The organism is Pseudomonas fluorescens, assembly GCF_902497625.1.
Taxonomy (GTDB): domain Bacteria; phylum Pseudomonadota; class Gammaproteobacteria; order Pseudomonadales; family Pseudomonadaceae; genus Aquipseudomonas; species Aquipseudomonas fluorescens_BQ.
Genome location: NZ_CABVGX010000038.1, coordinates 1 through 54,486, shown reverse-complemented (window position 1 = coordinate 54,486; position 54,486 = coordinate 1). Strand labels below are relative to the sequence as shown.

General features: G+C 60.1%; 49 protein-coding genes and 1 pseudogene. 27 read left to right on the top strand and 23 right to left on the bottom strand.

Annotation, left to right across the window (positions count from 1 at the left end; all coding sequences use genetic code 11):
* Nucleotides 1-81 precede the first annotated feature (81 nt).
* From F8N12_RS28330 to F8N12_RS20770, 4 genes and pseudogenes are all read right to left on the bottom strand, one after another.
* Nucleotides 82-813, bottom strand: a complete 732-nt coding sequence (locus F8N12_RS28330; protein ID WP_412072158.1) for a methyl-accepting chemotaxis protein — start codon at nt 811-813, stop codon at nt 82-84.
* Between the two features lie 132 nt (nt 814-945).
* Nucleotides 946-1,974 (bottom strand): annotated as a pseudogene (locus tag F8N12_RS28325) (cache domain-containing protein); the annotation flags it as partial.
* A 144-nt stretch (nt 1,975-2,118) separates the two neighbouring features.
* Nucleotides 2,119-2,421, bottom strand: a complete 303-nt coding sequence (locus F8N12_RS20775; protein ID WP_150582065.1) for a cell division protein ZapA — start codon at nt 2,419-2,421, stop codon at nt 2,119-2,121.
* On the bottom strand, nt 2,418-2,648 hold the full coding sequence (locus F8N12_RS20770; protein WP_150582064.1) for a hypothetical protein: 231 nt from the start codon (nt 2,646-2,648) through the stop codon (nt 2,418-2,420). The genes F8N12_RS20775 and F8N12_RS20770 overlap by 4 nt, the downstream gene beginning before the upstream one ends.
* Before the next feature lie 285 nt (nt 2,649-2,933).
* On the opposite strand from F8N12_RS20770, the gene F8N12_RS20765 reads away from it, so the two are divergent.
* From F8N12_RS20765 to trxC, 5 genes are all read left to right on the top strand, one after another.
* Nucleotides 2,934-4,559: a methyl-accepting chemotaxis protein gene (locus F8N12_RS20765; RefSeq protein WP_150582063.1), complete on the top strand. Its 1,626-nt coding sequence runs from the start codon at nt 2,934-2,936 to the stop codon at nt 4,557-4,559.
* A gap of 268 nt (nt 4,560-4,827) precedes the next feature.
* Entirely contained in the window at nt 4,828-6,570 is a 1,743-nt protein-coding gene (locus tag F8N12_RS20760) for a potassium/proton antiporter (RefSeq protein ID WP_150582062.1), read from the top strand.
* Nucleotides 6,571-6,603: 33 nt separating this feature from the next.
* A complete protein-coding gene (gene mscK / locus F8N12_RS20755) occupies nt 6,604-9,954 on the top strand; it encodes a mechanosensitive channel MscK (protein ID WP_150582061.1) in 3,351 nt (1,116 codons plus the stop codon).
* 48 nt (nt 9,955-10,002) lie between these two features.
* Nucleotides 10,003-11,466: a protein adenylyltransferase SelO gene (selO, locus tag F8N12_RS20750; protein WP_150582060.1), complete on the top strand. Its 1,464-nt coding sequence runs from the start codon at nt 10,003-10,005 to the stop codon at nt 11,464-11,466.
* Between the two features lie 59 nt (nt 11,467-11,525).
* A complete protein-coding gene (gene trxC / locus F8N12_RS20745; protein ID WP_150582059.1) occupies nt 11,526-11,960 on the top strand; it encodes a thioredoxin TrxC in 435 nt (144 codons plus the stop codon).
* A gap of 131 nt (nt 11,961-12,091) precedes the next feature.
* Here the strand turns inward: trxC and F8N12_RS20740 are convergent, their stop codons facing one another.
* Entirely contained in the window at nt 12,092-12,862 is a 771-nt protein-coding gene (locus tag F8N12_RS20740; protein WP_150582058.1) for a ParA family protein, read from the bottom strand.
* A 350-nt stretch (nt 12,863-13,212) separates the two neighbouring features.
* On the opposite strand from F8N12_RS20740, the gene F8N12_RS20735 reads away from it, so the two are divergent.
* The 21 genes from F8N12_RS20735 (at nt 13,213) to F8N12_RS20635 (ending at nt 32,103) form a co-directional block, all read left to right on the top strand.
* On the top strand, nt 13,213-13,941 hold the full coding sequence (locus tag F8N12_RS20735; protein WP_150582057.1) for a beta-ketoacyl synthase chain length factor: 729 nt from the start codon (nt 13,213-13,215) through the stop codon (nt 13,939-13,941).
* On the top strand, nt 13,917-14,729 hold the full coding sequence (locus F8N12_RS20730; RefSeq protein WP_150582056.1) for a lysophospholipid acyltransferase family protein: 813 nt from the start codon (nt 13,917-13,919) through the stop codon (nt 14,727-14,729). The genes F8N12_RS20735 and F8N12_RS20730 overlap by 25 nt, the downstream gene beginning before the upstream one ends.
* Complete coding sequence (locus F8N12_RS20725; protein ID WP_150582055.1) at nt 14,707-14,982, top strand: phosphopantetheine-binding protein; 276 nt, start codon at nt 14,707-14,709, stop codon at nt 14,980-14,982. The genes F8N12_RS20730 and F8N12_RS20725 overlap by 23 nt, the downstream gene beginning before the upstream one ends.
* Before the next feature lie 9 nt (nt 14,983-14,991).
* Nucleotides 14,992-15,246 carry an acyl carrier protein gene (locus F8N12_RS20720; RefSeq protein WP_150582054.1) on the top strand — a complete coding sequence of 85 codons (255 nt, stop codon included), beginning with the start codon at nt 14,992-14,994 and terminating at the stop codon, nt 15,244-15,246.
* Nucleotides 15,243-15,788 carry a hypothetical protein gene (locus F8N12_RS20715; protein ID WP_150582053.1) on the top strand — a complete coding sequence of 182 codons (546 nt, stop codon included), beginning with the start codon at nt 15,243-15,245 and terminating at the stop codon, nt 15,786-15,788. Before F8N12_RS20720 ends, F8N12_RS20715 begins: the two co-directional genes overlap by 4 nt.
* Nucleotides 15,785-17,464 (top strand): acyl-CoA synthetase family protein, encoded by a 1,680-nt coding sequence (locus tag F8N12_RS20710; RefSeq protein ID WP_150582052.1) that lies wholly within the window; start codon nt 15,785-15,787, stop codon nt 17,462-17,464. The genes F8N12_RS20715 and F8N12_RS20710 overlap by 4 nt, the downstream gene beginning before the upstream one ends.
* A gap of 161 nt (nt 17,465-17,625) precedes the next feature.
* Nucleotides 17,626-18,360 carry a glycosyltransferase family 2 protein gene (locus F8N12_RS20705; protein ID WP_150582051.1) on the top strand — a complete coding sequence of 245 codons (735 nt, stop codon included), beginning with the start codon at nt 17,626-17,628 and terminating at the stop codon, nt 18,358-18,360.
* Nucleotides 18,357-19,304 (top strand): glycosyl transferase, encoded by a 948-nt coding sequence (locus tag F8N12_RS20700; RefSeq protein ID WP_150582050.1) that lies wholly within the window; start codon nt 18,357-18,359, stop codon nt 19,302-19,304. The genes F8N12_RS20705 and F8N12_RS20700 overlap by 4 nt, the downstream gene beginning before the upstream one ends.
* Complete coding sequence (locus F8N12_RS20695) at nt 19,285-20,829, top strand: HAL/PAL/TAL family ammonia-lyase (RefSeq protein ID WP_150582049.1); 1,545 nt, start codon at nt 19,285-19,287, stop codon at nt 20,827-20,829. The genes F8N12_RS20700 and F8N12_RS20695 overlap by 20 nt, the downstream gene beginning before the upstream one ends.
* Nucleotides 20,822-21,247, top strand: a complete 426-nt coding sequence (locus F8N12_RS20690) for an acyl-CoA thioesterase (RefSeq protein ID WP_150582048.1) — start codon at nt 20,822-20,824, stop codon at nt 21,245-21,247. The genes F8N12_RS20695 and F8N12_RS20690 overlap by 8 nt, the downstream gene beginning before the upstream one ends.
* Before the next feature lie 158 nt (nt 21,248-21,405).
* Nucleotides 21,406-21,984, top strand: a complete 579-nt coding sequence (locus F8N12_RS20685; protein WP_150582070.1) for an outer membrane lipoprotein carrier protein LolA — start codon at nt 21,406-21,408, stop codon at nt 21,982-21,984.
* Entirely contained in the window at nt 21,968-24,307 is a 2,340-nt protein-coding gene (locus F8N12_RS20680; RefSeq protein ID WP_150582047.1) for an MMPL family transporter, read from the top strand. Before F8N12_RS20685 ends, F8N12_RS20680 begins: the two co-directional genes overlap by 17 nt.
* Entirely contained in the window at nt 24,304-25,464 is a 1,161-nt protein-coding gene (locus tag F8N12_RS20675) for a sodium:proton antiporter (RefSeq protein ID WP_150582046.1), read from the top strand. Before F8N12_RS20680 ends, F8N12_RS20675 begins: the two co-directional genes overlap by 4 nt.
* Entirely contained in the window at nt 25,451-26,698 is a 1,248-nt protein-coding gene (locus F8N12_RS20670) for an NAD(P)/FAD-dependent oxidoreductase (RefSeq protein ID WP_150582045.1), read from the top strand. The genes F8N12_RS20675 and F8N12_RS20670 overlap by 14 nt, the downstream gene beginning before the upstream one ends.
* A complete protein-coding gene (locus tag F8N12_RS20665) occupies nt 26,695-27,420 on the top strand; it encodes a class I SAM-dependent methyltransferase (RefSeq protein WP_150582044.1) in 726 nt (241 codons plus the stop codon). The genes F8N12_RS20670 and F8N12_RS20665 overlap by 4 nt, the downstream gene beginning before the upstream one ends.
* 122 nt (nt 27,421-27,542) lie before the next feature.
* Nucleotides 27,543-28,025 carry a DUF3261 domain-containing protein gene (locus tag F8N12_RS20660; RefSeq protein ID WP_150582069.1) on the top strand — a complete coding sequence of 161 codons (483 nt, stop codon included), beginning with the start codon at nt 27,543-27,545 and terminating at the stop codon, nt 28,023-28,025.
* Nucleotides 28,022-29,218, top strand: coding sequence for a beta-ketoacyl-[acyl-carrier-protein] synthase family protein (locus F8N12_RS20655; protein ID WP_150582043.1), 1,197 nt, complete (start codon nt 28,022-28,024; stop codon nt 29,216-29,218). The genes F8N12_RS20660 and F8N12_RS20655 overlap by 4 nt, the downstream gene beginning before the upstream one ends.
* Complete coding sequence (locus F8N12_RS20650; RefSeq protein ID WP_150582042.1) at nt 29,215-29,676, top strand: hotdog family protein; 462 nt, start codon at nt 29,215-29,217, stop codon at nt 29,674-29,676. The genes F8N12_RS20655 and F8N12_RS20650 overlap by 4 nt, the downstream gene beginning before the upstream one ends.
* Nucleotides 29,673-30,401: a 3-oxoacyl-ACP reductase FabG gene (fabG, locus tag F8N12_RS20645; RefSeq protein WP_150582041.1), complete on the top strand. Its 729-nt coding sequence runs from the start codon at nt 29,673-29,675 to the stop codon at nt 30,399-30,401. Before F8N12_RS20650 ends, fabG begins: the two co-directional genes overlap by 4 nt.
* Complete coding sequence (locus F8N12_RS20640) at nt 30,401-31,627, top strand: beta-ketoacyl-ACP synthase (RefSeq protein WP_150582040.1); 1,227 nt, start codon at nt 30,401-30,403, stop codon at nt 31,625-31,627. Before fabG ends, F8N12_RS20640 begins: the two co-directional genes overlap by 1 nt.
* A gap of 29 nt (nt 31,628-31,656) precedes the next feature.
* Nucleotides 31,657-32,103, top strand: coding sequence for an excinuclease (locus F8N12_RS20635; protein WP_150582039.1), 447 nt, complete (start codon nt 31,657-31,659; stop codon nt 32,101-32,103).
* Nucleotides 32,104-32,398: 295 nt separating this feature from the next.
* On the opposite strand, the gene F8N12_RS20630 is transcribed toward F8N12_RS20635, so the two are convergent.
* Complete coding sequence (locus F8N12_RS20630; RefSeq protein ID WP_150582038.1) at nt 32,399-33,301, bottom strand: LysR family transcriptional regulator; 903 nt, start codon at nt 33,299-33,301, stop codon at nt 32,399-32,401.
* A 167-nt stretch (nt 33,302-33,468) separates the two neighbouring features.
* On the opposite strand from F8N12_RS20630, the gene F8N12_RS20625 reads away from it, so the two are divergent.
* Nucleotides 33,469-34,701 (top strand): MFS transporter, encoded by a 1,233-nt coding sequence (locus F8N12_RS20625; protein ID WP_412072157.1) that lies wholly within the window; start codon nt 33,469-33,471, stop codon nt 34,699-34,701.
* Here F8N12_RS20625 and gspM read toward each other — a convergent pair.
* From gspM to F8N12_RS20535, 17 genes are all read right to left on the bottom strand, one after another.
* Nucleotides 34,694-35,122, bottom strand: a complete 429-nt coding sequence (gene gspM / locus F8N12_RS20620; RefSeq protein WP_150582036.1) for a type II secretion system protein GspM — start codon at nt 35,120-35,122, stop codon at nt 34,694-34,696. The two genes, F8N12_RS20625 and gspM, sit on opposite strands and share 8 nt — an antisense overlap.
* Nucleotides 35,119-36,225 carry a type II secretion system protein GspL gene (gene gspL / locus F8N12_RS20615; RefSeq protein WP_150582035.1) on the bottom strand — a complete coding sequence of 369 codons (1,107 nt, stop codon included), beginning with the start codon at nt 36,223-36,225 and terminating at the stop codon, nt 35,119-35,121. Before gspL ends, gspM begins: the two co-directional genes overlap by 4 nt.
* Nucleotides 36,222-37,073 (bottom strand): general secretion pathway protein GspK, encoded by an 852-nt coding sequence (locus tag F8N12_RS20610; protein WP_150582034.1) that lies wholly within the window; start codon nt 37,071-37,073, stop codon nt 36,222-36,224. Before F8N12_RS20610 ends, gspL begins: the two co-directional genes overlap by 4 nt.
* On the bottom strand, nt 37,070-37,609 hold the full coding sequence (gene gspJ, locus F8N12_RS20605; protein WP_150582068.1) for a type II secretion system minor pseudopilin GspJ: 540 nt from the start codon (nt 37,607-37,609) through the stop codon (nt 37,070-37,072). The genes F8N12_RS20610 and gspJ overlap by 4 nt, the downstream gene beginning before the upstream one ends.
* Nucleotides 37,602-37,985, bottom strand: coding sequence for a type II secretion system minor pseudopilin GspI (gene gspI, locus F8N12_RS20600; RefSeq protein WP_150582033.1), 384 nt, complete (start codon nt 37,983-37,985; stop codon nt 37,602-37,604). Before gspI ends, gspJ begins: the two co-directional genes overlap by 8 nt.
* On the bottom strand, nt 37,978-38,445 hold the full coding sequence (gene gspH / locus F8N12_RS20595; RefSeq protein ID WP_150582032.1) for a type II secretion system minor pseudopilin GspH: 468 nt from the start codon (nt 38,443-38,445) through the stop codon (nt 37,978-37,980). Before gspH ends, gspI begins: the two co-directional genes overlap by 8 nt.
* Nucleotides 38,445-38,900 carry a type II secretion system major pseudopilin GspG gene (gene gspG, locus F8N12_RS20590; RefSeq protein ID WP_150582031.1) on the bottom strand — a complete coding sequence of 152 codons (456 nt, stop codon included), beginning with the start codon at nt 38,898-38,900 and terminating at the stop codon, nt 38,445-38,447. Before gspG ends, gspH begins: the two co-directional genes overlap by 1 nt.
* 3 nt (nt 38,901-38,903) lie before the next feature.
* A complete protein-coding gene (gene gspF, locus F8N12_RS20585) occupies nt 38,904-40,112 on the bottom strand; it encodes a type II secretion system inner membrane protein GspF (RefSeq protein ID WP_150582030.1) in 1,209 nt (402 codons plus the stop codon).
* Between the two features lie 3 nt (nt 40,113-40,115).
* Nucleotides 40,116-41,597, bottom strand: a complete 1,482-nt coding sequence (gene gspE / locus F8N12_RS20580; RefSeq protein WP_150582029.1) for a type II secretion system ATPase GspE — start codon at nt 41,595-41,597, stop codon at nt 40,116-40,118.
* On the bottom strand, nt 41,594-43,522 hold the full coding sequence (gene gspD / locus F8N12_RS20575) for a type II secretion system secretin GspD (RefSeq protein ID WP_150582028.1): 1,929 nt from the start codon (nt 43,520-43,522) through the stop codon (nt 41,594-41,596). The genes gspE and gspD overlap by 4 nt, the downstream gene beginning before the upstream one ends.
* Nucleotides 43,523-43,530: 8 nt before the next feature.
* On the bottom strand, nt 43,531-44,085 hold the full coding sequence (locus F8N12_RS20570; protein WP_318189655.1) for a type II secretion system protein N: 555 nt from the start codon (nt 44,083-44,085) through the stop codon (nt 43,531-43,533).
* Nucleotides 44,078-44,620, bottom strand: a complete 543-nt coding sequence (locus F8N12_RS20565) for a cytochrome b (RefSeq protein WP_150582027.1) — start codon at nt 44,618-44,620, stop codon at nt 44,078-44,080. Before F8N12_RS20565 ends, F8N12_RS20570 begins: the two co-directional genes overlap by 8 nt.
* Nucleotides 44,621-44,694: 74 nt before the next feature.
* Nucleotides 44,695-46,155 (bottom strand): N-acetylglucosamine-binding protein GbpA, encoded by a 1,461-nt coding sequence (gene gbpA / locus F8N12_RS20560; RefSeq protein WP_150582026.1) that lies wholly within the window; start codon nt 46,153-46,155, stop codon nt 44,695-44,697.
* 281 nt (nt 46,156-46,436) lie between these two features.
* A complete protein-coding gene (hemE, locus tag F8N12_RS20555) occupies nt 46,437-47,504 on the bottom strand; it encodes a uroporphyrinogen decarboxylase (protein WP_150582025.1) in 1,068 nt (355 codons plus the stop codon).
* A gap of 252 nt (nt 47,505-47,756) precedes the next feature.
* Nucleotides 47,757-49,175 (bottom strand): FAD-dependent oxidoreductase, encoded by a 1,419-nt coding sequence (locus F8N12_RS20550; protein ID WP_150582024.1) that lies wholly within the window; start codon nt 49,173-49,175, stop codon nt 47,757-47,759.
* A 127-nt stretch (nt 49,176-49,302) separates the two neighbouring features.
* The gene (gene gltB, locus F8N12_RS20545; RefSeq protein WP_150582023.1) at nt 49,303-53,748 is read right to left on the bottom strand and encodes a glutamate synthase large subunit; all 4,446 of its coding nucleotides are present in this window, start codon (nt 53,746-53,748) and stop codon (nt 49,303-49,305) included.
* A 347-nt stretch (nt 53,749-54,095) separates the two neighbouring features.
* Nucleotides 54,096-54,486: SPOR domain-containing protein (locus F8N12_RS20535; protein WP_191623195.1), on the bottom strand; the 391-nt coding region annotated here is incomplete at its 5' end.

Below are 54,486 nucleotides of genomic sequence, written 5' to 3'. Positions count from 1 at the left end.
TCGTTTTACTCGACAGCTCCTACAGGGATTGCGCGCTCTTCCTGTAGGAGTTGTCGAGTGAAACGAGGCTGCGATTTTTTTTTAGCTCAACTTGAATCCACCCATCTGCCGCGCCAGATCATCGGCCAAGCGCTGCAACATCTGACAATCCTCACGACAAGCCCTGACCTCTCCCGCCGTCGCCCGCGCCAGATCGGAAATCCCCTGGACGTTGCGGTTGATCTCTTCCGTGACCGCCGACTGTTCTTCCGTCGCAGTCGCCACCTGATGATTCATGTCGCTGATTCGCTCGACCTGCCCGGTGATCGCGGTCAGCGAGGCGCCGGTACGCTGGCTCGACTCCACGCCGGTACCCGTCGCCGCTTGCCCGGTGTGCATCGACGACACCGCATTCTCCGCGCCTTGCTTGAGGCTGCCGATCATCTGTTGAATCTCGTCGGTGGACGACTGCGTACGGCGTGCAAGCGTGCGCACTTCATCGGCGACCACGGCGAACCCGCGCCCCATGTCCCCGGCGCGTGCCGCTTCGATAGCGGCGTTCAATGCCAGAAGGTTGGTCTGCTCGGAAATCCCGCGGATCACCGCCAGGACTTGATCGATAGACGCCACCTGATTCGCCAACTCGCCCACCGCACTGGCGGCAAGGCCGATCTCGTCGGACATGCTTTCGATATGCCGGATCGAGCCGCTGACCACTTCGCGCGCCTGCATCGCTTCATCGCGGGCGGTTTGCGAAGCGAACGCCGCATTGCCGGCGTTCTGCGCGATTTCCTGCACGGTCAAGCCCATCTCATGAACAGCGGTGGCGACCATATCGGTCATTTCCTGCTGACGCCCGGAACGCTCGGCGGTGTTATCGACCACCTTCGCCACCTGGCTGACTGCTGTGCGCAAACGCTCGCTGGTGGTGAGCACTTCCCCGATCATTTCGCGCTGGCTGTCGAGGAATCGGTTGAAGCCGCGTGCGAGGTCTCCCAACTCATCGGCGCGACTGGAATCTAACCTGTGAGTCAAATCTCCACCACCGCTACCGATGTCTACCAGCGCCGCTGTTACCTGACGGATCGGCCGCACCAGGCCACGGGCCAGTACCACCACCAAGAGAAGACAAACCAGCGCCACTGCCAGGCCGATAAAGCTGCTCATCCACATCGCTTTACGGGCTTCGGCGTAGATCTGCGACTGCGGCACTTCGGCCACCAGGGTCCAGCCGAGGTCACGCAATGGAAGGCTCAACGCCAGAAAGTCTTCGCCATCGCGGATGAAGCTGCTGTTGGTGGCAACTTTTTGACCCATGACGGACTGCGCTGCCGACGCGCCAATTTGCTCTGCGAGCGTGCGTTTACCGCTGAATTGCGATTCCGGATGAACCTGGATCAGACCGTCGGAACGCACGAGATAGACCTTGCCACGCTCACCGAAACTGTAATTGTGGATCAGTTCCGACAGTTCTTTCATGCTCAGGCCCAGCCCGGCAACGCCTACGACCTTGCCCGCCTGTTCAACCTTGAAGTCGATGAAAAGCGCCAATTCTCCGGTGGCGGCATCGTTGTCTATATTAATCGTGCGCGGCTGATTGCTGTCGAGGAAGGTGTAAAACCAGGCGTCTTTGGGGTTGGTACGGCTGAGCGTCCGGTCCTGGCCTTTCTCTGTAAAGTAGTGGTTGGACGCCGCCCCGATGATCAGCGCGGTAAAAGCATTGTGCTCGGCGCGAATGCCTTCCAGGTATTTGACGAACGTCGCGGTCTGGGCACTGCTTTCGCCCTCGGCCAGCCAGTCGCGCACCATGCTATTGCTGGCGATGTCCTTGGCGGCGGTGAGCGGTTGAACGAGGATGCGCTCGATGTCGTTGCGCATCGCTTCGATGCTCGACGGAAGCGCCTGCTCGACCAGATAGCTCTGGGCAAGACGGTTGACCACGAGGGTATAAATGCCAACCACGATCAGAATGCTGACCAGTAGGGCAGTGCCCATACTGAGGATCAACTGCCATTGAATACTGCGTCGCCAGAACTGCATGGATCACCCCCAGAGAGTAAGAGGTGGAAACCCTGCAACAGCCGTGCCGATTGTATACAAAACAATCGGCAATCTTACTTTATGTTGTGCGCAAACCGATCAGGCCTGATTGATCGTCTTGGCGATCACTTCAACCGTGGCGCTGACTTGCTCTTGATAACGGTTGAGTTCCAGCTGGTGCTGCTTTTTCAATTCTATCTGCTGCGAACACAGGTTCATTGCGGCCAGTACCAGCAAACGGTCGCCGATCAGCGTCGGGTATTTGCGCTTGGTGTCGGCCAAAGCGGCTTTCAACATCATGGCGGCGTCCAGCAGGGTTTGCTCTTCCCCGGCCGGCGCCTTGATCGAATAGTCCTCCCCCAGAATAGAGACGACTTTTACCCCTGCGGCGCCGGCACTCATGTGTTGACCGGAGTGGCGCTGACGCGCTCAACCAGTGCCTGAATGCGTGCGGCAGTGGCGCCGTGTTTCTCTTCCTGCTCCATCAGGCTCAGTTGCAGGGTTTCGTTTTCATCCTTGGCCTGAGCCAATTCGGCGTTCAGGCTCTGATTGGTACCGAGCAAGGTCTGGTTCTGTTGCACCAGATCGCTGACCAGCTGTTCCAATTGGCTTAGGGATGCTTCCAACATATTGATTTTCCAGGGATTTCAAAGGGCGCGTACGATAAAGAAAAGTCACCGCAGATGCCAGGCTAATCAGGCGCAAAGCGTTGATTTTGCTGGCGGGTGACGGATTCCGCGAACTTTAAAGACTGTGATTGACCCATCTGGTTCCTGCACTTCGTCGCTCGATCATCAGCAGCGCACCTGTGCGACAAAAGCGCACAGAGCCTCAAGACTTCAGTCGCATGACCGATAAGTCACCCATACGTAAGTCTTCAGCGTCGCACGGATGCGCCCTCTTCGGTAAATACCATGTCCCTTCGTAATATGAACATCGCTCCACGGGCGTTCCTCGGCTTCGCCTTGATTGGGGGTCTGATGCTGGTCCTGGGCGTGTTTGCGCTCAACCAGATGAGCAAAATCCGCGGCGCAGGCGAAGACATCGCTTTGATGAGCGTGCCGAGCATCAAAAGTCTCGATGAATTCACCCAGTTGACGTTGCGTTTACGCGTACTGTCGTACCGCTTGCTGGTCAACCGCGAACCCGACGTGCAACAGAAAACCTTCGAACTGTTTGATATGCGTAACCAGCAGATCAGCGATGCTCAACGGGTGTACGAGCCGCTGATCAATGGCCCGCAGGAACGCGCGGCGTACGATCAATACGTGCAGTTGCTGGCGCAGTATCGCCAGCTCGAAGAGCAGATGAAGACGCTCTCGCGCAATGACCAGGTGGATGAATTGCGCAGCATGCTCAACAGCGAATTGCTGTCGAACTCCGAAGCGGTGAACACCGCGCTGGCCAAGCTGCTCGAAATCAATACACAGCAGATCAACGCCACCGACACCCGTGCGGGCGAGCAGTATTCGACCTCGCTGAATCTGGTGATCACCTTGTTGGTGATCGCTAGCGGCCTGACGCTACTGTTTGCCTGGCTGCTGACTAACAGTATCACCAAGCCGATCGCCAAGGCGTTGAGCGCTGCGGAAGAAATCGCCGAAGGCAATCTGACTCGCCCGATCACCGTGGATGGCGAAGATGAAGCCGGCCGCTTGTTGCTCGCCATGTCGAAGATGCAGGAAAAACTGCGCGATACGCTGCAACGGATCTCCGGCTCGGCCACGCAGCTGGCCTCCGCTGCTGAAGAACTCAACAGTGTCACCGATGAAAGCGCCCGTGGCCTGACTCAGCAGAACAACGAAATCGAGCAGGCTGCTACTGCCGTCAACGAAATGACCAGTGCGGTGGAAGAAGTCGCGCGTAATGCTGTTAGCACTTCCGAAGCTTCGAAGAATGCCACCACCTCCGCCGGTGATGGCCGCGACCTGGTTCAGGAAACCGTCACCGCCATCGAGCGCATGAGCGCCGATGTGCAGAGCACCGCCAGCCTGATCGGCGACCTGGCCAACGAGTCCCGTGATATCGGCAAGGTGCTGGACGTGATTCGTGGCTTGGCAGACCAAACCAATCTGCTCGCGTTGAACGCCGCGATCGAAGCCGCGCGTGCCGGTGAGGCGGGTCGCGGTTTTGCGGTCGTTGCCGATGAGGTGCGGGCATTGGCACACCGCACTCAGCAGTCGACCAGCGAGATCGAACGGATGATCGGCAGCATTCAGAGCGGCACCGAACACGCGGTGGATTCGATGCGCAACAGCACCGAGCGTGCCGAATCGACGCTGAATATCGCGCGCGGCGCAGGGATGTCGCTGGACACGATTAACAGTGCCATCGTCGAGATCAACGAGCGCAATCTGGTGATTGCCAGCGCAGCAGAAGAGCAAGCGCAGGTCGCGCGCGAAGTGGATCGCAATCTGGTTAACATTCGTGACCTGTCAGTGCAGTCAGCGACGGGCGCGAATCAGACCAGTGCTGCAAGTAACGAACTGTCGCGCCTGGCGCTGGACCTGAACAACATGGTTGGGCGATTCAGTCTCTGACAGCGCCTGTGTAGCAGCTGGCGCAGCCTGCGTCCGGCCCGGTATCAGTAACAGCACTCGGACGATTTATCTGAAAAATCCGCGACGCTGGTTGCAAGACTGCTGCGCAGTCGGACGCAGGCTGCGCCAGCTGCTACACGAATAGTCGTGTCACCGATTTGCTGCATAACCTTTTTGACAGCATCACATTTCAACAGGTTAGAATCGCTGGCACGCAGACTGCATGGTCAGTTCGTGCCCGCCCTTTCGGTTTTCTGGAGTAATGCCTTTGAATGCGACGACCATCAACAGCCTGTTCTTGATCGGCGCGTTGCTGGTGGGTGCGAGCATTCTGGTGAGCTCATTGTCCTCGCGCCTCGGCATCCCGATCCTGGTGATTATCCTGGCGGTGGGGATGGCCGCCGGCGTCGATGGCGGCGGGATCATTTTCGATAATTACCCCACGGCTTATCTGGTGGGCAATCTCGCCCTGGCGATCATCCTGCTCGACGGCGGCATGCGTACTCGGGTCTCGAGTTTCCGCGTGGCGTTATGGCCGGCACTGTCACTGGCCACGGTGGGGGTGTTGATCACCACCGGTCTGACCGGCATGGCAGCCGCCTGGCTGTTCGATTTGAACATGATGCAGGGCCTGTTGATTGGCGCCATCGTCGGCTCCACTGATGCGGCGGCGGTGTTCTCGCTGTTGGGCGGCAAGGGCCTGAACGAGCGGGTGTCCGCCAGCCTCGAAATCGAGTCCGGCAGTAATGACCCGATGGCGGTGTTCCTCACCGTTACCCTGATCGACATGCTCGCCAGCGGTGAAACCGGCTTGCACTGGAATTTGCTGGTACATCTGGTGCGCGAGTTCGGCATCGGTGGCGTGATCGGGTTGGGTGGTGGCTGGGTGATGCTGCAACTGGTCAACCGGATCAACCTCGCCACCGGCCTCTATCCAATCCTGTTGATCGCCGGCGGCCTTGTAGTCTTTGCGCTGACCAACGCCCTGCACGGCAGCGGTTTCCTTGCGGTCTACCTGTGCGGTCTGGTTATCGGCAATCGCCCGGTGCGCAGCCGCCACGGCATGCTGCACATGCTCGATGGCATGGCCTGGCTGGCGCAGATCGGCATGTTTCTGGTGCTGGGCTTGCTGGTCACGCCGCATGACTTGCTGCCGATCGCCCTGCCGGCCCTCGGCCTGGCGTTGTGGATGATTCTGTTCGCCCGCCCGCTGTCGGTGATGGTCGGCCTGCTGCCCTTCAAAGCGTTTCACGGTCGCGAAAAGGTGTTCATTGCGTGGGTCGGCCTGCGCGGCGCGGTCCCGATCATTCTGGCGGTGTTCCCGCTGATGGCCGGGCTGCCCAACGCTCAGCTGTATTTCAACCTGGCGTTCTTTATCGTGCTGGTCTCGTTGCTGGTCCAGGGCACCAGCCTGCCTTGGGTGGCGAAACTCCTGAAAGTGACCGTCCCCCCAGAGCCCGCACCGATTTCCCGAGCCGCACTAGAAGTACACGTCACCAGCGAGTGGGAGCTGTTTGTATATCGGCTCGGCGCCGAGAAATGGTGCATCGGTTCGCCACTGCGCGAACTGAAAATGCCGGAAGGCACCCGCATCGCAGCCCTGTTTCGGGGTCAACAACTGCTCCATCCGTCGGGTAGTACGGTGCTCGAAGTCGATGATTTACTATGTGTTATCGGCCATGAGCATAACCTTCCGGCCCTTGGAAAACTGTTCAGCCAGGCTCCGCAAAGGGGCCTGGATTTACGCTTTTTCGGCGACTTCGTACTCGAAGGAGACGCCCAGCTGGCTGCGGTTGCTGCCCTGTACGGGTTGAAGGTCGAAGGCATCGATGCGGACATGTCACTGGCACGCTTCATCGCCCAGAAAGTGGGCGGTGCGCCAGTAGTTGGTGACCAGGTGGAATGGAACAACACCATCTGGACCGTCGCGGTCATGGACGGGAACAAGATCGGCAAAGTGGGCGTCAGATTCCCCGAAGGAAGTCGCCCAGGCCCGGGCTTGTTCCTCTAAACTCCCCACTTCGCCTCGTTTCGATCGGTCACTATGTCAACCCTGCGCAACTTTTTCATCATGGCCCTGCTGGGCCTGAGCCTCTCTGTCGGCCCCCTGCAAGCGGCCGAACCGCCCACCAGCGAATCCGTGCAAGCGAGCCTCGACAAGATAGGCGATCGCAAGCTGCCGGAAGCCGATCAGAAAGCCCTGCAGAGCATTCTGCAAGGCACGCTGACCCAGCTCGCCAATAAGCGTGATTATGAGCAGAAACTGGTCGCGCTTAAACAGCAACTTGCCACTGCGCCGAAACAGAATATCGAAAACCAGCGCGAACTGACTCGCCTCAAGGCCACCAGCGAGTTGCCCGTGGCGCAGCGTTACGCCAAGGAGTCTATTCAGCAACTGGAGCAGATGCTGACCGAACGCTCGACTCAGCAAAGCGATGTGCAAAAGGCGCTGGCCGACGCGAACAGCCTGGTCATCACTGCGCAGACCCGCCCCGAGCGTGCTCAAGCGGAAATCTCCGCCAGCCAGACGCGGATTCAGCAGATCAATAACTTGCTCAAGGCCGGCAAAGAGAACGGCAAGACCCTGAGCGGCGAACAACGTGACCAACTCAACGCCGAGCTCGCGGCCCTCAATGCGTTGATACCCCTGCGTCGCCAGGAGCTGGCCGGCAACAGTCAGCTGCAGGATCTCGGCAACAGCCAGCATGACTTGCTTACGGAGAAATCCGATCGCCTGGACAAGGAAATCCAGGAACTGCAGACCCTGATCAACCAGAAGCGTCTGGCGCAATCTCAGGAAACAGTGACCCAACAGTCCATCGAAGCGCAAAAGTCCGGAGGCAGCGCATTGCTCGCGACGGAAAGCGCGGCGAACCTCAAGCTGTCCGATTATTTGCTGAAAAGCACTGACCGCCTCAACGAAGTCACCCAGCAAAACCTGCAGACCAAGCAACAACTGGACAACGTGACCCAGAGCGATTCAGCGCTGGATGAGCAAATCAACGTGCTCAAAGGCAGCCTGCTGCTCTCCAAGATTCTCTATAAGCAGAAGCAGGCCCTGCCGAAACTCACGGTTGATCGTGACCTGGCGGACCAGATCGCCGACATTCGCCTGTACCAATTCGAAGTGAGCCAGCAACGTGAACTGCTGAGCAACCCGGCGACCTACGTCGACAATCTGCTGGCCTCGCAGCCACCTGAGCAAGTCACGCCACAGTTGCGTAAAAGCCTGCTGGAGCTGGCGACAACCCGGGCCGACCTGCTGGAGCGGCTGAACCGTGAACTGAGCGCCGTGCTCAACGAATCGATTACGCTGCAACTCAACCAGAAGCAATTGCTGAGCACTGCGCAAAGCCTGCGCTCGACGCTGGATGAGCAAATGTTCTGGATTCCAAGCAACAAACCGCTTGATCCGGAATGGATGCGCGGCGTACCGGAACGACTGGAGCGCCAGGTCACCACACTGCCGTGGGCATCCAGCTTCAGCGAACTGACTGACGGTCTGACTCAACAGCCGCTACTGTTCCTGCCGCTGGCACTGCTGATCGGTGCATTGCTGTGGCGTCGCAAAAGCCTGTACGCGCGCCTGAGCAAAATCCATCAGGACATCGGTCACTTCAAGCGCGACAGCCAGTGGCACACGCCGCAGGCGATTCTGATCAATATTCTGCTGGCGATGCCGGTCTCGCTCGGCCTTGCTCTGTGCGGTCTTGCCCTGCAAATCGATGCTCGCGGGCAGAACGCCAACATGGGCGCGGCGCTGCTGCAGATGGCCCAGGCGTGGCTGGTGTTTTACACCGCCTATCGCATCCTGGCGCCGGGCGGCGTTGCCGAATTGCATTTCCGCTGGGAAAAACCTCAGGTCGAGTTCCTGCAGGGCTGGGTGCGCCGACTGGGGTTGGTGGTGATGGCATTGGTAGCCGTGGTCGCCGTTGCCGAGCTGCAACCGGCAGCCCTGGCCGACGATGTGCTGGGCATGCCTGTCGTATTGATCTGCTACGCCTTGATGGCCTGGTTGCTCAGCCGCCTCTTGATCAGCAGCCCGACGCATCAGAACGCATCGCTGTTCCGCAAAGCCCTCGGGGTCATGTTCACCGCGCTGCCGATCGCCTTGTTCGTCGCCGTCTGCTTCGGCTACTACTACACCGCGCTCAAACTGAGCGATAGATTGATCAACACCCTTTACCTGCTGATGTTCTGGCTGGTCATCGAAGCCGCGTTCGTGCGCTTCCTCAGCGTCGCGGCACGGCGCCTGGCCTATCAACGGGCACTGGCGAAACGTCAGGCGGCGAAAGAGGCTGGCGACGGCGATGTGGTGATTGAAGAGCCGACACTGGACATCGAAAAGGTCAACGAACAGTCCCTGCGCCTGATTCGCCTGGCCTTGCTGGGCGGCTTCATTGCCGGTCTGTACTGGGTCTGGTCCGATCTGATTTCAGTGTTCTCTTATCTCGATAACATCACCCTTTACGAATACACCAGCGGCACCGGCGCCAACATGAGCATGGTGCCGATCAGCATCGGCGACATGCTGGGGGCGGTGATCATCATCGGTATCACATTCGCTTTTGCCCGCAACCTGCCAGGCCTGCTGGAAGTCCTGGTACTGTCGAAGATGAATCTGGCCCAGGGCAGCGCCTACGCGACGACAACCTTGCTGTCCTATGTCATCGCCGGCGTCGGCTTCGTCTCGACCCTGTCGACCCTCGGTGTCAGCTGGGACAAGTTGCAGTGGCTGGTGGCAGCGCTTTCGGTCGGCCTGGGCTTCGGCATGCAGGAGATTTTCGCCAACTTCATCTCCGGCATCATGATCCTGTTCGAGCGTCCGGTGCGCATCGGCGACACAATCACCATCGGCAACCTGTCGGGCACGGTGAGCAAGATCCGCATCCGCGCCACGACCATCACCGACTTCGACCGCAAGGACATCATTGTCCCGAACAAGACGTTCATTACCGGGCAACTGATCAACTGGTCGCTGACCGACACCGTCACCCGGGTGACGCTCAAGCTCGGCGTGGATTACGGTTCGGACCTGGACCTGGTGAAAGAACTGCTGCTGAAAGCTGCCCGGGAAAACCCGCGGGTATTGAAGGAGCCGGAGCCGCTGGTGTATTTCCTCAACTTCGGCGAAAGCACCCTCGATCACGAACTGCGCATGCACGTGCGTGATCTCGGCGACCGCAACCCGGTGCTCGATGAGGTCAACCGCTTCATCAATCGCGAGTTCAAGAAGCAGCACATCAACATCTCGTTTCGACAGATGGAGGTTTATCTGAAGAACATGCAAGGCCAGGAATACAAAATGGTGCCCATTGAATCGGAGAAGAAAACCATCGCACCGGTGACTGACGCCGAGCCGCTGCAAGCGCCGCCAGCCACCAAGCTCGACTAACTGGCATATCCCCAGCAGAATGCTCAGACATTCTGCTGGAGATGGCCCTTGAAAGCCCTCGACGAACTGACCTTCGATAACCGCTTCGCCCGCCTCGGCGATGCGTTTTCCGCGCATGTGCTGCCCGAGCCGATCGATAACCCGCGTCTGGTCGTGGCCAGCCCCGCGGCCATGACGCTGCTCGATCTCGACCCGGCCGTGGCTCAAAGCACAGAATTTGCCGAGCTGTTCGGCGGCCACAAGTTGTGGGCAGACGCCGAGCCGAGAGCGATGGTCTATTCCGGCCATCAGTTCGGTTCTTACAATCCGCAACTGGGCGATGGTCGCGGCCTGTTGCTGGGCGAGGTCTATAACGAAGCCGGCGAGCATTGGGACCTGCACCTCAAAGGCGCAGGCCAGACGCCATTTTCGCGGATGGGCGATGGACGTGCCGTGTTGCGTTCGTCGATCCGTGAGTTTCTTGCCTCTGAAGCGCTGCACGCACTGAACATCCCGACCACTCGAGCACTCTGCGTGATCGGCTCCGACACGCCGGTGTGGCGGGAAAAACAGGAGCGTGCGGCAATGGTCCTGCGGGTGGCGCCGAGCCATGTGCGCTTCGGCCATTTCGAATACTTGTACTACACCAAACGCCCCGAACAGCAGAAAGAACTCGGTGACCACGTGCTGGCCGCGCATTTTCCGGAATGCCTCGAACAGCCCGAACCCTACCTGGCCATGTTCCGCGAAATCGTCGAGCGCAATGCCGAACTGATCGCCAAATGGCAGGCCTATGGGTTTTGCCACGGCGTGATGAACACCGACAATATGTCGATCCTTGGCATTACGTTCGATTTCGGCCCGTTCGCCTTCCTTGATGATTTCGATGCGCAGTTCATCTGCAACCATTCCGATGATCAGGGTCGCTATTCCTTTAGCAATCAGGTGCCAATCGGCCAGTGGAACCTTAGTGCTCTTGCTCAGGCGCTGACGCCGTTCATCAGTGTCGAAGCCCTGCGCGAAACCCTTGGCCTGTACCTGCCGTTGTTCCAGGCCCATTACCTGGACCTGATGCGCCGCCGCCTGGGACTGACCACCGCCGAGGACGATGATCAGACGTTGCTGGAAAGTTTGTTGCAACTGATGCAGAACAGCGGCGTCGATTACAGCCTGTTTTTCCGCCGCCTCGGCGATGAATCACCGAAACAGGCCATCGCTCGCCTGCGCGATGATTTTGTAGACATCAAAGGGTTTGATGCCTGGGGCGAGCAGTATGTCGCCCGGGTTTCCCGTGATGGCGAGCTTGATCAGCCGCAGCGCCGCCAGCGGATGCACGCGGTCAATCCGTTGTACATTCTGCGCAACTATCTGGCGCAGAAAGCGATTGATGCGGCAGAGAGCGGCGACTATTCCGAAGTCCGTCGCCTGCATGCCGTGCTGAGCAATCCGTTTGAGGAGCAGCCGGGGATGGAGAGCTACGCCGAGCGGCCGCCAGAGTGGGGCAAGCATCTGGAGATCAGTTGTTCTTCGTGATGCTCGTCAGATAAAGGTTTCCACAGAAACTTCATCTACTTCTCCCATGGACCGAATTCATGACCGACCCACTGCACATCCCCTGCCCCCACTGCAACGGCCTCAATCGCATCCCCGCCGACCGCCTCGGTGACCACCCGAAATGTGGACGCTGCAAGGCCGAAGTCCTCCTGAACAGACCCTTTGAGCTCAAGCAAAGCGACTACGCCAGCCAGATCAAGGGCGATCTCCCACTGCTGGTCGACGTATGGGCGGAGTGGTGTGGGCCGTGCAAATCTTTTGCGCCGGTGTTCGAGCAGGCTGCCGCGCAGTTGGCGGGTAAATGTCGGCTGGCGAAACTGGACAGTGAGGCGAATCAGCAGCTGTCGGCGCAACTGGGCATTCGCTCGATTCCGAGCCTGATTTTGTTCAGGAACGGTCGGGAGGTGGCGCGCCAGAGTGGAGCATTACCGTCGCCGCAATTGATGAGCTGGTTGCGCAGCCAGGGGATTTAGGCAGATCCACTAGCCAATGTGGGCGCGGGCCTGCTCGCGAAGGCTGCGAGTCAGGCCACAACAATGCTGACTGTCCCGGCCTCTTCGCGAGCAGGCTAGCTCCCACAAGGGTTTCGGGTTACGAGGAGGAATCAGGCGTTTTCCAGCAGGTTATGCAACTCCACAAACTGCTGAGTCAGCTTGTGCCGCGGGTCCAGATGGATCAGCGGCGTATTCGCCTGGTGTGATTCGCGCATGCGCACCGAGCTGCCCAGATAAACCGGCAACACCGGCAAGCCCTCGGCAATCAGCTCGTCAAGGATTTGCTGAGGCAGGCTGGCGCGGGCCTGGAATTGGTTGACCACAATCCCTTCCACTTCCAGCCCCTCGTTATGGTCTTCCTTCAACTCCTCGATTTCGGCCAGCAAGCCATACAACGCCTGGCGCGAGAAACTGTCGCAATCGAAGGGGATCAGTACGCGATCAGCGGCAATCAGCGCCGACACCGCATAAAAATTCAACGCTGGTGGGGTATCGAGGTAGATCCGGTCGTAATCCTCGTCCAGCTCTTCCAGCAACTTGCGCAGCTTGTTGATCTTGTGTTTCGCCTCAAGCTTGGGCTGCAAATCGGCGAGTTCGGCGGTCGCGGTGATGACGTGCAGGTTATCGAACGGGGTTTCGTAGATATCGACTTTGTTTTTCTTTGAGAAGGGACCGGAAGACAGGGTTTGCTTGAAGAAATCAGCAATGCCCATGGGGATGTCGTTGCCGGTCAGCCCTGTCAGATATTGAGTGGAATTAGCCTGGGCATCGAGATCCACCAATAAGGTGCGAAAGCCCTCGCTGGCGCTGACCGCCGCCAGATTGCAGGCAATACTGGATTTACCCACGCCACCTTTCTGATTGAACACCACACGCCGCATGTCAAAACCTCCGTGTATCAAAGAATGCCCGAGTGTAGTAGTCCGAAGCGCTGCTTAGCTACCTCGTCGGTATTCGGACTACAGAGTTATCGACAATCTCACTTCACTCAGCTGAAAACTCAACGCGCACTTGGGGACCGGAGCTGACAGATTTCCCCATGAAGATATGGATAATGGCCAAACGACAGCTCAGCACCGACCAACCGGCCTGTTTTGTTGAGCAAAATGTAACCAACATTTGCTACACGCCCGCTGCACCGGGATAATGCGCGCCACTCGGCGCTTGGCGTCACGTCAGCAGAATCGCGGCTTTGCGACTCACTGCGTCAGGAAAAGCCCGCAGGGGCGGGATGAATGCCTTGATCAACTTCAACATCGCCCAATGGCGCGCTTGGGCCCCTGGGCTCGAAAGCGTGGACGATTGGCAGACCTGGAGCCGACAGCCGGTCGTGCTTCAGGGCAGAGATGCCGCCCCTGACGTTGCGTTTCTACCTGCCATGCAGCGACGGCGGCTCAGTCGCTTGGCGCGAATGGCGTTCAGTGTTGGCTGGCCTCTGGCCGATGGTCGCCACGATCTGCCGTTGGTCTATATTTCCCGTCACGGCGAAACCCCGCGCACCTTCGAAATTCTCAGCGATCTCGCCGCCGATGAGCCGCTATCACCCACTCAGTTCAGTCTGTCAGTGCACAATGCCGTTATCGGTTTGTGGTCGATCATGCGTGGCGAGACCAGCGAAATGACGGCACTCGCCGCGGCCGGTGACGGGCTTGAACACGGCATGCTAGAGGCCGCCGCTCTGCTCAACGAAGGCGCTCCCGCGGTCCTGTTGATAGTGGCCGAGGAGCAGCCGCCTGAAGCCTATTCGGCCTGGATCGATGACGTACCGTTCCCTTATGCGGTGGCGTTCTTGCTCACCTCCGGAAACGACTGGCAGTTGTCCCTCAGCAGTACATCTGCCGACGTGCCCACCGCTAACTGGCCCCATGCCCTGAATCTCTTGCGTACTCTGCTCGGCCAGCAGACCACCTGCCAACATGCCTGGAAAAAGCGCGTATGGACCTGGCAACGCAACCCGTAAACGGAAAAAACCGCGACGCCTATTACTGGCGCTTGCTGGCCACTGCCGCTAGTTTCGCCCTGTTCGGGTTGGGCGGGCTGTGCCTGCGCCTGGTGATTTTCCCGTTGCTGGGTTGCTTTCCCGGGGATGCCCAGACCCACCGGCTACGTGCAAGACGGACGGTCAGCCGCTGCTTCTGGTTTTTTGTTCAATTCATGGCCCGCACCGGCGTACTGACTTACGACTTTCACGGCGCGGAAAAACTGGGCAGGCCCGGACAGATGATCATCGCCAATCATCCGTCTCTTATCGACGTGGTCTTCCTAATCGGTCTGGTACGCCATGCCAACTGTGTGGTCAAGCAAAGCCTCTGGGAAAACCCCTTTACCCGTGGCCCGCTGCGCTGCACCGAATACATCAGCAACGACGGCAGTATGGATATGCTCGACGCCGCGGCTGACGCGCTGAAAAGTGGCCAGACGCTGATCATTTTTCCCGAGGGCACTCGTACCCAGCCAGGCGAGCCGCCGGCCTTTCATCGGGGCGGCGCTGCGATTGCGGTGCGCGGTGCGAAAATCCTCACCCCGGTGATCATCAAGGTCAGCCCCACCACATTGACCAAGGCCGAACCGTGGTATCGGATCCCGAAACGCCGCGTGCACTTCAGTTTTCGTGTCGGGGCCGATATAGACCCACAGGCCTTCGCCGCGCTGGCCCCTGCGCCGCAAGCCTCGCGCAAGCTCAATGATTACCTGCATTCCTACTTTACTAAGGAGCTCGCCGAAGATGAGCGATCTACACACTCTTAGCCTCAAGCACGAAATCAAAGAACTGATCATCGAAGCTCTGGGACTTGAAGACATCAGCGCCAGCGACATTGGCGATGACCAGACCTTGTTCGGCGATGGCTTGGGGCTGGACTCCGTCGACGCTCTGGAACTCGGCCTGGCGATTCAAAAAAAATACGGCATCAAAATTGATGCCGACGCCAAAGACACTCGCAATCACTTCAGCAACGTGGCGAGCCTTGCGGCATTTGTCACTGCAAAACAGGCAGCTTGAGACCGGACCATGCAAACTCGTGACGACATTTTCAATACCTTGCGCGATGCCCTGGTCGAACTCTTCGAGCTGGAGCCGGAACGTGTGAGTCTTGATTCCGACCTGTATCAGGACCTGGAAATCGACAGTATCGACGCGGTCGACCTGATCGATCACATCAAGCGTCAGACCGGCAAGAAAATTGCTGCCGAAGAATTCAAATCCGTACGCACGGTCAGCGACGTGGTCGAGGCGGTTTACCGTCTGGTTCAACCGGCCGCATGAGCCGAATGATCGGCCTCGGCCTGCTGCTGGCGGGCCTGCTGTACCCCTTCGCGGTGTATTTCGGCATGGAACATTTCGCGCCGTGGCAGTTCGGCCTGCTGCTGGGCAGCCTGTGGCTGGCGCGTGCGATGTTCGGAGGGCGGCGCCCGGGCAGCTTGTGGATGGCAATCTGCGCCATCGTGTTTTGCGTGCTGCTGGCAGTGTTCGACAGCCCGCTGTTGCTGCGCTGGTATCCGGTACTGATCAGTGCATTCATGCTCGGCCTGTTCGGTTTGAGCCTTAAATATGGCCCGCCAATGATCGAGCGTCTCGCGCGCCTGCGCGAACCTCGCTTGCCACATAAAGCGATTATTTATACCCGCCAGGTAACGCTCGTCTGGTGTGTATTTTTTCTTTTTAACGGCCTGCTCGCCGCCGCCCTTACCCTTTGGGCGCCGCTGAGTTGGTGGATGTTGTATACCGGCCTGATTTCCTACGGATTGATGGGCCTGCTGTTTGCCATTGAATGGCTGATACGACAACGGGTACGAGGCCACCCATGAACTGGATAAAACTTGAGCAACTGCTGCTCAAGGCTCAACCGGAGCGGGCCGTGACGGCCGACCCGGAGTTGAATCACGCCCAGCTGTGCGCCAGGGCCTTGAGCCTGGCCGCCGGTCTGCAGGCCCAAGGTGTGCAACGTATTGCCGTGCACCTCGAAGACGCCGCCGACCTGGCGATTGCCTTGCTGGGTGCCTGGCGCGCAGGCGTCAGCGTGCTGCTGCCTGCCGACTTGCAGGCTCACACGCGTCAGCGCTGGTCGGATGAAGTGGAAGTGTGGCTGACCGATCAGGCTGATGACGCGCATGTGAGGGATTTCCTGCATCCGCCATTGCCGGCCGCCGCACTCGATCTGGATCGCTGCGCCCTGAGCCTGTGCACTTCCGGCTCCAGCGGCGAACCCAAGCGCATCGACAAAACCCTGCGCCAACTGGCCAACGAGGTCGAAGCGCTGCAGCTGCTGTGGGGCGCCGGTCTCGGCAACGCCTGCATCATCGGCAGTGTTGCGACCCAGCACATCTACGGTCTGCTGTTTCGGGTGCTGTGGCCGCTATGCGCCGGGCGGGCGTTCGTGCGCAAGCAACTGGCGTTCCCGGAAGATCTGCAGCGCGCCAGCCGCGAATATCCGGCATTCGCCTGGGTCGCCAGCCCGGCGCTACTCAAGCGCATGGGCGACAACCTCGACTGGCCGGCGTTGAGCGCAGTCAGCCGAGTATTTTCCTCCGGCGGTGCGTTACCGGCCGAGGCGGCACACCGTCTTCAGCAGCGTTTGCAGCAGTGGCCGACGGAAATCCTCGGCAGTTCTGAAACCGGCGGCATTGCCTGGCGCGAGGGCGACGACCTGTGGCAACCCTTCGCAGGCGTTGAATTGAGCCAGGACAATGACGGCGCGTTGCTGATCGCCTCACCCTATTTACCGTCCGGCCACGTCGAGCACACAGCGGATGCCGCGCGCATAGAAGCGGACGGCCGCTTCCAGTTGCTGGGCAGGCTCGACCGAATCGTCAAACTGGAAGAAAAACGCATCTCACTGCCGATGCTGGAACAGGCGCTGGCGGACCATGAATGGGTCGCCGAGGCGCGTCTGGGCGTGGTGCAGGAGAACCGAGCCTCGCTCGGCGCGTTGCTGGTGCTGAGCGAGTCGGGCCTGCATGCACTGCGCAATCAGGGCCGACGCACCCTCACCGGGCAACTGCGCCAACATTTGCGCCAGCATTGTGAAGCTCTCGCCTTGCCGCGACGCTGGCGCCTGCTGCGGCAATTACCGCTCAACGCCCAAGGCAAACTGCCTCAGGCGGAGGTCGACGCTTTGCTGCTGGCGCCACGCCCGCGAACGCCGGAAGTGCTGCAGCAGGTTGAAGCCGAGGGCGAATGGAATTTGCAGATCGCCGTGCCGCCAGACCTGGCGTACTTCAGCGGTCACTTCCCGCAGGCGCCGGTATTGCCCGGTGTGGTCCAGGTAGACTGGGCGCTGAGTCTGGCTCAGCGACTGATGGTGCTACCTGAGCGGTTCGCCGGCATGGAAGTTTTGAAATTCCAGCAACTGGTGCGCCCCGGCGATGAAATCCAGTTGCACCTGCGCTTCGACACCGGTCGCAGCAAACTGTATTTCTCCTACCGCAACGAAACGGCCACCTGTTCCAGCGGACGAATTTTGCTGGAGAACGCCCGTGGTTAGGTCCAGCACCCCTGTAGCAGCTGCCGAAGGCTGCGTCCGAGCGCGAAGCGGTCGTCGTTCGCCGCTCGTCGTACTTCGAAATAATCGGTGCGTTGTTGAAGCGAGCGCTGCTCACTCCGCCGCAGGCTTCGCCAGCTGCTACATGGGCGGGGTGAAACTTTATGCATAAGCCCTGCGCCATCGTTCCGGTGTACAACCACGAAAGGGCTATCACCAGCGTTGTAGAGGCGCTGATCGCCTGCAGCCTGCCGTGCATTCTGGTAGACGACGCCAGTGATCAGGCCTGCGAGCAGGTGCTGGATCAGTTGGCCGGGCGCGAGAGCGTTTACCTGATCCGGCTTGCCGCCAATCAGGGCAAGGGCGGCGCCGTGATGACCGGCCTGCGCGAAGCTTCGCGCCTGGGCTTCACTCATGCCTTGCAGGTCGACGCCGACGGTCAGCACGATTTGCAGGATGTTGCCCTCTTCATCGAACAGTCCCTCACGCACCCGGAGTCTGTCATCTGCGGCTATCCGCAATACGATGCCAGCGTGCCTAAAGGCCGTTTGTACGCACGATACCTGACCCACGTAATGGTCTGGATCAATACCTTGTCGCTGCAGATCCGCGATTCCATGTGTGGCTTCCGCGTTTACCCTCTGCCACCCACGCTCGCACTGATCGACAGCGCGAAAATCGGCAAACGCATGGATTTCGATTCCGACATTCTGGTCCGTCTGGCGTGGCGCAATCAGCCAATGCGGTGGCTGCCAACCAAAGTTCACTACCCGCTGGACGGCGTATCGCATTTCCGCATGTTCCACGACAACGTGCTGATTTCCAGCATGCACACGCGCCTGTTCTTCGCCATGTTGCTGCGGGCACCGTTGATCCTCTGGCGGCGGTGGCGAGCATGAGTGGAGATACCGATAAAAAGCACTGGGCAGACCGCCAGGAGCGCGGCAGTTTCTGGCTGATGAAATTCACTGCGACCGCTGCCAGGCTACTTGGGCGCAGGTTGCTGAGCCCGCTGCTGTACGGCATCGTCCTTTACTTTTTCCTGTTTGGCCGCAGTGCCCGCCACAGCGCCTGGCAATACCAGCATCGGCTGGCCGACTGGAGCGGTCGCATGGAAGTGCGCCCGACCCACTGGCGCGTGTTCGGCCAGTTCATGGCGTTCGCCGATTCCATGCTCGACAAACTCGACGTATGGAACGGCAAACTGAGCATCAAGCAGATCGAAATCATCGATCCGGCGCTGCTGCGCAACCAGCTGCGCGGCAGTCGCGGACAATTGCTCGTAGGTGCACATTTGGGCAACCTCGAAGTCTGCCGCGCCCTGGCCGAGATTGGCGAACAAGTCACGATGAACGTGCTGGTGCACACCAAGCATGCCGAGCAGTTCAACCGCCTGCTGGGCGAGGCCGGCGCAACCAATCTGCGCCTGATCCAGGTCAGCGAACTCGACCCGGTGATCATGTTGCAACTGCATGAACGCCTGGAACGTGGCGAGTGGCTGGCGATTGCCGGCGACCGTGTGCCGCTGCATGGCGGGCGCAGCGTGACGGTGGACTTTCTCGGTCATCCGGCCGCATTCCCACAAGGTCCATGGTTGCTGGCAGGACTGCTGAAGTGCCCGGTCAATCTGCTGCTCTGCCTGAAAAAACCGACCGGCGAGTATCGCCTGACCCTGGAGCCATTCGCCGACGCTGTGGTGTGGAAGCGTAGCGACCGCGAGCAGGTCATTCATCAGTGGACCTCCCGCTATGCCGAACGCTTGGGCCACTATTGCCTCGAAGCGCCTCAACAATGGTTTAACTTTTACCCTTTCTGGAAGACCGATGACGACGCCAACGCTTGAGCCGGTAACCTTCGGCGAACTCCCTTTGCGCATCGAAGACGTGCTGGCGGCAGCAAATCGTCAGGCGCCAACGCACTTGCAAGACGACGCCGCGTATCGCGAACGCATCGCCAAGGGCGCACGCTTTCTCGACTCCCTTCTGGACAAGGAAGGCGTGATCTATGGCGTGACCACCGGCTATGGCGATTCCTGCGTGGTCGCTGTTCCGCTGCACCACGTCGAAGCATTGCCGCGGCATCTCTACACGTTCCACGGCTGTGGCCTGGGCAGATTGCTTGATGCTCAGGCGACTCGCGCGGTGCTTGCTGCGCGTTTGCAGTCGTTGTGCCACGGTGTGTCAGGGGTGCGAGTCGAGCTGCTGGAACGGCTTCAGGGATTTCTGCACCACGACATCCTGCCGCTGATCCCGGAAGAAGGTTCGGTGGGCGCCAGCGGGGATCTGACGCCACTGTCGTACGTCGCCGCCACCCTGTCCGGTGAACGCGAAGTGATGTTCCGTGGCGAGCGCCGGCAAGCGGCCGACGTCCATCGCGAACTGGGCTGGTCGCCGCTGGTGCTGCGCCCCAAAGAAGCGCTGGCGTTGATGAACGGCACTGCAGTGATGACCGGTCTGGCCTGCCTCGCCTTCGCCCGCGCCGATTACCTGCTGCAACTGGCCACACGCATCACCGCGCTGAACGTGGTCGCGCTGCAAGGCAATCCCGAGCATTTCGACGAGCGCCTGTTTGCCGCCAAACCTCATCCGGGCCAGATGCAAGTCGCCGCGTGGTTGCGCAAGGATCTGGCCATCGACGCGCCGACCGCGCCGTTGCATCGCCTGCAGGACCGTTATTCCCTGCGTTGTGCGCCGCACGTGCTCGGCGTGCTGGCTGACAGCCTGAGCTGGCTGCGTTCGTTCATCGAGATCGAACTCAACAGCGCCAACGACAACCCGATCATCGACGCCGAGGCCGAACGCGTGCTGCACGGCGGGCACTTCTATGGCGGCCACATCGCCTTTGCCATGGACAGCCTGAAGAACCTTGTGGCCAACGTCGCTGACTTGCTCGATCGGCAACTCGCCTTGCTGGTGGACGAGCGTTACAACCACGGCTTGCCGAGCAACCTGTCTGGCGCCAGCGCTGAACGTGCGATGCTCAATCACGGCTTCAAGGCGGTGCAGATCGGCACCAGCGCCTGGACCGCCGAAGCCCTGAAAAACACCATGCCGGCCAGCGTGTTCTCGCGCTCCACCGAATGTCACAACCAGGACAAAGTAAGCATGGGCACCATCGCCGCCCGTGATGCGATCCGGGTGCTGGAACTGACCGAACAGGTCGCCGCCGCCACCCTGCTCGCCGCCAATCAGGGCGTGTGGCTGCGCAGCAAGGCCGAGGATGCGCGCCCATTGCCGCCAGCGCTCGCCGCCATGCACGAAGCACTGGCCAGGGACTTCCCGCCGGTCATTGAAGACCGCGCACTGGAAGGCGAATTGCGCCTGTGCCTGCAACGTATCGCCGAACAACACTGGAGGCTGCATGCGTAGCAAAGGAGTGCTTCACGTCGATACGGAAATCCTCGTGCCGTTTTTCGACGTCGACACCATGCACGTCGTGTGGCACGGCCACTACGTCAAATATCTGGAAGTTGCCCGCTGCGCGCTGCTGGACCGGATCGGCCACAACTACACCGCGATGGTCGAGTCGGGTTACGCCTGGCCGGTCATCGACCTGCAACTGCGCTATGTGCGCGGCGCCGTATTCGGCCAGAAGCTGAACGTGCGCGCAAATCTCGTGGAGTGGGAGAACCGTCTGAAGATCAACTACCTGATCAGCGACCTGCAAACCGGCGAGCGCTTGACCCGTGCCTGCACCGTGCAGGTGGCGGTCGAAATGAGCAGCCGGGAAATGCAATTGGCCTCGCCGAAGGTCTTCACCGATGCTGTTGAAAGGATTCTGCGATGAACCTGCTAAAAATCGTCTGTAGCAGCTGGCGCAGCCTGCGTCGGCCAACCCACGCTCGGGCGCAGCAGTCGCCTTGCGCTTCATCCGATAAACCGCGGATGCAGGTTTTACGACGGCTTCGCCGCCGGACGCAGCCTCGCGGGCTCGGCAGCTGCTACATGTTCGTCATGGCGATAGGGTTTTCGTCACTGGCACAGGCGTTCGACCTGCAACAGCTCAGCGACCAGCTGGCGAAACCCGAGGTGATCCACGGTAACTTCACTCAGGAAAAATACCTGCGCGCGCTGCCCAACCCACTGACCAGCAAGGGCACGTTTGTGCTGTCGAAACAGCATGGCCTGCTGTGGCTGCTGAAAACGCCTTTGCAGCAGGATTACCGCATCAACGCCAAAGGCATCGCCCGCCGTGACGCCAATGGCTGGCAGATGTTGCCGGGCAAAAGTGCCGGGGCTGAGCAGAACCGCTTGTTCCTGTCCGTGCTGCAAGGCGACAGCAGCGGTTTGCAGCGCGATTTCGAGCTGTCGTTGAATGGCAGCGCACAGGACTGGAAGCTCACGCTGATCCCGCGGTCGCTGCTGCTCAAGCAGGTGTTCAATCAGATCAACATCGCCGGCGGCGACCTTGTGCACAGCATCGAACTGCTCGAAACCCAAGGCGACAGCACAATGCTGCGCATGCAGGACAGCACCAGCGCGCAACCGCTGAGCGATACGGAGAAGCATGATTTTGCCGAGTGAACGGATGCTCCCACGGCTGTTTTTGATCCTGCTGCTGGCGGTGCTTGCGCTCGCCGGTTGGCAATGGCGTGACGGCGCTCCGTTGTCGGCCAACCTGATGGACCTGGCGCCCGGTACTGCGCCGGATCCGCTGGAACTGCGTGCCGAGCAACGCATGCAGGAACCGCTGAACCGCGAAATGCTGGCGCTGGTCGGGCATGCCGATCGCCAGCAGGCGGTCGCCATGGCGCAGCAACTCGGCGAGCAGTGGCAGGCCAGTGGCGTGTTCGAAAAGGTCCAGTGGAACCTGCAAGCGGACTTGCCGGCGCTGCGTACGCAACTGCTGCAAGGGCGGCTGGCGATGCTGGCGGCAGAGGATCGCCGACAGCTCATCGAGCATCCCGACACGTTCATTCAGCAACGGGTGCAATCGTTGTTCGACCCGTTCAGCGGCTTCAGTCTGGTGCCCGGCCAGGACGACTGGCTAGGCCTGACCGGGCGCATTCAGAACAGCCAGCCGCAACACGGTTCGGTGCAGCTGGACATCGGCAGCGGCGCCTTGATCGCCGACGCTGAAGGCAAAAGCTGGGTGCTGCTGCGCGCAACGACCACTGGCGACGCGTTCGACATGAACCTGCCGCTGCGCGTGGCCGATCTGCTCGAAAAAGCCCGCGCGGACGCTGCGAAGTCAAACGTGCAAGTGCTGGCTGCCAGCGGTTTGCTCTACGCAGCCGCCGGTCAGCGACAGGCCTCCCGCGAGATGACCTGGGTCGGCGGCGGCGCCACGGTCGGTATTCTGTTGCTGCTGTTGCTGGCGTTCCGACGCTGGCGGGTATTGCTGGCATTTGTGCCGGTGCTGGTCGGCATGTTGTTCGGCGCCGTCGCTTGCGTGGCGCTGTTTGGCCACATGCACGTGATGACCCTGGTGCTGGGTTCGAGCCTGATCGGTGTCGCCGTCGATTACCCGCTGCACTACCTGTCCAAGAGCTGGAGCCTGAAACCCTGGCACAGCTGGCCGGCGTTGCGCCTGACGTTGCCCGGCCTGACGCTGAGCCTGATCACCAGTTGCATCGGTTACCTGGCGCTGGCCTGGACGCCTTTCCCGGCGCTGACGCAAATTGCCGTGTTCTCAGCCGCCGGGCTAATCGGCGCTTACCTGTCAGCGGTGTGCTTGCTGCCGGCGTTGCTCAAGGGCGCGGACCTGCGTCCGGCGCAGTGGCCGCTGCAGATATCGGAATGTCTGCTGGGCATTCGCGAGGCCCTGCTCAAGCGCATCAGCACGCCCGCTTTGTTGGCGCTGCTGATCGCTTTCTGCGTCGCGGGCGTGCTGCAACTCGAGAGCAAAAACGACATTCGCCAATGGGTTGGCGCACCGCAGCAATTGACTGACGATGCGCAAACCATCGCACGCATCACCGGCTATCAACCCACCAGCCAGTTTTTCCTGGTGCGAGCGGCTGATGAGCAGCAGTTGCTCGAACGCTTGAGTGCCTTGAGCGAGCGGCTGGATCAGTTGGTCAACCTGGAAAAGCTGCAGGGCTACCTGTCACTGGATCAATTGGTCAGTCAGCCAAGCGAACAGCTCGCAGTGCGCGAAGCACTGAAAAAGCTGCCGCAGTTCTGGCAACCGCTGCTCGACCTCGGAGTGCCGGCCGCTGCACTGCAAACCGAATTGGCGACGTTGCAAGCGCTACCTGCTGAAGACATCAACGGCGCATTGATCGGCCCCTTGGCAGAACCCTATCGCGCATTGTGGCTGGGCGCGAATGAGGACGGCGTGGCGGCGATGGTCAGTCTGCAGGGCCTCAATAATCCGGCGCTGCTGCGGGTGCAGGCGCTGGATCTGCCGGGCGTGGAGCTGGTGGATCGCCTGGGTGAATTGAACGCAGTGTTCGCCCAAACGCAGATCAGCGCCGCCGAACTCAAACTGGCTTCGTGCGTGTTGATCGTACTGGTGCTGATCCTGCCATTCGGCTGGGGCGGCGCCCTGCGAATCGTTACCCTGCCACTGCTGGCGGCCCTGTGCAGTCTCGCCAGCCTCGGCTGGCTGGGACAGCCGCTGACGTTGTTCAGCCTGTTCGGCCTGCTGCTGGTGACGGCGATCAGCGTCGATTACGCAATTCTCATGCGCGAGCAGGTCGGCGGCGCCGCTGTGAGCCTGCTGGGCACCTTGCTCGCGGCACTGACCACGTGGCTGTCGTTCGGTCTGCTGGCGGTGTCGAGCACGCCGGCGGTAAGCAGCTTCGGTCTGTCGGTGAGCCTCGGGCTGGCCTTCAGCTTCATGCTGGCGCCGTGGGCTGGCCGTCAGGTGCATGCCGCCACTGTCGTGGAGCCAGCCGCATGATGGTCATCCTGTTCTGGGCGATGGCATTGGCGCTGTTCGCCGTCGCCACTCGCGTCGGTCGACATTTCGGCCTGATTCCGATCGTCAGCCAGTTGCTGCTGGCGACACTCGGATTACCGCTGCTGATGTACTTCTGGATCGAACCCCAATGGCAACTAAGCGGCGCGGCACTGGTCGCGCCGATCTGGCTGAACAGCCTCTACAGCCTGAGTTTCGCTTTGCTGCTGGGTTACATTCTCAGCGACGTGATCGATCTGCGCCTGGATCGCCAGAGCCTGAAAATTGCCTTGCCGAGTTTCTGCGTGCCCTTCGCTTGCGGTCTGGCGACGGCGATCTGGCTGCTGCCGCCGCAACCCTGGCTCAGTTCGCTGGCGGTCGGTTTACTGTTCGCCATTACGGCGATTCCGGTGCTGTACCTGTACTTGCTGCATATCGGCTATCCGGCCGCCGCCACCCGGCGTCTGGTGCAGACTGCAATCGTCATCGACCTGACGTGCTGGACGCTGTTCGCCATCGCCCAGGGAAGCCTGCACCTGAGCAGTCTGCTGTTGCCATTGGCCTGCGCGTGCGTGCCTTTGCTGCTGCGCGTGATCGGCATGCGTCAGCCTCGGCTGTATAGCGGGGTTTTCTTCACGCTGCTGGTGGTGGCCGAGCATTACAAACTCAATGCGCTGATCGTCGGCATCGGTTACCTGCTGTGCATGGCAGCGCTGAAAATACCGCTGGTGCTACCGATCCCGGCGGTCTGGATGAACCGTTTGCAGAGCTGGGTGGCAATCCCACTGATCCTCACGTTCGGCGTCGTCCAGATCAACGTTCACAGCGCCATGGTCAGCCTGAGCGTGGTGCAATTGGCAGCCTTGTTGCTGCTGCCGATTGCCAGCAAATTGCTCGGCAACTGGCTGGGCCTCGGCTGGGCCGGCGCCTCATTTGCGGGTGCCAGTCGCTGGCGCGAAAGTGTGCTGCTGAATATTCGCGGCTTGAGCGAGATCGTTTTCCTCAACCTGCTGCTGCAACAGCAACTCATCAGCGCGCCGCTGTATTTTGCGCTGATGCTGATGGGCCTGATCGCCACACTGCTACCGGCATTGGCCGGCATGCACCGTATTCCTTTGAAAACTGCCTTACCGGCAAGGAGCCCCCATGCCAACCGTTGAAATGGAACGTCGTCAGGTAGTCGTCATTGGTGCCGGGCCTTCCGGCGCTATTGCCGCGGCGCTGCTCAAACGCAAGGGGCACGATGTGCTGGTGATCGAGCGCCAGCATTTCCCGCGATTTTCCATTGGCGAAAGTCTGCTCTCGCACTGCCTGGATTTCGTCGAGGAAGCGGGCATGCTCGAAGCGGTCAACGCCGCCGGTTTCCAGCTGAAAACCGGCGCTGCGTTTGCCTGGGGCGAGCAGTACAGCGCGTTCGATTTCGGCGACACGTTCAGCAACGGCAAGCCGACCACATTCCAGGTCCTGCGTGCCGACTTCGACAAACTCCTGGCCGATCAGGCGGCGCTGCAAGGTGTGGAAATCCGCTACGGCGAAGCGATCGTCAACGTCGACATCCAACAGGCAAAACCACGGCTCGGCGTGCGGCGTGAGGATGGCAGCGAGTACAGCATCGAAGCGAATTTCATGCTGGACGCCAGCGGTTACGGCCGGGTCCTGCCGCGTTTGCTCGACCTTGAAGCACCGTCGAACTTTCCGGTGCGCCAGGCAGTTTTTACCCACGTCGAAGATCACATCGACCACCCGGCATTTGACCGCACGAAAATCCTCGTTACCACCCACCCAACCAAACGCGACGTGTGGTTCTGGACCATCCCGTTCAGCGACGGCCGTTGCTCGGTGGGCGTGGTCGCAGCAGCGCAACACTTCGAAGGTCGTAGCGATAACCTGGACGACTGCCTGCGGGGTTTCATTGCCGAAACGCCGAGCTTGTCCGGCGTACTGGAGAATGCGGTGTGGGATACCTCGGCGCGCACCATCGGCGGCTACTCGGCCAACGTCAAGACCCTGCACGGTCGGGGATTTGCGCTGCTCGGCAACGCGGCGGAATTTCTCGACCCGGTGTTCTCCTCCGGGGTGACCATCGCCATGCGTTCGGCGAGCATGGCCGCCGGCGTGTTGCACCGTCAGTTGCAAGGCGAAAGCGTCGACTGGCAGACCGAGTTCGCCGACCCACTGAAGCGCGGTGTCGACACGTTCCGCTGCTACGTGGAAGGCTGGTACGCCGGGACGTTTCAGGACGTGATTTATCACGCGGGTGGCTCAGCTGAAATTCGCCGCATGATCAGCTCGATTCTGGCCGGGTATGCCTGGGATGAACGCAATCCGTTTGTCAGCGAAGCCAAGCGACGGCTGCGCATGCTCTCGGAAATATGCGCGAGTGACGCTTCGTGAATTACCTCAGCGAACACTACGTCGAAGAAACCCGGTTCGGTTTCTGGTTCCTGCGCAGCTACACGTGGCAGCACCATGTACTGCGCGTGGCAATCAATGATTTGCGCAGCCTGTTCAGCGAACCTTTGCCTTCGCATCCAGTGTTGCTGGATGCCGGTTGCGGTCAAGGCAAGTCGTTCCAGTACCTGCACCAGACTTTCGCGCCGCAGCGCCTGATCGGCGTCGATGCCGACCCGCACAGCCTGGCGCTGAGCAGCGAAGAAGCCGTCCGCCAAGGCATGGACGTCGAACTGATCGGCAGTGACTGCGCGACGCTTGCCGTGCCAGACGCGAGCGTGGATTTGCTGTTCTGCCATCAGACGTTCCATCATCTGGTGGAGCAGGACAAAGCGCTCGCCGAGTTCTACCGTGTGCTCAAGCCGGGCGGTTATCTGCTGTTCGCCGAGTCCACCGAGGCCTACATCGATACGTGGGTCATCCGCTGGTTGTTCCGTCATCCGATGCATGTGCAAAAGAGCGCCGCCGGCTACCTTGAAATGCTTCGCCGCGAGGGTTTCGAGTTCGAGGCGCAGAATGTGTCGTATCCGTACTTGTGGTGGAGCCGCGCCAAGGACTTCGGGCTGCTTGAACGTTTGCGTCTGCGCCGGCCAAAGCCGTTCGGCGAACGGGAAGAAACCCTGGTTAATGTGGTCGCGCGCAAGCCGCTGGAAGGTGCAGTTTGATTTTCGGTGTAATTCAATCCTGTGGGAGCGGGCTTGCTCGCGAAAGCGCAGTGTCAGTCGACAACTTTATTGAATGTAAGACTGCTTTCGCGAGCAAGCCCGCTCCCACAGGGATAGTGGATATTCTGAGGTTTCTATTGCTGGGCGGCATGATGCTGCTCAGCGCCTGCGCCAACAATGCGCCGTTGCCCGAACAAGCGCCCAACCTGACGTTGCCGCAGCAGTTGCACATCCAGCGCATCGAGGCTGAACAACGCCAGGACTGGGTACTGGTGATTGCGCGTGAGGGGCCGGGAATTCGCTGGTCGATGATGGACCTTCTGGGCATTCCGCAGGCGCGGCAGAAACTGATCGATGGCGAATGGCAGGCCGATGGTTTGCTGCCACCCAATCCTGAAGCCCGGGCGCTGTTCGCGGCAATACTGTTCGCGCTGACGCCCAAGGATGAATTGCGCGGCAAATATCCTGCTGCATGGCAGCACGGCGCGCAGCGTTCTCTGCCCGAGCACTGGGAGGTGCGCTACTCGCAACCGGCGAGTTTTCAATTGAATCTACCCAAAGGTCCACAGTACCTAGTCTCGCCCCTGAGTGGTGAAATACCATGACCGCCTACCTCAACGCCCTTGGCGTGATTTGCGCGCTGGGTCGCGGCAAGGATGAAGTCGCACGCAACCTGCTTGGCGGTGACTGCTCCGGCCTGCGCGACGAAACCGGCTGGGTGCCGGAACGCTCACTGCCGGTAGCCGCCGTACGTGGCGAACTGGTCACTATCCCGACGGAGCTGGCCAACCAAAGCAGCCGCAACAATCGATTGCTGCTGGAAGCGGCGCTGCAGATTCGCGCGGACATAGACCTGGCGATCCAGACTTACGGACGTGACCGCATCGGCGTGATCCTCGGCACCAGCACGTCGGGAATCGACGAAGCCAGCCGTGGGCTCGCTCATTACATCCGCGAGCAGCAGTTCCCGGCCGATTACGACTATCAGCAACAGGAACTCGGCGCGCCGGCGAACTTTCTCGCAGACTGGTTGCAGCTGAGCGGTCCGGCTTACGTGATTTCCACGGCGTGCACCTCCAGTGCTCGGGCATTGATGAGCGCTCAGCGCCTGTTGGATCTGAACTTGTGCGATGCGGTGCTGTGCGGTGGTGTGGACAGTTTATGCAAGCTCACACTCAATGGGTTCTCGGCGCTGGAAGCGGTGTCGGAACAACGCTGCAACCCGTTCTCAGTGAACCGTAACGGCATTAATATCGGCGAAGCCGCGGTGTTGTTCCTGATGACCAGGCGCGCAGGCGCCGGCTCACCTATCGCCCTGCTGGGCAGCGGCGCCAGCTCCGACGCTCATCACATCTCCGCCCCGGAGCCGACCGGCCGTGGAGCGCTGCAAGCAATGCGCAAAGCCTTGAGCCGCGCCGGCCTGCAACCCGGGCAGATTGATTACCTGAACCTGCATGGCACTGCCACTCAGCACAACGACGCCATGGAAAGCCTGGCGGTGACGACGCTGTTCCCGTCCGGCGTGCCATGTTCGTCGAGCAAACCGATGACCGGTCATACCCTCGGCGCAGCCGGTGCGCTGGAAGCGGCTTTCTGCTGGCTGAGCCTGAGCGCTGCCAACACTGAGCATGCTCTGCCGCCGCATATTTGGGACGGCCAGCCCGATCCCGACCTGCCACCGTTGAAATGGGTGACCCCGGCCGATCGCCTGACGTCCATTGCACCTCGCTACCTGATGAGCAATTCATTCGCTTTCGGTGGCAACAACGTCAGCCTGATTATCGGAGACGCCCCATGATTGACTGGCCGCTCGCCGAACTGTTGCCCCATGCGGGCGACATGATCCTCATCGAGCAGATCCTGTCGTTCGACGAAGAGCAGATTCACACCCGCCTGACGGTCAGGCCCGGAGGCCTGTTCAACCGGCCCGACGGCAGCCTGCCGGCCTGGGTCGGCATCGAACTGATGGCGCAGAGTGTGGCCGCGTACGCAGGCTGCCATGCACGCCAGCGCAGCGATCCGTTGGCGTTAGGATTTCTGTTGGGCACACGTAAATTCGAATGCAACGTCGAGCATTTCCCACTGGGCACCGAACTGACCGTTCATGGCATTCGCTCACTGGAAGATGACAACGGCATGGGCGTGTTCGAATGCCATATCAATGCACCCGGCATTCACGCGACCGCGCGTCTGAACGTGTATCGACCGCCACAGCCTGCCCACTATCTTGATGAATCCATAGGAGTCCGGTCATGACTGAATTTGTACTGGTCACCGGTTCAAGCCGTGGCATCGGCCGCGCCATCGCTTTGCGTCTGGCCCAGGCCGGGCATGACATCGTCCTGCACTGCCGCAGCGGTCTCGCGGATGCCATCGCCGTGCAAAGTGAAATCCAGGCACTTGGGCGCCAAGCGCGGGTCCTGCAATTCGACGTGGCCGACCGTGCCAGCTGCAAAGCCATTCTCGAAGCGGATGTCGAAGCTCACGGCGCCTATTACGGCGTCGTGCTCAATGCCGGCCTGACCCGCGACGGTGCTTTTCCGGCGCTGAGCGAGGATGATTGGGACGTCGTGATGCGCACCAACCTCGACGGTTTCTATAACGTGTTGCACCCGGTGATGATGCCGATGATCCGGCGTCGCGCTCCCGGACGGATCGTCTGCATCACCTCGGTCTCCGGGCTGATCGGCAACCGCGGACAGGTCAACTACAGCGCTTCCAAGGCCGGTCTGATTGGCGCGGCAAAAGCGTTGGCGATCGAACTGGGCAAACGCAAGATTACCGTCAATTGTGTCGCTCCCGGCCTGATCGACACAGCGATGCTAGATGAAAACGTGCCGGTGGAAGAATTGATGAAAATGATCCCCGCACAACGCATGGGCACCCCGGAAGAGGTGGCCGGTGCAGTCAATTTCCTGATGTCGGCGGAAGCGTCGTACATCACCCGGCAGGTTCTGGCCGTCAACGGAGGCCTTTGCTGATGAAGCGCGTCGTCGTCACTGGCATGGCCGGCATCACTTCACTGGGTAGCGATTGGGAAACCATCGCCGGCCATTTCGCAGCCAACCGCAGCGGCATTCGGCGAATGGACGAGTGGGATCGTTTTACCGAACTCAACACGCGACTGGCCGGGCCGATCGATGATTTCAAGGTTCCAGGCCACTGGACTCGCAAGCAACTGCGCAGCATGGGCCGAGTCTCGCGCCTGGCCGTGGGTGCAGCCGAGCGGGCGCTGGCCGACGCCGGATTGCTCGGCAACGAATTGATCAAGGACGGCCGCATGGGCGTAGCGTGCGGCTCATCCACAGGCAGCACCGACGAGATCAAGGCGTTCGGCAACATGCTGCTCAACTCGGTAGCTGAGGGCCTGAACGCCAACTCCTACGTGCGGATGATGCCTCACACCACCGCTGCGAATATCAGCATATTCTTCGGCCTCACCGGTCGGCTCATACCGACGTCCAGCGCCTGCACCAGTGGCAGCCAGGGCATCGGTTACGCGTACGAGTCGATCAAGTTCGGCCGCTTGCCGCTCATGCTCGCGGGCGGTGCTGAAGAACTGTGCCCCACCGAAGCCATGGTCTTCGACGCGCTCTACGCCACCAGCCTGAAGAACGATGCCCCGCAGACCTCGCCACGCCCTTACGACAGCGGTCGCGACGGTCTGGTAATTGGCGAGGGTGGCGGCATGCTGGTGCTTGAAGAACTCGAGCACGCATTGGCGCGTGGCGCGCATATCCATGCCGAACTGGTGGGTTTCGGCAGCAATGCCGACGGTCAGCACACGACACGACCGGAACAGGTGACCATGCGCCGGGCAATGGAACTGGCGTTGGAAGATGCCGGTTTGCAGCCATCGGATGTCGGCTACGTGAACGGTCATGGCACCGCGACCGAACAGGGCGACATCGCTGAAACACTGGCCACCAGTGCGTTGTTCGGCGAGCACATGCCGATCAGTTCGCAGAAGAGTTTCCTCGGCCACACGCTGGGCGCGTGCGGTGCGCTGGAATCCTGGTTCAGCATCGAAATGATGAACCGCGACCAGTACGTACACACCTTCAATCTCGATGAGGTCGATCCGCACTGCGGAAAGCTTGATTACTTGCGCGGCGAGTTTCGCCAGATGAGCAATCAGTACGTCATGAACAACAACTTTGCTTTCGGCGGCGTCAACACTTCGCTGATCTTCCGTCGCTGGTCGTAACTCAACACTCACAAGGTCAAGGAGACCTCATGCAACTCAAGAAAATTGCTACCGCCGCCGCTCTGCTTATCTGCACGCTCCCTGCCGTCAGCCAGGCGCGTGACACCGCGGTGTACCTGCCGCTGGACAAAGCTGTTGCCGAAGCCACCCGGGCCGGCAAAATCGACGGCAGCGTGAAGTTCTACCTCGCTGGTAACACACCGGCCGGCCAAGTCACCGTCGTCAGCCCGGGCGCGGTCACCAACAAGAAAACCAATGCCTTCAACAAGTCCGACGAAGTTGCCTGCGAATGGGTTGCGCAATCGGCCATCATCAGCCTGCACCAAGCCGCGAAAAACGCCGGCGCTAACGCAGTGACCAACATCGTCAGCTTCTACAAGAGCAACGAGCGCAAGGACGCCAAAAACTACGAGTGCCACGCCGGCGCGATCATGGCGGGCGTTGCGTTGAAAGGGGATCTGGCCAAGGTTCAGTAAGCCCGTAGTTCGCGAGCGCTATCGCTCGCTGCAACGACGGCATCCTGTAGCAGCCGGCGCAGCCTGCGTCCACCCGCAGCAACGCCCCGACCTGTAGCAGCTGGCGCAGCCTGCGTCTGGCTGCCCCAGCTGTTCAGCGGTCGTTAACCAGTACATCGCAGTCAAACGACGCGGCGCATCAGCCTTATGCGGCTGCAGCGCAAACGGACGCAACCGGACGCAGGCTGCGCCAGCTGCTACAGGGGCGATGTGGTTTCAAGGTAATGGTTTCACTTGCTCGGACAGCAGTCCCCGGTCACCCTTCCAACGGCTCAACCCTCCTCGTCAACAACTCCACAAACGCCCTCGCCATCGGCGACTTCTGATCCTTGCGCTGCACCAGCCACACCGCCGACACCGCTGCAGGGTCCAGCAAAGGTCGATAGACCACGCCGTCAATGCGCATCCGCTGATACGACGCCGGCAACACCGATACGCCAAGCCCCGCCGCGACCAGGCCGATGATGGTCATCGCTTCCCCCGCTTCCTGGGCGAAATGCGGGCTGAATCCCGCGTCCCGCGCCAGGCTCAGCAATTGCGCATACAGACCGCTGCCGTAACTGCGCGGGAAAAACACGAAAGGCTCGAGCGCCAAGGCTGACAGGAATAATCCTTCCTCGCTCGAAGCGACCAACGGGTGCTTGGAGCTGAGCACAGCAACCAAGGGCTCACGCATCAGCTCCACCACACTGAGCGAGTCCGGCAATCCCAGCGGCCGCATGATCCCCACTTCTATCGACTCATCGACCAGCGCATCGGCCACTTGGGTGCTGCTCATTTCGCGCAAATGCAGGTGCACGGCAGGGAAGCGTTGGCGGAACGCGAAGATCGCCTGTGGAATGGTCGAGTTGAACGGAGCCGAAGAGGTAAAGCCAATCTTCAATTCGCCCAGTTCGCCCAGCTGCGCGCGCCTTGCTACGTCGGCTGCCTTGTCGACCTGCGCCAACACCAGCCGTGCTTCTTCCAGAAACAGTCGACCGGCCTCGCTCAACTCGACCCGACGATTGGTTCGTTCAAACAACCGCGCGCCCACCTCCTGCTCAAGCGCCTGAATCTGCTGGCTCAGGGGCGGCTGAGAGATGCCCAGCGCCTGAGCGGCGCGGCCGAAGTGCAACTCTTCGGCGACAGCGATGAAGTAGCGCAGGTGACGCAATTCCATGAAACCCTCATTAGGTCGCAAAACCTCTCAAACAGGTCGAACAATATATTGGATTGAATCATTGGGCGGCTATATGCTTTTTCCATTGCCTGACCGGCTGCGCCCCTCCGAGGTCTGACGTGAAAACTGCTGTCGCTCCACTCGCCCATGAAGTCCCGCCCGCCGCGCTGGATGATGCCGTGGCCGAGCTCAAGGAAATCTATATTGAGAAAGGCACGCCGATGTTCATGCGCACAGTGCTGGCGCTGTTCTGCGGTGGTTTTGCGACGTTTGCGCTGCTCTATTGCGTACAGCCGATGATGCCGTTGCTCTCCAGCGAGTATTCCATCAATGCGGCGCAGAGCAGCCTGATTTTGTCAGTCGCGACCGGCATGCTGGCTTTTGGTCTGCTGATCACCGGCCCGATCTCGGACCGGGTCGGACGCAAACCGGTCATGGTCGCGGCGCTGTTTGCTGCAGCCTTGTGCACGCTTTCCAGTTCGATGATGCCGAGCTGGCACGGCGTGCTGCTGATGCGTGCGTTGATTGGTTTGTCGTTGAGTGGCCTGGCGGCGGTCGCCATGACGTACCTGAGCGAAGAAATCCACCCGCAACACATCGGCCTGGCGATGGGCCTGTACATTGCCGGCAATGCCATTGGCGGCATGAGCGGGCGCTTGATTACCGGCGTCTTGATCGACTTTGTCACGTGGCACACGGCGATGCTGGTGATTGGCGCACTGGCGCTGATCGCTGCAGCGGTGTTCTGGAAGATCCTCCCGGAATCGCGCAATTTCCGTGCGCGCTCTCTGCATCCACGCAGCCTGCTCGACGGCTTCACCCAGCACTTTCGTGACGCCGGCCTGCCGCTGTTGTTTCTCGAAGCCTTCGTGCTGATGGGCGCCTTCGTCACGCTGTTCAACTACATCGGCTATCGCCTGCTGGCTGCGCCCTACAACATGGACCAAGCCTACGTCGGACTGCTGTCGGTGGTGTATCTGTCGGGCATTTACAGCTCGGCGAAAATCGGTGCGCTGGCGGACCGCCTCGGCCGCCGCAAGGTTCTCTGGGCGACCATCGCTTTGATGCTCGCCGGCCTTGCCCTGACCCTGTTCACACCGCTGGTACTGGTGATCACCGGCATGTTGATCTTCACTTTCGGCTTCTTCGGCGCGCACTCGGTGGCGAGCAGCTGGATCGGCCGCCGCGCCCTTAAAGCCAAAGGACAGGCCTCTTCGTTGTACCTGTTCAGCTATTACGCCGGCTCCAGCATCGCCGGTACCGCGGGCGGGGTGTTCTGGCACCTGGGCGGGTGGAACGGGATCGGTCTGTTCATCGGCGCGTTGCTGGTGGTGGCATTGCTGATTGCGTTGAAACTGGCGAAGTTGCCGTTGCTGCCGGGAAGCGCCTCGGCTACTTAAGCACCACCCGGGCCTCAAGAACTGAATCACGCTTTTCCAAGGTCAGCGCCTGCAAGGTTGCGCCGTCATGCTCGACACGGTCGAGCCAGTGCAGCAGCGCCTTCGCATCGCCGCTGAGGGCGAGGCGCAACACTTCGTGATCGGTTTCCATCTGAGCCAGATCGAGACCCGCCGCTGCGGCACTTTCGCTGATTTGCAGTGAAAGGGGCTGCGAGACGACAGCGCTGCCCCCTTGCGGTTGCACCTTTTGCAGTTGGACTGCCAGCATTCGTTGCTGTTGATAATGGCGTTCGGCAGTGTCAATGCGCTGGCGGGTAGGCTGCCAGATCAGGCTGAATGCCAGCACCAACAGAAGGAACAAACTCAACGCCTGGAGCAATTGTTGTTCGCGCCTGGAAATCCGATGCCATGCGGCTTTCATGTTCCATCCTCCAGAGTCAGTGTTGCCTGCACCCGATCACTTTGTTTGCTTGCGCTGTCGAGTCTGATTGGCATGCCTTGCTGCCGTCCGCGTTCGCGTAACTGTTCAAGCTCGGCAAAGCTATTCGCGGTCAGCTGGATTTTCCAGCCGTCAGCGACGCGATAATCAATTCGCCGCACCTCGACCTGACTGGCACCGACGACTTGTTCAATCAGTTTCACCAGGTCGGCCATCCGCGTGTTTTGCGGTTGCGCGCGCTGGCTCTGGAGCACTTTGAGCTGCATCGCGACATCGACGGTGCGCTGCTGCTCGGGAAACAGCGCCTTGAACCGCTGCACGTTTTGTTCCGAAAGCTGTCGGGTTTGGCTGGAGAGAAAGCCGATTCGCGCTTCACTGGCGCCCCAGGTCAAGAGCAACACTGCCAGCAAGCTCAAGCCGGCCAAACGCCAGGGCAGACATTTGCCACGCACAATGAAGTCACCTTGCAGGAGGTTGATTGCCCCGCCGTTTGGCTCTGTCAGCGATCGCTCGATGACCTGCGCCGCCTGATGCTCGTCAAACCAAAGTGCATCGATGGGCAGGGCTGGTTTGAGCAGTTTCATGTCGTCGTGCGATAACGCCATGCGCGCGCCCAGCGTCCCTCCGACCACCCAGCGATCAAACCACCAGACGCCGATTGGTTGATCCGCCGACAACACATCGGCATCGGCGAACACCGAGCGTGCTTCGATGCCCGAATCGGTCAGCAGCGCCAGGATTCTTCCCAATCGATCGCGATTGATCACCATCACCGGATAGCGTCCTTCGCTGTCGCGAGCCCCGGCACTCAGGTGCAACCGCTCAAGAGCGTCGCTCAATTGATCTTCCACCGCATAGGCGATGGCTTGCGCACCCGGTTGGCGCCTCGACGGCCAAGGATCGCTGCGGACCCAACTGCACAGCTCCATTGGCAACAACACATTGATCGGCCGACCGTTCAGTGCCTGTGCCACTTGATCCAACGGCAGCAACTGCTGCAGACCGGTGGCCGAGTAAATGCAGCAGGGCCAGTCGGTCGAAGACTGGCCAAGACCCTCAGGGGTGAAATAAAGCCAGGTATTCATCGCAGCATCTCATGGGCGCCGGGGGGAAGAAGGCGTCGTTGTACAATGGTCATCCGACCGGTTTTCTTATCACGCTCGATATCAGTGGCCAGACGCAAGGCGCGCAGCCCTTGGGACACCTGCACGGTGATGCGGAACCAACGGCTACCGGTGCCTAACCCATGGGTGGTCAGGCCCGAACCGGAGAGCATTGGATCGCTGCTGAAGGCCTGGACACTTTTCCACGCCTGTGTCGAGCGCTGGCGAACGAGCGCGTCCGCCATTGCACGTTCTATGCCCTCCAGCGCCTGCAAAACCTGCGCTGGCGCTGTGTTGATGTTCAGTGCCGCCTCGGCGGGCAGCAGCGCCACCCAAGGTTCAAGCTGGCGCAGAAATTGTCCGTCGACGCCCGGGAGCAGCCGCAGTTGACTCAGTTCCTGCAAAACACCCACTTGGCTTATTTCCACCTGCTCAAGCCCAAGGAGTGCCAACAAGCGTGCCCAGCGATCAAGTGTGACCTGACTGACTTTCCCCTGACTGAGCAGCGAATTGAGATTGAAGCGCCCTGCGAGGTCTTCGATTTCGATGTGAATCTGCGCGTCGTCCACCTCGAAAACGGGGGCCAGTCGCGCCCAGTCCTGAGTCAGGTCGACGGTTTGTTGCGAGGCTGGCAGGGCGTCCTGCAGCAGCGACAACGCCAAGGTTTCGCCGGCCGTTGCAAGCTGACGCAGATGCAGATGCTGCAACTGTTGCCCGGTGCTTTGCAGCATCAATCGATGGTTGCGCAGCAAGCCGCCGGTAATCAGTAACGCCAGGCTCATTACCAGCAACACACTGATGAGGGCGATGCCGTGTTGGCGCCCGTTCATCGCAGAGCGCCTGGTAACAGCAGCACACGGCGCAACGACTCGAAACGCCCAACCGATAATTGCAGCTCCACCGCCATTGCCGTTCCTTCGGCGTCACCGGCCGGCCAGTCGGTGCGCCAGCCGGATCGAGCATCAAATAGCCGCCAGCTCAGGCCGCGAACATCGTCGAGCAGCTTTTGCCGCTGAGGTGAGCCGAGCTCGCCGCGGCTTTCCCGCCATAGCGCGCCGTTTTCGAGTCGGTAGGCCAGCGTTTGCCGTTCACTACGCATTTGGTCCAGCGGGTTGCGCCAGTTGCTGCGCTGCATTTGCAGCAAACCCTGGGTCAGTTCAGAGCCCTGCCGGGTGACGTGAAGCATATCCCTCTCAATGACGGCGACGGCGCGTTGCACGCGTTTGAATTCGCGCTCATGCGCGCCAATGCCCTGCTGCACGCGCACCACACCATCGAACAACCCCCAACTGGCAAGCCCGAGCACAGCGAAAATCGCCATGGCGATGACGAGCTCCAGCAAGGTGAAACCATTCTGCTTAATTATCACGATTGGCAACCCAGCCGCTGGCGCGATGCACTGGCTGCTCGCGTCCGGCAAGGCCGACTTCGATGTCGACCCGAAGCAGTCGCGGGTCGCCGGTCGCGCTGATGCGTTGTTGCAGCGACCAGTTTCGTCGGTCCATCGGTATCACCTGTCGGGATTGCCCAACGACCCATCCGGATTGCAGCTGCAGCTCATTGAGCTGGTTGTCCGCCAGCCATGCGGCGAACAGACGGTCCTGGATTTCAGCGGTGTGTCTCACAACGTATTGACTGGCAGACAGCACGGCCGCCGCCAGAGTCGAAAAAATCGCCAGCGCGACCATGATCTCCAGCAGCGTGAACCCGCGCACGCGCCTGCGCCCCAGCGGGCTAGCCATCGATCACGGTCTCACCAATGCCGTCACTGGAGAGGGTCAGCCAGGTCGTGTTCTCACTGGAAAAGGTCAGTGAAAAAGCGCTGGTTTCATCGCTGCTGAGCATCAATAAGTGCGGCGCTCCTTCGTCCGCACCCAGGTTCACGAATTGACCATCGAGCTCGAGGTGCAGCCGCAGGTTTTCCGGCCATCGATAAAACGGCGACATCGGTTTCCAGGTTTGAACTTCGAGCTTCAGCGCGCGATAGCCGTCGACGCTCAGACGCAAGCCGTACTGCTGGCCATCAAGTACTGCCTGCTCGCGCAATTGTCCAATAATGCCGGCAAGAACTTGCGCTTGCTCTCGCGCTTGCCGCCCCGGATTCTGGCCGGTGGCCAAGCCCACCATGCCCACTAACATGCCTATCACCACCATCACGATCATCAATTCCAGCAAAGTAAACCCCCGACAGCGATGCCCCATCAGTCATTTGCCCAGTTGCCGATATCGGCCGCATGTCCCTCGCCACCGGCCACGCCGTCGGCGCCCAAAGAGTACAGATCGTAGGTGCCATCAGTTGATCGCACACCCGGGTTGAGGAACTGATAAGGCGTGCCCCAAGGGTCGACCGGCAGGCTCTTCAGGTAACCCTGTGGGTTCCAGTTGCGCGCTGCGGGCATTCCGGAAGGCCGTTTACTCAAGGCTTCCAGCCCTTGCTGCGTCGAGGGGTAGTTGAAGTTATCGAGGCGATACATTTCCAGCGCCGTGGCAATTGCCTGGATGTCGATCCCGGCCGCAGTGACTTTGGCCTGATCGGGTCGGCTCATGAATTGCGGAACCACGATGGCGCCCAGTACACCGATGATGACCACCACCACCATGATTTCGATCAGGGTAAAACCGCGCTGTGCGCCCGGCGTGTTGCGCAGAGATTTCATTGTTCAATTCACCAACTGATTGAGGCTGAGAATCGGTAGCAGAATGGCCATGACGATCAGCAGCACCACGCCGCCCATCAGCACCAGCATGGCCGGTTCGAATAGACTGACGACCAGCGCGATGCGCGCCGCCAGACTGCTTTCCTGTTGTTCGGCGGCGCGCACCAGCATCTGGTCGAGCTCACCGGCGCGTTCGCCGCTGGCAATCATGTGCAGCATCATCGGCGGGATGTCACCGCTGAGCTCCAGACCTCTGGTCAAGGTTCCGCCTTCGCGAACGGAGCGCGCGACGTCGACCATGCGGGCGCGGATCGTCAGATTGCCGATCACTGCGGCGGCGATCTCCAGAGCATCCACAAGAGGCACCGCACTTTTGCCGAGGATCGCCAGCGTGCTGGCAAACCGCGCCGCTTCCATCGCTCGCAGCACGTCGCCTGCGATCGGGATCTGCAATGCCAGACGATGCCAGCGCTGCCGCCACATTGACTGGCGCAGAGTCCAGCGCCAGAGACCGATCAGCGTCAGCAGCATGCCCATCATCAGCAGCCCATTGTTACGCAAGGCGTTACTGGAACCGATCAGCGCCTGTGTCAGCCACGGTAGCGGCTGACCGCTGTCGACGAAAATCTTCACCACGTCCGGCACCACATAGCCGAGCAGAAAGCCGACTATCGCAACACTGGCCAGCATCAGAATCAGCGGGTACACCAACGCCATCTGGATTTTCTGTCGCGACGCCTGGCGTGCCTGGGTATAGGCCGCCAATTGCTCCAGTACCTGGCCCAAATGCCCGGAACGCTCCCCCGCTGCGACAGTGGCGCAAAACAATTCGGGGAACGCTTTGGGAAACTGCCCCAGTGCCATCGAGAGAGCATGCCCCTCCATCACCCGACTCCTGACCGCCGACAATAAACCGGCAACTTTGCGCCTGGCGCTCTGCTTTGCCACCGCCTCCAACGCTTCTTCAAGGGGCAAACCGGCCTGAACAAGGGTGGACAGCTGCAACGTCAGCAGCGCCAGATCCGCCGCACTCAAACGACCACCTCGACGCTGTGATCCCGGACCGGCAGCCGGTGCAGCCTCATTCAGCTCGCGCAGCCACAGGCCCCGCTCACGCATCAGTTGACGGGCATGACGAGAGCTGTCGGCTTCCAGCTGCCCTTTGCAACGTCGGCCGTGAGCGTCGTCAGCGCGATAATCGAAGGTCGGCATTGCCTAGTCCTCCTGACTCACGCGCAGCAGTTCGTCGAGGCTGGTTACGCCATCGAGCACGCGCATACGACCGTCCTGAAACAGGCTGCGGGAAAACTTGCGCGTTTCTTCGAGCAAGGCTTGCTCACTCGCGCCCTGATGGATCAATGCCGAAACCCCTGGCGTGACGCTGATCAGCTCATAGATGCCAATACGTCCGCGATAACCGTGCTGACATTGCTCACAACCCACCGCTCTGAACAGACGTGGCGGCGACGAAGCGGTCAACCCCAGGCGTTGACACTGCGACGCGTCGGCGGGGTACGAGACCTTGCAGAGAGGGCACAACCGGCGCAGTAGTCGCTGCGCCAGAATGCCGACCAGCGATGACGCCAGCAGGTAAGCATCGACGCCCATGTCGACTAACCGGGTTACCGCCCCAATCGCGCTGTTGGTATGCAAGGTCGATAACACCAGATGCCCGGTCAACGACGCCTGAACGGCAATCTCGGCGGTTTCACGATCACGAATTTCACCGACCATCACCACGTCCGGATCCTGCCGCAGAATCGCCCTCAAACCTCGGGCAAAGGTCATGTCCACTTTCGGATTGACCGGCATCTGACCGACACCCGGCAGGTGATATTCGACAGGGTCCTCGACCGTCAGGATGTTGCGCGTCTGATCATTCAGACTGCTCAACGCGGCATACAGACTGGTGGTCTTGCCGGAACCTGTCGGACCGGTCACCAGGAGGATGCCGTGAGGTTTGCCGAGCAGCTGGCGCAACACGGTAAGGGTGTCTTCGGGCATGCCAAGCCGTGCCAACTCGAGACGTCCCGCCTGCTTGTCGAGGAGCCGCAGCACGACCCGCTCGCCGTGCGCAGACGGCAATGTGGAGACCCGCACATCGACCTCATGCCCGGCCAGCCGCAGCGCCATTCGACCATCCTGAGGCACACGTTTTTCCGCAATATCCAGGCGCGCCATGACTTTGATGCGCGACACCAGCAAGGTCGCGAGCTCACGCCGCGGCCGCAGCATTTCGCGCAGTTGCCCATCAACCCGCATGCGCACCGAGAGGTACTGCTCGAAAGTTTCCAGGTGCACGTCCGACGCCTGTTCGCGCACCGCTTCGCTGAGCAAGGCGTTGATCAGGCGGATGATCGGCGCATCACCTTGCTGCTCCAGCAGGTCGGCGGTCTGTGGCACTTGATCAACCAGACTGAGCAAATCCAGTTCGTCATCCAGCCCTTGAGCAACCTGCTCCGCTGCACTCTGACCCTCTCGATAAATACTGGCCAGACGGCCGGCAAATTCGTCCGCCGCGAGCACCCTCAGCGGCAGATTGCGGCCGCATGCCCTGCGCGCCTCAGTGACGGCGGTCAGCGGGGTATCGGCGCGTAGAGCAAGGATCGGCCCAGGCTCTGCGTTTTCGAGCAATACGCCAAACCGTCGGGCGAAGCCGAACGGCAATGGCGCAAAAATGGCACTCGACTCGCTCATGGGGCCTCAGGCGCCTGCTTGCGCAAATCGAACACCGGCGAATCGCTTATCGGCTCGAACAAGTGCCGCGACTCAGCAGGCAGCAGGAGCGAGTTATTGCCCTGCGCGCCGGGCTGGCTCAACTCACGGAGGGCGTTGTATCGCTGCTGGCTGATATCGGCCAGATCGTCTTTGCTGCGCACGATGGTCGGCCGCAGAAACACCATCAAATTGCTTTTGGTCTGGGTGTCACGGGTCCAGCGAAACAGCGCGCCCAGGTAGGGAATGTCGCGCAGCAGCGGCACGCCGCTCTGTTGAGTGCGCACACTGTCACGGATCAAACCACCGATCACGATGATCTCGCCATCGTCGGCGAGGATGGTGCTTTTGAGTGCGCGTTTATTGGTAATAAGGTCGGAAGAATCAATACCCGAAACCGAGGGCGCGATGTCCGACACTTCCTGCTCCACTTCCAGGCGTAGCGTTGAACCTTCGTTGATGTAAGGCTTGATCTTCAGGCTGATGCCAACGTCCTTGCGCTCGACGGTAGTAAACGGATTCTCCGCGCCGTTGCTACTGGTGGTGTAGGAGCCGGTCTTGAACGGGACGTTCTGGCCTACGATGATTTCTGCTTCCTGATTGTCCAGCGTCAGCAAGCTCGGTGTGGACAGCAGATTGCTGCGCGTGTTGCTGGCCAGCGCCGAAATCAATGCACCGAAGCGGTCGCTGCCCAACTGCAGGATCGCGCCTTCCGGGGCGGATTTCTTCTCGTCGAAGGTCAGGCCGCCAATGATCGGAATATCAGTGCCGGGGAAGTTGATGAAGCCTGTTGCACTGCCTGTTTTCAAGCCCCACTGGACGCCCACGGCCTCAGCGATGTCGCCGGAAATCTCGACGATGGCAGCATGAATCAACACCTGGGCTCGCGGCTGGTCCAACTGGCGCACGATGGTTTCAATGGTGCGAATCTGTGCAGGCTCGGCAAGCAGCACCAGGGCATTCTGACTTTCGTCAGCCTTGATCATGAACGTCGCACCGGGAGAATTATCCTTGGCACCCACATTGGCAGATGCCTGCTTTCTGCCCTGCCCCATCGCTTCGAGCACCTCGGCCAACTGCTTGGCATCGCTGTGGCGCAAACGAATGACGCGGGCATTATCGAGGTTCGCGGTCGCCGGGCTATCCAGACCACGAGCAAGCTCGAGCAGGCGCTGCCGAACGGCGGGTGGCCCAATCAAAATGAGCCGATTGGTGCGGCTGTCGGCAAGCACCTGAATCGCCGTATCGGCGTTGCGCTTGCCCAACGAAGATTCGATGATGGTGGCTACGTCCAAGGCTTGGGCGTGACGTAACTGCACCACGGCATGCAGGTTGTTCTGGCCGGAATCGAGTTGACGAACGACCTTCGCGATACGACCCACATTGGCCGCTGTATCGGTGACCACCAGCGCGTTCGCCGAAACGGACGGGCCGACGTAGCCGTTGACCGAGACCAGCGGCCGCACCAGACCGGCGATGTCCGATGCGCTGCTGGTGTCGAGTTCGATGACCTGAGTGATGAATTGCGACGGCGTGGCCTTGGTCGTCATGCCCTGGCCGGCGCGGCTCTTGGCTTCGGAGACCGGCGTAATCAGGATTCGGTCGCCTTCATCGATGACCGTGAAGTTGTGGGCATCCAGCACCGAATAGAACAACCGTCGAACGCCTTCGCGGTCGAGCGCTTTTTGAGACATGACGGTGATGCGTCCGCTAACCCTCGGATCGAGCACCACCGTCGTGCCAAGGATGGTCGAGAACTCTTCGACGATATCGCGCAGTTCGGCGTTGTTCATCGCCAGCTGCCACCTTTCTTCCTCGGCCCGAAGCTGGCCAGGAACGCTCGCCAGAATAAAAACACCAAATAAAATAAGGGAGCGCAGCATCTGCGCGCCAGTGAAGCTGTTCATGGGAATGATCACTCTGACTGCCCGGAAACTGGACGTAGAAAACGCGTGGAAATAGCGGGCGCCAGTGACTGCTTCGGCACTTGGAACGCACGCAGGAAACTCGCGCTGGATGGCACCAGTGCCAATACTTCTTCGCGCCCCTTGTTCCACAGCACAACCTGGGTCACCTCGACGCGACGCAGAACACTGCCGCCCGGCAACCGCTCACCGACCTCGTACATGCGCGGGCCTTGCGCGTCCGCCAAGAGCGCTTTGGACAAGCCGTTGCTGTGGATGAAACTGGCGTGCAAAGTCAGCGGCTCCGCGCTGGGCAATGGCGACACTGCGGTCGTGAGGCCGAGCACCGAAGCGATCGCTGCGGTGTTCAAAGGCTCTCTCACCAACGACGGCGCAATCGCAGAGATAACCGGGGGCGGGCCAGTAAATTCGTCGCGAAAGCGCCATTCCTGCCACGCCAAAAACGCCAGATAGGCGATCGGCACCATCAACAGACTTGTGCTGCTCACACGAGGCAACATCACTGCAATCGCCTGCGGCAGACGTTTCGCCCGAAACTCACTCAAGCTGTCCACCACGCCGATATCTGCACCAGGACATGCGGCGCAGCAGCCGATGCCCGCAGGCCTCGTGAACGATCACCGCGCCGACATGCAGCACGACAAGCAGCGAAAGGACCACACAGGCGCCGATGTGGAGTGTGACGAACGAGCCAATCAGCTCAGGGTCGCTCAATGGTTGAGGAATGCTGATCCAGCCAAACACATTGATTGGTCGATCCATCATCATCGCGCCAGTCACCAGCACGATACTGACGATAAAGTAGATCAATGCATGCGCCAGGAACACAAGTTTCCCCATCAACCCTAATGCACTCACACCCGTTTGACGGACATGAGTGATAAAAATAAACAGACGCCAGACGAAGAACGGGATGAACACGGTCGTCAGCGAGACATTGATGAAAGCAACCGATTGCTTGATGCGCGCGAGCAGCTCAAAACTGGCCACGGAAAAGCCGGACACCAGGGTCCAGATGATTACAGCTGCCGACAGCCAATGCAGCCATACGCGCAGGGTGGAGTAACCCGAAGTCTTCATTCGCAACTCTGCAATTCAACAGAAAATGAACTTCGGGCGATCCTTGATGAACCGCCCGGAGTATTACGACTTACTTAGAGTTTGTTCCACGCCATGTGCCAATGCGCACCGACGCCGGGTTCAAAACCGTTTGCGGTGGGTGTGTACTGCTTGCAGTAGCCGGACTCGGGGAACGGCTTGCACTCGAAGACTTCATTGGTCTTCGGCTGCAATACTTTGGTACCAGCGGTGTACTCACTGACGCCTTCCGGGAACACGAACTCATAGTCTGCACCTGCACCCTCACCGGTGAGGATGGTTGGCTGGGTGTCCTGGCGAGTAGTGCGCCCGTCGAGGGTGGTGCCAACCAGTGTCAGGGTATGTTTTCCGGGGTTGCTGCGAACATCCATGATCAACCTGGCAGGTCCGTCGACTTGAGCAGAGGTCGTTCCGACCAGTTTGTTGCTCTCATCGAACAAGGTCGCTTCCACGTTCATCTTGCGATTGGTGACCAAGCCGAAATCGACTTTGACCTGACCCTTGTCCAGAACGTATTCAGCTTGCTGAGAAGCGATCTGCATGCGGGCTGCGGTATCTTCCTGCATGTTCAGCTGCACTTCGTAGCGGGTAATGCCGCTGTCTTTTTGCGCATACAGGTTGTTGTTGCCTTTCACCGGTTCAATGTTGCCGTCTTCATCTCGCATACCGGCGCGAACAAGGGTTTGCGTTTCGTTGATTTTTTCGGCCAGCTTGAAAGACCAGTTGTTGGCCAGGCCCTGCTCGGCGTTGTCGATGGAGATTTCGACGCTGTACGGCGGGCTTTCACCGGCGGCGCTGAAGGCCCGTGCCTTGACCTTGTCACCGACCAGTAGCGCCGTCGAAGGTGTGATGCCCCCCACTGGGGACCAGCCACCGGGCAGTGAAGCTTCCGCAAGAATATTGACATCGGCAGGGTTGTAGAACGCCGCGTCGGTGTCACCGACTGTCCAGACAGCCAGGATCACATGGTGGCCGGATTTGTCGTCAGGGATGGTGCACGTGTGTTTCGTGCCAGAGACCGGCAACTGGTGGTTACCATCAATGGTGCAAAACGGCGTGCTTTCAAAGGATGAGCGTTTCAGCGATTCGTTGGGGTTCCAGCCGCTGCGGGTAATGAAATATTCGTGTTTGGTGGCTGGATGAGCCGCGGTGTACTGCCACTGGAAGTCAATGTTGCGGTCCTTGATCTCGGTCAACTGCCAACGGACAGCGGACTGGGCGTCCATGGCCGAGAAACTCGGATTGCCACCACTGGCGATCTTGCCATCGATCGGCCCCTGCAACGGACGACCACCGACGCCTGCGGGGAAGCCCTTGAAGGTTTCGCCGACACTTTGCGGTTCGTATTGAGCGTTACCGCAATTAGTGTTCACGCCTTTCTGGCAGAGTAATGCCCGCGAAGGCGGCACGTCCAGATAGCCGTGAGCAGAGACAGTTTGCGAGCCGAGCATTGCCGATAACAGGATCACTGAAGAAGTGCAGGCGGTTATTGCACTTTTCTTCTTAAAATTATTCATGACTTATTCCAGACTGCTTATCGAAGTTGAGGCGCCTGGGGCGCCAATTATCGCGATATAGCCGGGTACAGAGTGCGCCGAGCTACGGGCCGGAACGTTACGGAAATACTTGCAACAGCGATGTAGGATTAATCTCGACATGCGACGGGAAATGTCGCGCTTTAGGGCAGGAGAGTGGGGAAATTTCGCGGGCAGGCGTCTTGATCTCCAGGTCTTTTTTGCGCACATGAAAAAGCCTGTCCGGCGCAGGTCCGGACAGGCTTCAGATATTGCCGAATCTGTTACTCGTGGTACTGCGCCGACAGCTCATGCACCGCGCGCAGGAAAGCGCCGGCATGTTCCGGATCCACTTCCGGCGTGATGCCATGGCCGAGGTTGAACACGTGACCACTACCCTTGCCATAGCTGGCGAGGATGCGGCCAACTTCGGTGCGAATGGCTTCTGGCTGGGCGTACAGCACGGTCGGGTCCATGTTGCCTTGCAGAGCGACTCTGTTGCCAACACGCTGGCGGGCTTCGCCAATGTCGCAGGTCCAGTCCAGACCCAGGGCGTCGGCGCCAGCGTCGGCGATGCTTTCCAGCCACAGGCCGCCGTTCTTGGTGAACAGGATGACCGGCACTTTGCGTCCTTCTTGCTCGCGGATCAGGCCGCTGACAATTTTGCGCATGTAGGCCAGGGAGAATTCCTGGTACGCCGCGGCCGAGAGGTTGCCGCCCCAAGTGTCGAAGATCTGCACCGCTTGCGCGCCGGCCATGATCTGGCCATTGAGGTAGCTGGTGACCGACTGCGCGAGTTTATCCAGCAGCAGGTGCATGGCTTGCGGGTTGTCGTAAAGCATGGCTTTGGTCTTGCGGAAGTCTTTCGACGAGCCGCCTTCAACCATGTAGGTAGCCAGAGTCCATGGGCTGCCGGAGAAGCCGATCAGCGGCACACGACCGTTCAGTTCGCGGCGGATGGTGCTGACCGCGTCCATCACATAACCCAGGTCTTTGTGCGGATCAGGAATCGGCAGGGCTTCGATATCGGCCATCGTACTGACGACTTTCTTGAAGCGTGGACCTTCACCGGTTTCGAAGTACAGGCCTTGGCCCATAGCGTCGGGAATGGTCAGGATGTCCGAGAAAAGGATCGCCGCGTCCAGCTGCGGATAGCGGTCAAGCGGCTGCATCGTGACTTCGCACGCGAACTCCGGGTTCATGCACAGGCTCATGAAATCGCCGGCCTTGGCGCGGCTGGCGCGGTATTCCGGCAGGTAGCGACCGGCCTGACGCATCATCCACACGGGGGTGACGTCTACGGGTTGCTTGAGCAGGGCACGAAGGAAACGGTCGTTCTTCAGGGCAGTCATGTCGGCATCCGGTAAAAAAGTGCGGGCATTTTCTCAGAGCGTGACGCAAAAGGCACGGCAAGAGCCGTGCCTTTTGTCTATCGGGTCAATTTGTCGCGGTGGAATGCGCTAGTTAGCAACACGCTGAAACCAATGTGGGAGCGAGCCTGCTCGCGAAGAGGGCTTCACATTCAACATCTCTGTTGACTGATCCACCGCTATCGCGAGCAGGCTCGCTCCCACAATTGATCGCATTGCAGTTCTGGAAAGCGATCAGACGCCCAGGTAATCCAGGATCCCTTCAGCCGCGTTACGGCCTTCGAAGATCGCTGTTACTACCAGATCAGAACCGCGAACCATGTCGCCACCGGCGAAGATCTTCGGGTTGCTGGTCTGATGCTTGTACTGACCTTGCTCAGGCGCAACAACGCGGCCCTGGCTGTCGGTCTGGATCACGAACTGCTCGAACCATGAAGCAGGGCTCGGACGGAAACCGAAAGCGATGACCACGGCGTCGGCCGGAATGATCTCTTCGGAGCCCGGGATTGGCTCGGGGCTGCGACGGCCACGGGCGTCCGGCTCGCCGAGTCGGGTCTCGACCACTTTCACACCTTCGACGTGGTCTTCACCAACAATGGCAATCGGCTGACGGTTATAGAGGAATCTCACGCCTTCTTCCTTGGCGTTCTTCACCTCTTTGCGCGAACCCGGCATGTTCGCTTCGTCGCGACGATAGGCACAGGTCACCGACTTGGCGCCCTGACGAATCGAAGTGCGGTTGCAGTCCATCGCCGTGTCGCCGCCGCCCAGTACCACTACCCTTTTGCCTTTCATGTCGACGAAATCTTCCGGCGACTTTTCAAAGCCCAGGTTGCGGTTGACGTTGGCGATCAGGAAGTCCAGCGCATCGTGCACGCCCGGCAGGTCCTCTCCGGCAAAGCCGCCCTTCATATAGGTGTAGGTGCCCATGCCCATGAACACCGCATCGTATTCGGCGAGCAATTGCTCGATGGTCACGTCCTTGCCCACCTCGGTGTTCAAGCGGAACTCGATGCCCATGCCGGTGAAGACTTCGCGACGATTACTCAGCACGGTCTTTTCCAGCTTGAACTCGGGGATGCCGAACGTCAGCAGACCACCGATTTCCGGGTTTTTGTCGAACACCACCGGGGTCACGCCGCCGCGCACCAGCACGTCAGCACAACCGAGGCCTGCAGGGCCGGCACCGATGATCGCAACTCGCTTGCCGGTCGGTACGACTTTGGACATGTCCGGGCGCCAGCCCATGGCGAACGCCGTGTCGGTGATGTACTTCTCCACCGAACCGATGGTCACCGCGCCGAATCCGTCATTGAGGGTGCAGGCACCTTCACACAGACGATCCTGCGGGCACACCCGGCCACAGACTTCCGGCAAGGTGTTGGTTTGGTGCGACAGCTCGGCGGCCTGGAGAATGTTGCCCTCGGCCACCAGCTTCAGCCAGTTCGGAATGAAGTTGTGCACCGGACACTTCCATTCGCAATACGGGTTACCGCAACCCAGGCAGCGGTGGGCCTGATCGGCCGAATGCTGGGGTTTGAAGGGTTCGTAGATTTCCACGAACTCTTTCTTGCGTTGATGCAACAGTTTCTTCTTCGGATCTTTGCGCCCGACATCGATGAATTGGAAGTCGTTGCTGAGACGTTCGGCCATCTTCAAAACCTCTTACACGACAGCTAAAAGCTACAAGCTTCAAGCTTCAAGAAAATCACATTAGTCCGGCACACCGCGCACTGCTTCGAGCTTGCCGCTCGAAGCTTGCCGCTTGCCGCTGCGTCGTTTATTGCGGACTCGCACGAGTACTGGAGAGCAAAGTTTTCAAGCTCGCCGCCTTAGGTTTGACAAGCCAGAAACGACGCAGATAGTCATCGAGGTTTTCGGCGAGTTCACGACCCCACTCGCTATCGGTTTCCGCGACGTACTCGTTCAGCACGTGTTGCAGGTGGCTGCGATAGGCTTCCATCGCCTCGCCGCTGATCCGCTGGATTTCCACCAGTTCGTGGTTGACCCGGTCAACGAAGGTGTTGTCCTGATCGAGCACGTAGGCAAAACCGCCGGTCATGCCTGAGCCGAAGTTGTAACCGGTCTTGCCCAACACACAGACAAAACCACCGGTCATGTATTCGCAGCAGTGATCGCCAGTGCCTTCCACCACGGTGTGGGCACCGGAGTTACGCACCGCGAAACGCTCGCCTGCAGTACCCGCCGCGAACAGCTTGCCCCCGGTGGCGCCATACAGACAGGTGTTGCCGATGATGGCACTGTCTTGAGTCTTGTAAATGCTGCCCTTCGGCGGAACGATGACCAGTTTGCCACCGGTCATGCCTTTGCCGACATAGTCGTTGGCGTCGCCTTCCAGATACATGTGCAGACCGCCTGCGTTCCACACGCCGAAGCTCTGACCGGCCGTGCCTTGGAAGCGGAACGTGATCGGCGCTTTGGCCATGCCCTGGTTGCCATGCTTGCGGGCGATTTCGCCGGAAATCCGCGCACCGATCGAACGGTCGCAGTTGCAGATATCCAAAGCGAACTCGGCGCCGCTCATGTCATTGATCGCCGACGTGGCGAGGCCGACCATTTTTTCGGCCAGCAAACCTTTGTCGAACGGCGGGTTGCGCTCAACCTGGCAGAACTGAGGTTTGTCTGCCGGAATGTGGTCGCTGCCCAGCAACGGCGTCAGGTCGAGGTGATTCTGCTTGGCGGTCTGGCCTTCGAGAATTTCCAGCAGATCGGTACGCCCAATCAGCTCTTCGAGGGAACGCACGCCCAGTTTCGCCAGCCACTCACGGGTTTCTTCGGCGACGTAGGTGAAGAAATTCACCACCATGTCGACGGTGCCGATGTAGTGATCCTTGCGCAGCTTCTCGTTCTGAGTTGCGACGCCGGTTGCACAGTTGTTCAGGTGACAGATGCGCAGATATTTGCAGCCCAGCGCGATCATTGGCGCGGTACCGAAGCCGAAGCTTTCGGCGCCGAGGATCGCGGCCTTGATCACGTCGAGGCCGGTTTTCAGACCGCCGTCAGTCTGCACCCGGACCTTGCCGCGCAGGTCGTTGCCGCGCAGGGTCTGGTGGGTTTCGGCGAGGCCGAGCTCCCACGGAGCGCCTGCGTATTTGATCGAGGTCAGCGGCGATGCGCCGGTGCCGCCGTCATAGCCGGAGATGGTGATCAAGTCTGCGTAAGCCTTGGCAACACCGGCCGCGATAGTGCCGACGCCTGCTTCAGCGACCAGTTTCACTGAGACCAGCGCCTGCGGATTGACTTGTTTCAAGTCGAAAATCAGCTGCGACAAGTCTTCGATAGAATAAATGTCATGATGCGGCGGCGGAGAAATCAAGGTCACCCCCGGCACTGCGTAGCGCAGCTTGGCGATAAGACCGTTGACCTTGCCACCCGGCAGTTGACCGCCCTCGCCAGGCTTGGCACCTTGAGCGACTTTGATCTGCAGCACTTCAGCGTTGACCAGGTATTCCGGGGTCACACCAAAACGGCCAGTCGCGACCTGCTTGATTTTCGAGCTCTTGATGGTGCCGTAACGCGCCGGGTCTTCGCCGCCTTCGCCGGAGTTGGAGCGCGCACCGAGGCGGTTCATGGCTTCGGCCAGGGCTTCGTGAGCCTCAGGCGACAAGGCGCCCAACGAGATACCGGCGGAGTCGAAGCGCTTGAGCACCGATTCCAGCGGTTCGATCTCGCTGATGTCCAGCGGCGTGTCCAGGGTTTTGACCTTGAACAGGTCGCGGATCATCGACACCGGACGGTTGTCCACCAGCGCCGTGTATTCCTTGAACTTGCCGTAATCGCCCTGCTGCACTGCGGCTTGCAAAGTGTTGACCACGTCCGGGTTGTAGGCGTGATATTCGCCACCGTGGACGAACTTCAGCAGACCGCCCTGCTGGATCGGCTTGCGCGGGCTCCAGGCTTCGCTGGCGAGGGCTTTCTGCTCAGCTTCGAGGTCGACGAAACGCGCGCCCTTGATGCGGCTCGGCACGCCACGGAAGCTCAGGTCGCAGACTTCTTCGGACAGGCCGATGGCTTCGAACAGCTGCGCACCCCGGTACGAAGCAATGGTCGAGATACCCATCTTCGAGAGAATTTTCAGCAGGCCCTTGGTGATGCCTTTGCGGTAGTTCTTGAACACTTCATAGAGGTCGCCCAACACTTCACCGGTACGGATCAGGTCGCCCAACACTTCGTACGCCAGGAACGGATAGACCGCCGAGGCGCCGAAACCGATCAACACGGCGAAATGATGCGGGTCGCGAGCAGTCGCAGTTTCCACGAGGATGTTGGAGTCGCAACGCAGGCCTTTTTCAGTCAGACGGTGATGCACCGCGCCGGTGGCCAGGGAAGCGTGAATCGGCAACTTGCCCGGGGCAATATGACGGTCACTCAAGACGATCTGGGTACGACCGGCGCGAACGGCTTCTTCAGCCTGGTCGGCGACATTGCGCACCGCAGCTTCGAGGCCGACGCTCTCGTCATAGTTGAGGTCGATCACCTGGCGTTCAAAGCCCGGGCGATCAAGGTTCATCAGCGAGCGCCACTTGGCCGGGGAAATGACCGGCGAGCTGAGGATCACGCGCGAAGCGTGTTCCGGCGACTCCTGGAAAATGTTGCGCTCGGCACCGAGGCAGATTTCCAGCGACATCACGATCGCTTCACGCAGCGGGTCGATCGGCGGGTTGGTGACCTGCGCAAACTGCTGGCGGAAATAGTCATACGGCGTACGCACGCGCTGGGACAGCACAGCCATCGGCGTATCGTCGCCCATGGAGCCGACCGCTTCGTAGCCTTGCTCACCGAGCGGACGCAGCACCTGATCACGCTCTTCGAACGTGACCTGATACATCTTCATGTACTGCTTGAGCTGGTCGACATCATAGAAAGCCGAACCGTGGTCGTTGTCTTCCATGGTCGCCTGAATGCGCAGGGCGTTCTTGCGCAGCCATTGCTTGTACGGATGACGGGACTTCAAGCGATTGTCGATCGCGTCGGTGTCGAGGATCTGCCCGGTTTCGGTGTCCACGGCAAAGATCTGACCCGGACCGACGCGGCCCTTGGCGATCACATCTTCAGGCTGGTAATTCCAGACACCAATTTCCGAGGCCAGGGTGATGAAACCGTTCTTGGTGGTCACCCAGCGAGCCGGACGCAGACCGTTACGGTCGAGCAGGCACACTGCGTAACGACCGTCGGTCATGACCACGCCGGCCGGGCCGTCCCACGGCTCCATGTGCATCGAGTTGTATTCATAGAACGCACGCAGGTCCGGGTCCATGGTTTCGACGTTCTGCCACGCCGGCGGAATGATCATCCGCACGCCACGGAACAGGTCGATGCCACCGGTGACCATCAGCTCGAGCATGTTGTCCATGCTGGAGGAATCGGAACCGACGCGGTTGACCAGCGGGCCGAGTTCTTCCAGGTCCATCAGATCGTTGGTGAACTTGGTCCGACGGGCCTGCGCCCAGTTGCGGTTACCGGTGATGGTGTTGATTTCGCCGTTGTGGGCGAGGAAGCGGAATGGCTGTGCCAGCGGCCATTTCGGCAGGGTGTTGGTGGAGAAGCGCTGGTGGAACACGCAAATCGAAGTCTGCAGGCGCTGATCGCTGAGGTCTGGATAGAAGGCGGTCAGATCCGCCGGCATCATCAGGCCTTTATAAATGATCGTCTTGTGGGAAAAGCTGCAGATGTAGTGATCGACGTCGGCGGCGTTGGCCACTGACGAGCGACGACGGGCGCTGAACAGCTTGATCGCCATGTCCTGATCGCTGAAGCCTTCACCACCGATGAACACTTGTTCGATCTGCGGCAGGCGCTCAAGAGCCAGGCGACCGAGGACGCTGGTATCGATCGGCACTTTGCGCCAGCCAACCAGCGTCAAACCTTCGGCCAGCAGTTCGCGGTTCATGTTCTCGCGGGCAGCCTCGGCCTTCACCGGGTCCTGATTGAAGAACACCATGCCCACGGCATATTGCTTGGGCAGTGCTGCGCCGAAGGTTTCCTGGGCAATGGCTCGCAGGAACACATCCGGCTTTTGAATCAGCAAGCCGCAACCGTCACCGGTCTTGCCGTCGGCGTTGATCCCACCGCGGTGGGTCATGCAGGTCAGGGCCTCGATGGCCGTTTGCAAAAGGGTATGACTGGGCTCGCCCTGCATGTGGGCTATCAGGCCGAAACCGCAGTTATCCTTGAATTCATCTGGTTGGTACAGACCTGCTTTCATAGACACTTTCTCACCAGGCTGCCTCTTCTCGAGGCAAATTTCTTCTCAATTCAACCACTTGCGATCCGCGCCGAACGTGCGCCGGCTTGGCGGGGGCAAAAGGGTGGTCATTGTACACAGCGACACAGACGCTCACAAATTTGACGACGAACTGTCGCAAATCTATGTCGCATTTGTGAAAGGTTTAAAGCGATCTGCTGTGCTAGTCAAAACATTTTTAATTCTGACCGCAACGACTCAAAGACTACTGTAACGCAGACACCACAACGCACGCGGCTCGGGAGCCGCATGCATTGCAGAACTTTTGAGGTGCTTGGAGAGGCGGCCTGGGTAAGGCCACCGAATCTTCAGCGAGTTGTTGCCAGTTCCTGTTGGACGCTGGCGACAGTGCGAGGCCAAGGTTTACCAGCCTGGACCTTCGCTGGCAAGGCTTTGATGGCGCTGAGGGCTGCATCGCGGCTACCGAAGCTGCCGTAAGTGATGACGTAAAGCGGTTTACCGTTAAGCACTTTCTTGAAATAGCGGTACTCGCCGCCTTGCTCTTTGACAAAGTTTTGCGCGGACGCTTCCGAGCTGGTGCCGAGGATCTGCACCACGTAGTTGCTCGTCGGCTGACCGGCGTACCAGGTGCCACCGGCAGCCTTGGCCACAGTGATCGGCTTTTCGGCAGGTTTGGCTGCAGCGGCGGGTGCCGGAGCGGGCTTGGCGGCAGGCGTTGGAGCCGGCGCTGGCTTGGCC

Excerpts from the sequence above, each read along its gene's own strand:
- F8N12_RS28330 (WP_412072158.1), bottom strand. The coding sequence starts at position 813 with ATGGTCGCCACCGCTGTTCATGAGATGGGCTTGACCGTGCAGGAAATC.
- F8N12_RS20775 (WP_150582065.1), bottom strand. The coding sequence starts at position 2,421 with ATGAGTGCCGGCGCCGCAGGGGTAAAAGTCGTCTCTATTCTGGGGGAG.
- F8N12_RS20770 (WP_150582064.1), bottom strand. The coding sequence starts at position 2,648 with ATGTTGGAAGCATCCCTAAGCCAATTGGAACAGCTGGTCAGCGATCTG.
- F8N12_RS20765 (WP_150582063.1), top strand. The coding sequence starts at position 2,934 with ATGTCCCTTCGTAATATGAACATCGCTCCACGGGCGTTCCTCGGCTTC.
- mscK (WP_150582061.1), top strand. The coding sequence starts at position 6,604 with ATGTCAACCCTGCGCAACTTTTTCATCATGGCCCTGCTGGGCCTGAGC.
- trxC (WP_150582059.1), top strand. The coding sequence starts at position 11,526 with ATGACCGACCCACTGCACATCCCCTGCCCCCACTGCAACGGCCTCAAT.
- F8N12_RS20740 (WP_150582058.1), bottom strand. The coding sequence starts at position 12,862 with ATGCGGCGTGTGGTGTTCAATCAGAAAGGTGGCGTGGGTAAATCCAGT.
- F8N12_RS20735 (WP_150582057.1), top strand. The coding sequence starts at position 13,213 with ATGAATGCCTTGATCAACTTCAACATCGCCCAATGGCGCGCTTGGGCC.
- F8N12_RS20730 (WP_150582056.1), top strand. The coding sequence starts at position 13,917 with ATGGACCTGGCAACGCAACCCGTAAACGGAAAAAACCGCGACGCCTAT.
- F8N12_RS20725 (WP_150582055.1), top strand. The coding sequence starts at position 14,707 with ATGAGCGATCTACACACTCTTAGCCTCAAGCACGAAATCAAAGAACTG.
- F8N12_RS20720 (WP_150582054.1), top strand. The coding sequence starts at position 14,992 with ATGCAAACTCGTGACGACATTTTCAATACCTTGCGCGATGCCCTGGTC.
- F8N12_RS20715 (WP_150582053.1), top strand. The coding sequence starts at position 15,243 with ATGAGCCGAATGATCGGCCTCGGCCTGCTGCTGGCGGGCCTGCTGTAC.
- F8N12_RS20710 (WP_150582052.1), top strand. The coding sequence starts at position 15,785 with ATGAACTGGATAAAACTTGAGCAACTGCTGCTCAAGGCTCAACCGGAG.
- F8N12_RS20705 (WP_150582051.1), top strand. The coding sequence starts at position 17,626 with ATGCATAAGCCCTGCGCCATCGTTCCGGTGTACAACCACGAAAGGGCT.
- F8N12_RS20700 (WP_150582050.1), top strand. The coding sequence starts at position 18,357 with ATGAGTGGAGATACCGATAAAAAGCACTGGGCAGACCGCCAGGAGCGC.
- F8N12_RS20695 (WP_150582049.1), top strand. The coding sequence starts at position 19,285 with ATGACGACGCCAACGCTTGAGCCGGTAACCTTCGGCGAACTCCCTTTG.
- F8N12_RS20690 (WP_150582048.1), top strand. The coding sequence starts at position 20,822 with ATGCGTAGCAAAGGAGTGCTTCACGTCGATACGGAAATCCTCGTGCCG.
- F8N12_RS20685 (WP_150582070.1), top strand. The coding sequence starts at position 21,406 with ATGTTCGTCATGGCGATAGGGTTTTCGTCACTGGCACAGGCGTTCGAC.
- F8N12_RS20680 (WP_150582047.1), top strand. The coding sequence starts at position 21,968 with ATGATTTTGCCGAGTGAACGGATGCTCCCACGGCTGTTTTTGATCCTG.
- F8N12_RS20675 (WP_150582046.1), top strand. The coding sequence starts at position 24,304 with ATGATGGTCATCCTGTTCTGGGCGATGGCATTGGCGCTGTTCGCCGTC.
- F8N12_RS20670 (WP_150582045.1), top strand. The coding sequence starts at position 25,451 with ATGCCAACCGTTGAAATGGAACGTCGTCAGGTAGTCGTCATTGGTGCC.
- F8N12_RS20655 (WP_150582043.1), top strand. The coding sequence starts at position 28,022 with ATGACCGCCTACCTCAACGCCCTTGGCGTGATTTGCGCGCTGGGTCGC.
- F8N12_RS20650 (WP_150582042.1), top strand. The coding sequence starts at position 29,215 with ATGATTGACTGGCCGCTCGCCGAACTGTTGCCCCATGCGGGCGACATG.
- fabG (WP_150582041.1), top strand. The coding sequence starts at position 29,673 with ATGACTGAATTTGTACTGGTCACCGGTTCAAGCCGTGGCATCGGCCGC.
- F8N12_RS20640 (WP_150582040.1), top strand. The coding sequence starts at position 30,401 with ATGAAGCGCGTCGTCGTCACTGGCATGGCCGGCATCACTTCACTGGGT.
- F8N12_RS20635 (WP_150582039.1), top strand. The coding sequence starts at position 31,657 with ATGCAACTCAAGAAAATTGCTACCGCCGCCGCTCTGCTTATCTGCACG.
- F8N12_RS20630 (WP_150582038.1), bottom strand. The coding sequence starts at position 33,301 with ATGGAATTGCGTCACCTGCGCTACTTCATCGCTGTCGCCGAAGAGTTG.
- gspM (WP_150582036.1), bottom strand. The coding sequence starts at position 35,122 with ATGAAAGCCGCATGGCATCGGATTTCCAGGCGCGAACAACAATTGCTC.
- gspL (WP_150582035.1), bottom strand. The coding sequence starts at position 36,225 with ATGAATACCTGGCTTTATTTCACCCCTGAGGGTCTTGGCCAGTCTTCG.
- F8N12_RS20610 (WP_150582034.1), bottom strand. The coding sequence starts at position 37,073 with ATGAACGGGCGCCAACACGGCATCGCCCTCATCAGTGTGTTGCTGGTA.
- gspI (WP_150582033.1), bottom strand. The coding sequence starts at position 37,985 with ATGGCTAGCCCGCTGGGGCGCAGGCGCGTGCGCGGGTTCACGCTGCTG.
- gspH (WP_150582032.1), bottom strand. The coding sequence starts at position 38,445 with ATGGGGCATCGCTGTCGGGGGTTTACTTTGCTGGAATTGATGATCGTG.
- gspG (WP_150582031.1), bottom strand. The coding sequence starts at position 38,900 with ATGAAATCTCTGCGCAACACGCCGGGCGCACAGCGCGGTTTTACCCTG.
- gspF (WP_150582030.1), bottom strand. The coding sequence starts at position 40,112 with ATGCCGACCTTCGATTATCGCGCTGACGACGCTCACGGCCGACGTTGC.
- gspE (WP_150582029.1), bottom strand. The coding sequence starts at position 41,597 with ATGAGCGAGTCGAGTGCCATTTTTGCGCCATTGCCGTTCGGCTTCGCC.
- gspD (WP_150582028.1), bottom strand. The coding sequence starts at position 43,522 with ATGAACAGCTTCACTGGCGCGCAGATGCTGCGCTCCCTTATTTTATTT.
- F8N12_RS20565 (WP_150582027.1), bottom strand. The coding sequence starts at position 44,620 with ATGAAGACTTCGGGTTACTCCACCCTGCGCGTATGGCTGCATTGGCTG.
- gbpA (WP_150582026.1), bottom strand. The coding sequence starts at position 46,155 with ATGAATAATTTTAAGAAGAAAAGTGCAATAACCGCCTGCACTTCTTCA.
- hemE (WP_150582025.1), bottom strand. The coding sequence starts at position 47,504 with ATGACTGCCCTGAAGAACGACCGTTTCCTTCGTGCCCTGCTCAAGCAA.
- F8N12_RS20550 (WP_150582024.1), bottom strand. The coding sequence starts at position 49,175 with ATGGCCGAACGTCTCAGCAACGACTTCCAATTCATCGATGTCGGGCGC.
- gltB (WP_150582023.1), bottom strand. The coding sequence starts at position 53,748 with ATGAAAGCAGGTCTGTACCAACCAGATGAATTCAAGGATAACTGCGGT.